The sequence below is a fragment of the Candidatus Aeolococcus gillhamiae genome (assembly GCF_016464765.1).
GTDB lineage: Bacteria > Chloroflexota > Dormibacteria > Aeolococcales > Aeolococcaceae > Aeolococcus > Aeolococcus gillhamiae.
In genome coordinates this window covers 1-57671 of record NZ_JAEKNS010000134.1, presented here as the reverse complement: position 1 = coordinate 57671, position 57671 = coordinate 1, and the positions used below count along the sequence as shown (strand labels likewise).

Here is a 57671-nt window from a genome sequence, read left to right as displayed (position 1 = left end):
CACCGAACGTGAACGGCGGCTCCATCGCGAAGTCGCTGGCGCCGAATGCCTGCGTGATCGCCCCCACCTCGGGCGCGAGCAACGTGGTGGGCACGGGTCCCGTGCCGGCGAGAGCCGACTGCTGCGCGGCCTGGATCGCCGCCTCCTGCGCGACCTGGGTCTCCACAGCCTGGAGGTCGTAGATGACGACGTCGCGGATATTGGACGACACTTTCTGCGTGCCCGCGAGCAGAGCGTTCTGCTGGTCGGGATGCTGGACGGCGCTCAGGTAGAACGAGTACTCAGCCTGGAGGGCGTTGTCGAGCTGGACTGCCACCGTCTGCTCCGCGGAACCGGTCGAGCGTGCCGGGTGCAGGCCAGGGTCGTTCTGACTCGCCAGGGTCGTGCTGGAGCTCTGAAGCCGCGCCTGGAGTTGGGTGACGGTGCTTTCGACGCCGAGGAGCTGCTGCCAGGCGGGGGGCCCCTCCGAAGAAGCCTTGGCCACCACGGGTGCGACGGCCGGTGCCGGGGTGCTCACCGCGTCCGGACCCGCGGTGAGGTCGGTCGTGGCGGAGGGAGCGAGGTTGGGAACGAGCATCACGAGGCTGAGCGCAGCCGCCGCGCCGAATGGAAGAGCGACGACCTCCACCCAGCGCTTCATGCGACGGGTCACGCCTCGCCGCACCACCATCAGCCCCACGGTCAGCAGTAGTGACGGAACCAGGATCGAGAGGAGCAACTCACTGGGCAGCTTGACGCCGGCAAGCGGGTTGGGGATGAAACCGAAGATCGTGTGCGAAGGAGCCGGGGTCACGGAGGCGGTGACGGCCGCCTGCAGGACGAAATGGCGTAGCGCGGGATGCTCCACTCCGACCGAGGACGGTGCCAATAGGAGGCCGACAGCGCTGCCGAACATCGACGGAGGACCGGAGTTGGTCGCAGACGCGCCGGCTCCAGGGGCCGCAGAGCCGCCGCCGATCGCGGAGCCTGGGCCGGCAGTGCTGCCGGCGCCACCGCTGGCGGGAGCAGGGCCGCCGGTTGTGCCTCCCCCGGACCCGTCACCGGCGAGGGCGCCGCCCGCCGTCCCCTGGCCGGGTGTTCCCGGGCCAGACGCGACTGGAGGTGGGGTGGGACCGGGATTCGGAGGCAAGGTTGGTGATGGAGTCGGTGACCCGGTTGGCGACGCCGTTGGGAGAGCCGTGGGAGGCGTCGTGGGAGGGGCCGTCGGGAGCGCCGTCGGAGGGGTGCCGGGCGAAGTTGGCAGCGTGGGGAGCGCGGTTGCCGGCACGGCCGTCGGGCAGGCGGGCACCAAACCGGGGACCGGGGTTGGCGTCGGGAGTGGCGGCGTGGTGGGGCACAGGCTGGGTGTTGCCAGGTTGGAAGCGATCGGCACCAGGCTTGGGACGGCCGGCCCCACGTTTCCACCGTCGTTCACGGTGACGGAGGCACTCACGCTCCAGCACGCCAACATCAGCGGCAACGCGGCGCCGGCAGTGACGGCCGCGGCCCACCGACGGCCACGCGAGCGCGATCGGGAGATGGTCCTCATGTCATCTCTTAACGTTCGATATGCCCCGGATCCGTCGCTGTTGGGCCTCCACAGGCGATCACCAGAAGAAGGTTGTTCCGGCGTGGTGGGACCCGGGCCTCGATTGTCACCTGGTCACCAGGGCACACCCTGGCCACCGTGGCCATGAGTTCGCCAGGAGCGAACGCCCGCACGTTCGGGTCCCCTCCGATGTAGCGGTCGACGATGAACCAGGCCATCTGGCCGAGCGATCGAGTTCTCTCCCACTCCTTGATCGCGAGGTGACCCCCGGACCTCACATGGCGTCGCGCGCCGGCCAGCACCTTCTCGCGCAGCGGGGGCGCCACGTGATGGAGAACATCCACCAACAGGACAAGGTCGAAGAGTTGATCTGGCGGCAGATCCTCGAGGTCCATTGCGCAGAACTGGGCCCGCTCCTCGTCGCCGCGGAACAGGCGGCCCGGCCGCCGAATGATATCGATGCCAAGGTACCTCGCCTGCGGGAAGGCGCGCACGACTCGCGTTGCCATGGCTCCCTCCCCAGCGCCCACCTCAAGCACCGTGCACACACGGTCGAGTCGTGCCAGCGTCCGGGCGAGGTCGTCGAGATCGATGAAGGGACGGCGATATGCCTCGGCTGCGGGCTCTTCGAACCGCCCCAAACGCTGCCGGACGAATGGTCCCACCCTCACGTGGTCGTGCTGATCGGCCACGCGGCAGCGGAGCGAGATCGGACGGCAAGGCGGATGCGGGGACCCGCTCGATCCACGATCCGCGAATCGCGAGCGAACCTTCGCCACCCTCCGCCGCGCAGCCGCAGGGCCTGGCGTGCCAACGCGGATGCGGGGAACCGTCCGCGGTGAAGAAGCGACGCGAGGGCGACATTGGTCAGCGTTGACATCTCGCCCGCTGCGAGCACATCGCTTCGCCCATCAGCAGCCCAGCGGTGGCGCTCCTGCACAGTGCGCATCTGACTCTCGAACGCGCCTATGTCGGCGCTGCGTTCGACCGTCTGGGAAGAGCCATGGATCCGGAAACCCGAGAGCACACCGTGAGCGATCGCTATGGGCGCGTCGCGGACCAGCCGGAGCCATAGGTCCCAGTCGGCGGTATACCAGAGGTCTTCGTCAAGGTAGTTCAACGCCTTCAACAGGTTCGTTTTTACGGCACATGACGGGAGGGCAAGCCAGTTCTGCACATAGAGACGCCGTGCCATCTCAGTCGGTTGTGGTGGCGTCCCGTGCCACGGTAGCCGCCATCGCCCGATCCTTCGTCCCGACTCATCAAGGAATTCCGACTCGCCGACGAGGAGACCGGCGTGCGGGTTGTGGCTGCTCGTGTGTTGCAGTGATCGCAGCCGCCCTGGCAACCACAGGTCATCCTGGTGAAGCATGCAGAGCCAGGTGCCGCGAGCCTCGCGTGCGCCGATATTGGTGGCCCCAACCCAGCCTGCCCGACCCGGACCACGCACCAGTCGGATGGGCAACGTTCGGGCACTCGAGGTCAGAATGTCCATGGTTGCGTCAGAGGAACCATCGTCTACAGCGATGATCTCGATGCCGACCGGCCTTTCGCGCTCGATGCTGGCCAAGGTGCTGCGCAGGTAACGCCCTCCGTTGTATGTCGGGATGACAACCGTCAGCCACGGGTCCGACGCGGACGTGCCTTGCGCGGCGAACGCACTCAAACGTTAGGCTCGTCCGGTGACGCCGGTGATCCGGTACAGCCGCCAATGCAGCTGCCCGCCAATCTCCGCCACCTTGGTTGCGAAATTGTCACCGTTCGCCCAGAGAGTCGGGTATAGCTGATTGATATGGTCGAGCGTGCTCTCGCCCTCGGGCTTGGGGACGAGAAAGTACTCCACGTGGTACACCTGCGGCTGATTCACGACAGCCTCGAAGTCCTCATCACTGGTCACCACATACGTGCTTCGGTCCGGTGCGGTCATATACACGGCGGACCCACGAAACGTGTCCATCGCAATGAGGCCGTGGTCCTTGTCGGCCAGGGCGACCGACTGAGCCACCGCGATCGCCGAGTCGTACGGGTCCATCTGGTTGTTGACCGCGCCCGCTGACACGTTGTTCTCCGCCGCGAGAATCGCCACCGATTCCTCGGGTGCACGTTGAACGTCAGACATCAGCTGGAAGGAGGACATATTAGAGATGCCGACCACTGCAACGAGCAGTAGAGCAGCGACCGATACGACTCTCGGGCTCACGCGTCCGAATTCTTTGAGCAGGAAGATTCCGAGCACCATTGTGTAAGGGATCACGTAGATCTGATAGCGCAGGATTAGAGGCAAGTTCCCTGAGTGAAGTAGGTACATGTCGACGAGCGGCACGGGGAGCGCCAACCCGAGCAGAACCAGACCAGGACGACGATCTCTGGCGACCAGCGTGCGCACAGCGACCGCCGCTACGAGCACGACAACGGCCGGGAACAGCTGCAGATATTGCAGGCCTATGTAGGACACGACGTTGTGCCATTGAGTGAAGTTGCCAACCGCGCTAGCCCCGAAGCCGCCGGTGGCTGCAGCCTGCTGCGAGTAGCTCGAGTGGAAGATGTACAGTGGGTCGCGCTCGATGACCCAGGTCGAGCCGATCCATAGCGCGAAGAGGAAGACCGCGGGAAGGGCGTACAGCAGCATCTGGGTCTCCAGCTGACGCCAGCTCGTCTTCTTGGCCAGCGAGCAAACGAACACACCAGCCCCGACGGCAATCGCCATGGGAATCATCTCAACGCGCACCAGGGTGCCGAGGCCGACCAGCACTCCGAGGGCCGCCAGTTCGCCAGGCTTGCGCGAATCGGTCCAACGAATGAACGAGAGTAGTGACGCGATCACGAAGAATACAAACGGAGCCTCACTCATGCCCTGGGCCGAGTAGAGCGCCGTCATGGGATTAGCGATCCACACCGCGAGCACGAGCCAGCGAACTGGCAGGATCACGCCTGCCCGCCGCAGCCCCAGGTTGATGAGCACAACGCTGCCTGCGCCGAACAGGGCCGCTTGCACGCTGCCGGCGAATGCGTGGTTGATCAGAAAGGGAAACCAATGCTGAAGTGCCAGGATCGGGATGTTGAGCAAACCAGGCAGGGGTGGCCAGATGAACCCGATGGCACCCAGGTGCGGGTCGCGGCTGTACAGCACATACGTGGCATCCGCCACCCTTGTGTAAGCGTCCGCGTTCGTGTAGTGAAGGTGGATGACGAGGTAGTCAGCCACAGCCATGTACACGATGAAGGACACCAGGAACAGGAAGGTGCTCTCGATGGGCCAGCGTCGAGGGACGCGCCGCGCAGCGACCCTTGACCGGTCACCCCGCCGCAAGGCCCTGGGAAGCGCGACTGTGAGACTGCTCACGCCGTGCACCGTCTCGCCGGGTGGGATGGCGGGACCGGCGGCACGACGCCGCCGGTCCGGGCCCCGGGTGGCGCAGTGCGCGAGACGGCAGCGGCGAGGACCCTGCCGCACATCACGTCTCGGACTGCGCCGTTGAATATCATTGCTTCGCTCGACTCGAAGTTGCGGCTTCGTCAGCGAGTACAGGGGCCGACGTGTTTGTCGGGGCGCTAGTGCCAACCAGAGCAACGTCCTGCACAACCGACCCGTTGTCGAAGAGGCCGTGTACGGTCTTCTCCCAGTACGTGGGTTTGGTCACCAGTTGGAGCCCGGCCTTCAGCATGGCCAGGGACATCATCAGCCAGTAGGCCGGCGCCAACAGCGCAACTCGGGTCAGCTCCCATGACTTGCGGTGCTGGCAAGACCAGACGCCCATGTACAGGAAGAAGAAGTTGCCGACCAGAAGCTCAAGCATCCCTACGTAGTAGATGGCCGAGGGGAACAGGTAGGCGATGAAGTTGAACTGAGCCAGAGCCCAGAGGAGGGTGAGCAGCCAGACCGCCAGGTTGAGCACCGAAACTCCGAAGGTTCCTCCGAGAGTCAGGTGGACAGAGATGAAGCTCTTCCACCCCACCAGGCGGTAGAGGGTCACTGGGTGACGCATCTGTACCAGCCAGCTGACGGCGTAGCCCTTTCCCCACCGCGAGCGCTGCTTCACCCAGTTGACGAAGTCGCTATTGGCCTCCTCGAGCGTGGTTGACGACATGATCACGGTGCGGTAGCCGGCGCGATGCAGGCGAATCCCAAGGTCCGCGTCCTCGGTGACGTTGTTCGGATCCCAGGCATTGAGGTGGCGCAACAGTGCCGTGGGGAAGTGGTTGCTGCTCCCGCCCAATGGCACCGGAAGGCCGAGGTCGACCAAGCCTGGGAGGAAGAAGTCGAACCAGGCCGTGTACTCAAGCGCAAACCAAGACGTGAGGGCGTTCTGGCGTGGGTTGTAAAAGTTGAGCTTCGCCTGCACGCAACCTACACTTGGGCCTGACCGCCTGAACGTCGCGATCGCCTTCTTCAGCTGGTCGGGCTCCGGGATGTCCTCGGCGTCGAAGATCACCACGTATTCGCCACGAGCAAACTGCAGGCCGTAATTGCAAGCCTTTGGCTTTGTCCGTGGGCCCTCCGCTGGCACCACGATGACGTCGAAGTTGCCGGGCAACGGGTAGTCGAGTACTAGGTTGAGTGTTTCAATGTCATCGGCCTCGAGCAAGAGCTTGATGTCGAGGAGAGACGCGGGGTAGTCGAGCGCCGCGCAGGCTTCGACAAGCTGCGGCAAGACGCCGGCCTCCCGGTAGAGGGGGCACAGGATTGTGTAGATGGGCAGGTCTGTAAGGGCGGCGAGGTCTGCGGCCGTGATGTCCACGACGCCAAGGAACTTGGAGCCGCGAACAATCACATACGCTCGGAATACAACGACGACGGCGTAGAGTCCAACGACGAATCCCGCGACAGCGATGAAGAACGGGCCCCCGAACACCACTGCAAGACTGATGGCCAGCACGCCCCCCATGACCGCAGTGATTCGCTGACGCCGCGTCAGGAGGAGATGCGCCGATGCCTCGGGGTGTGCTCGTTGGAGTGACTCGACACTTTCGTCGAGGAGGGCTGCGGAGTACACCTGCTCCTGTCGCCGACGGATGGCGCTGGGCGTGGCAAGAATCGGGACCACACGGAGCCCCACGACGCGCTCCACGTGAAGGCGTGCCCGCGTGTCGAACGGGTCAGCCATGGCCACCACGACGGTCTCTCCGATGCCTCGCACCAGAAGCACGCGGTATCGGATGGCGTCGACCGCCGGGAGCCGCTGCGCGAGCGTGACGTCCACCCAATGGTTCTCCAGGTCGCCCAGTGAGATGCCCCACTGATCGCCGAGCGTGCCCCAGACCGCCTTCTCGCTGGCCGCCCCGCGTGCAACCAACACCTCACCGAGGGGACGTCCTTCGGTGCGGTGCTGGTGGAGAGCCTCGCGCAACGCATGGCGGTCGATGGCACCGGCGCGCAAGAGAAGGTGTCCGATTGGCGCCGCCCGTCCGATGACCTCGACGTTGCGTACGTGCCGCCCCAGCCGCAGCTCGCGTCCGCGACGACGCTCGACCAGCGCGTTCTCAGCCGCAGCCCGTGCCGCTGCTGCGATTCGACGGCTCCGCCGCGCAAAGAGCACGAAGAGCCCGGCTTGAACGAAGCCCAGGATGAAGGCGGCAATGAGAACGATGGCGGCCAGTACTGCAAATGGCGCGAATCCGACTGGTGTCGTGGTGTAGTTGATGTTGTTGACGAACGGCGACAGCGACGGAGCGGGGTTGAGCTGGCCCGTCACGGTCTCGCCACCTGACAGCGGCCTACTCGGCGGCACCGGCAGGCCGAAGATGATCGGCTTCTTGGCGGCCGCCGACGCGGCCGCCGCAGCAGCTGCCGCCGCCGACGACCCGCCGGGGAAGGCAAGCGCCGGTGGGACCAACGTCACGCCGCCAATGGGGACCGTGGTGCCGTCGTAGCGGGTGAGGACGACCGAGCCGCTGGTCGCATCCTTAGCAACCACCAGCGATACCACGCGGTCGTTCCAGGAGATCACCTGGAGAGAGGACCCGTTCAGTGTGGCCGTTCCCGAGGTGGCGCCGAACCCGGAGCCGATGACGTACATGGTCGCACCCGGGCTGGGTTGTTTCGGAAGGATGGATGACACCACACCGCGCACCTGGATCGGCTGCGGCGTCGCGGCCTCGATGATGTTCATGTTGCTGCTCGAGATCGGGTAGCGCGTGTCCAGCTGCGTCTCAAAGGTGACCACGACGTCGCCGTTGCAGTACGTGGTCGGCGCATTGAGCGTCATGTGCGCGTCGTCGCTGAAGACGGCGGCCACGGCGTCGCAGCCGACCTCGGAGGACGCGGGACCCTGGTAGTACGTCACCCCGGTCATGGGGTTGAGGCCGCCCATCGTGAAGCCGGTTCCAGCGAGCGCGATGTACGCACTCTCCGACGGGGTCTGCGTCGACATTCCCGTGATCACCGGTGGGGACAGGAAGGTGAAATTGTTGTTGCTCAGCACCGGGGCGCTGCTGTGTCTCGGGTCGGCGAAGTGAACCGAGACCGGGCCGCTGTCGCCGTTAGACGAAAAGTACAGGGTCTCCGTGTCGGGAGGAGGCGCGGTGGGTGATGGGGTCGGTGACGACGCCCGCGACGGCGATGTCGTCGGTGTCGGCGAAGCAGCCGGGCTGGGTGGCGTCACCGGGCCGGGCGTGTTCTGGTCACCCGGCTGCTGCACGGTGCCCACGTACACGGACCGCTGGCACACCGGGCTCACGAGGTTGGTGCCGGTCACCTGGACCCACACACCCTTGGGGCCCGCGGGTGGCGCGGTGTACACGCCCGACCCGGGGGTGGTCTCGGTGGTCACTGTCGAGATCGACGGCGTCGGACAGAGCGTGGCGCTGTTGGAAGCCGGGGAACCAACGGGTGCCGAAGACGAGGTTCCGGGCGCGCTCTGCCCGGCAGTGTCGTGTGGGATGAGAGGCGTCAGCGCCAGCCCGACTGCGGCAGCGCACGCGACACCGGCCGCCAGTCGTGCCCAGAGGCTCGGAGCCCCGTCCGGCCGGGTGGTCATCGTCAGACCCGGTGCTTGACCGCGTGGCTGACGAGTGCCGCCGCGTCGGCGCGAAGCAGCGCGTCGGCACTCTTGTACTTCGCGTCGAGCTTGGGATCGTCGTGACTACCGTTGAGCAGGTTCAGGAAGCTGACCAGCATCCCCTGGAAGCCGCCGCTTGGCGAGACGTCGGCGTCGGCGCCCCCGGTGGTCAGGCTCGACGTCAGCGTGACGCGCTCGTAGTAGGTCTGTCCCTTGTAGTCGACGGGCCATGCCCATGACACGCTGGCCCAGCGCTGCGGCGGGTTGCCGGGGGCCTGGTAGTTGAGCAGCAACGCGGTGACGCCGCTGCCGATGTCGATCCGCTGCGAGGTGGAGATGCTGTAGTTGTGAAAGAGGAAGCAATTCTGCAGGTTGTACGCGTCCAGCGAACCCTTGTCGTCCGTGCGGACCACGTCCGCGTAGACGAGGTTCGACTGCACCAGGCTTGTCGTCTTCGCCGTCGCCGTCGCCGGTTTGGGCGGTGTCGGGATCCCGCTCAAGTAGTAGCGGGTGAAGGTCGAGTTCGCGCCAAAGTACTGCTTGGCCCACGGGTATTCCTGGTAGAAGCTGACCTGCATCCCCCCCGGTGCCGATCCGATCGAAAACGGCACCACGCTCGGCGAGCCAGTGCCGTCCTGGAAGGCGGCGTAGGGCGCCAAACCCTGGTTGGCGAGCCCGACGAGGACGGCCAGCGCCGCCATGATGCCGATGGTGGCCCGGCGCCGGCGGAGTGTGGGGCGACGCGGAGCGATCGCGGTCAACTGCCGCGATCTGCCTGTCTGCACAACGTCGGGTCGTGGGTGGAGTCCGAAGATCGGCAGCAGCCGCATCATCGCCGCGATCACCAGCGTGAACAGGATCAGTCCGATCACCGCGTGGTAGCCGCCGAGCGCGAGATCGGGGTGGCCTGCCGACGCCAGGGCCAGGATGGACGTCAACCGGAAGACATTGACCGCGAACGTGAGCGCCAGGCCGAACACCATCCAGAGGAACTTGCGAATGCCGCCGCCGCCGACGGCGGTGAGAATTGCCGCGCCGATGAGCAGGAACCCGAGAACCGAGTCCGCGCCCGAACACGCGGTTCCCACGCTGACGGTCAGCGGCGCGCCGCTCGCCTGGTGGACCGAGAGGATCCCCGGTGATCCCGTCAGCGAGACGCCCAGCGGGAGCAGGTGCACCACCTTGCCCAGCGCGCTGTTGGTGGCGTCCGTGAAGGACTGCATCAGCCCCGGCATGATGTTGAGGTAGAGCGCCGGCCACATCAGCACCAGGAAGACGAGCGCACTCTTGAGCCGCCAGAACCAGTTGATCCCGTAGAAGATGGTGATCAGCCCACCCGCGAACAGCGCCATCGAGAGGACGTCCGGCCGGTTGCTCCAGTAGTAGGTGGAGGCCAGCGCCGGCACGATGGTGATCAGCAACAGAGCGAAGACAATCATCGGAATGCCGATGAGGAAGTCGATCTGGCGATCCCGAATCCCCGCGCTGACGTTGCGGTAGCGATGCGCGGTGAACAGCGCGATGCCGAGGGCGAAGAAGGGCAGCAGCGGCAGGTAGGCCAGCGGCGTCTCCAGGCGCAGGTAGTCGAACATGCTGCCCAGCGTCAGGCTGTACCCGACCACCGTCACCAGCACGATGGCCGCCGCGGGCCAGAGCGCGCGGTGCTGACGGGCCCAGGTAAGGAAGGCGTCCGCCTGCCGGCCGCCGACGTCGCGGGCACGCGCGAGAAGCCGCGCGAGAAGCGAGGATGCCGCGCTCAATGAAGAGTCTCCTCCCTTCCATGGAGGTCAGGCTGGTCCCCGGGCGCTGCGCGCCACCTGAGAAGGCTCCGCGGAAGTTCACCCACAAGAACGACCGCCCTACGGGAAAACTTGCACGCAGCGAGCGCGCCATGGCACCCGGTTCGTCGCATGAGCGTTAGCCGAAGGTCACCGCAGCGAGTCCCTGCCCCGAATACGGTGAATCGGCATCGCCCCCCGGTCTGGCCCCACGGACCGTCGATGACGAGGACCAGCCATCTCCCGCCCCTTTGCCCGCCTGCGCCAGCTCAGCCACCGATCGGTGGTCGGCGCGCCCCTCCTGGCGGCGGTGCTCTGCTGCGCCGGCTTCGCGGCGGGAGGCGAGACGCCGCACGGCAACGCTGACGGCACCCTTCGATTCGGCGCGGACCTCCTCCACTCCCTCCCGTCGGCCGCAGGGACGTCGGCGTCCGGGAACAACCCTTCCACTGGTCTGTCAGGAACCGCCGGCCAACGGAGCGCCGGCGGCGCCGCGGGTTCGAACCCCTCCGCCGCAAGCGCGCATCCGACCGCATCGGCTGGCCCCTCAGCCGGTGCCGCCGGTGGATCGGGGCTGGTCAGCCGCAACGGCACCTCGCTGATGCTGAACGGCAGTCCCTGGCAGTTTGCCGGCTACGACGACTACCGCCTGACCTCGGCGTCGCCCGGCCACCAGTGCGGTGGTGCGCAGAGCAGCGCTGACGTGGCCGCGGCCCTGGACGAGATCCGCAACAACTCCGGGGCAACCGTGGTGCGGACCTGGTTCATGCAGGCATACGGCGGGCCCGGCAACTGGAGCCAGTTCGATCACGTCCTGTCGGCCGCTGCCGCGCGTGGGATGAAGGTGATCCCGGTCCTCGCCGACCAGTGGGCGGCGTGCGAACCGTGGCCGGCCGGGCAGGCGCCGTACCGCACGCTCGCCTGGTACCAGTCGGGATATCGCGCCGTCGACTACGGCTACAGCCTGTCGTACCGGGACTACGCCGCTGCGATCGCCGCCCACTACCGGAACAACCCGACCATCGCCTTCTGGCAGCTGGTCAACGAGGCCGAGGCCCTCGACGGCGTCGGGAGTGCCTGTGAGGACGCGGCCGCCAATGCCGCTCTTCGCTCCTTCGCCGACGACGTCGCCGGGATCATCAAGGTCAATGACCGAGGCCACCTGGTGAGCCTTGGCACCATCGCCACAGGCCAGTGCGGCACCTCGAGCACGTCCGACTTCCTGAACCTCCACTCCGGCCTCATCGACATCTGCGAATACCATGACTACTTCGGCCGCGGCGGGCTGCCAGGTGACCAGTGGCACGGCGTTGCAGTACGCATCAACCAGTGCCATTCGCTCAACAAGCCGATCTTCGCGGGCGAAGTCGGCCTCCAGGCGTCGATCGCCGCGGATGGGAGCACCGGCGGGCCGGTCACGGCGGCGTCGCTGGCGCAGCGTGCCTCGTTCCTCAAGGAGAAGTTGCAGGCTCAATTCGGCGCGGGCATCGCGGGCTTCCTGATCTGGCAGTACGCGGCGGGCCCACGCACGGACAACTATGAGGTCCAGCCCGGCGATCCCACCGAAGCCGTCATGGCGCGCGTCGCTGTCACACTCGACGGCTGGCTCGGCTGAGAGGTTCTGTGGCCGGCCACGGGTGATCTCGTCGCACGCTGCAAGGGATTGCATGGTCCGTCGTTAGAAGGGATGTGAAGTCCTTCTTGCCGGTGGGTGTCCCGCGACGCCGTGCGCCTTCGCCTGTCGCGACCGTCGACCGGGCGGGGCGGCAGATGCTCGAGCTTCGGCGGGCCGCCGACCCCGACTCCCCCCTCGTGAGCGTCGTCCTCCCGTGCCTCGATGAGGCCGGCTCGGTCGGGACGGTGATCCGCGAGGCGTTCGCTGCCTTGCGCGAGGCCGGACTTGATGGCGAGGTGATCGTCGCCGACAACGGTTCCACCGACGCCTCCGCCGAGATCGCCGAGGCCGCCGGTGCCCGCGTCGTGAGCGCGCCAGTGCGCGGGTACGGCAACGCCTACCACGCAGGGATGGCCGCCGCGCGCGGCCAGGTCCTGGTCATGGCCGACGCGGACGGGACCTACCCGATGCAGGCGATTCCTGAGCTGGCCTACCCGGTTCTGTACGGCACCTCCGACATGGTGATCGGCAGCCGGCTCATGGGTGCGATCGGCAAGAAGGCGATGCCATGGAAGCACCGCTACATCGGCAACCCGATCCTGACCCGGCTCCTCAACCGCTTCTTCAACATCACCGTCTCGGACGCCCACAGCGGGATGCGCGCGATCGACGCGCGCGCCTACGCCTCGCTGGGGCTGAGGACGCCGGGGATGGAGTACGCCTCCGAGATGATCGTGCAGGCCGCGCGGGCCAAGCTGCGGGTCGGCGAGATGCCCATCCCGTACCACCCACGCGTCGGTGAATCCAAGCTGCAGACGTGGCCCGACGGGTGGCGCCACCTCAAGTTCCTGCTGCTGGCGAGCCCAACCTGGCTGTACCTGATCCCCGGCATCTTCGCCTTTGTGCTCGGGCTCGCGTTGGTCATCCCCATGACCTTCGGCCCTGTGCACCTCGGGCCCATCAACCTGGTCCTGCACCCCATGCTCGTCGGTGCCGTCCTGACCATCATCGGCTGGCAGATGATTCAGCTGGGGGTGCTGGTGCGCGTCTGTCTGCCGCTACCGACCGGGGTCACTGACCGGTTGTCCGATTTCGTCAACCGCCGTCTCACCATCGAGCGAACGCTGCTGGGCGGCGCCGGCGTGCTCGGCATCGGCGTCCTCGCCGGCGCCGCCATTGCCATCAAGTGGGCCACCGAGGGCTTCGGACCACTGCAGGAGGTGCGGCCCGGCATCGCCGCGCTGGTCCTCTGCGTCCTTGGCGCACAAACCATCTTCGCCGCGTTCCTCTACGCCTTCTTCCTCCCGGCGTACTTCGGCGGCGACGTGGCGCCGGGTCGCATCGAGCGCGACGATCAATTCGTTGCCCGGCCGGTGCTGCTGACCGGCCGGCGGGCCGCCTCGGCGGCGGTGAGTGTCGCGGAGAACACCGGCTCGCGTAGCTGACGCTGTGCCACCCGGCACCCCGAGGTGATGTAGCGTTCCAGGGGCGGAACACGTCCACTCGAATCCCACTGGAGGCAGCCCACATGGCCAGCGAGAAGACGCGCGGCGCGCCCAAGAAACAGCAGAAGAAGCCCAAGGCTCCCTCCACAGGGAAGGCGGCGCGCCGGGAAGCGGCCAAGAAGGCACACCAGACCGGGCAGACCTCCGGCTGACGCACTTCGCAGACGGCCCGGGACGGCACGCCTAGCCCTTGTGCACGCCGGTGCTGCCCACGGCTCCGACCAGGCCGCTGCAGTCAACGCAGCGAAAGCAGGCGATACACCGCGTGCAGCGCACGCAGGCGACGCACGCCACGCAGCCACGCAACGCGACCGAGAGAACGCTGAGCACCGAGCCGGCGACGCCGGCGCTGAGGACGGTCAGCGCACTTCCGGCGGTGGCCACGCTGGCCACGGTCGCCGCGCTGCCGGCGGTCATCGCGCTGGCCGCAGTCCCTGCGCTTCCAGCGGTGGCGACGCTGGCGTAGGTCGCTACGCTGCCCGCCATGGCAACACTGGCGCGCGTGCGCACGCTCCCGGCGGTGGCGACGCTCCACCGGGTGTCGACACTGCCGGCGGTGGCGACGCTCGCGGTCTCGTCGCTGTCATCAGAGCCGGCGGTGCGGCCGAGGACGTGGACGTCGGGCGAGGCCATCGGAGCAGCCTAGCAAGAGCCCCCGACCACCTTGTGACGCTCTCGTCGTCTGGCGGGTTCGCCGCGAGACCCGCTAAGGCAGCAAACGCGGCAGCCGCGGCTTCGAACAACCTGCGGTACAACGGCGGCCTGGTCGAGGCTCATCTTCGGCGCCACCAACGGGGCCGGAGCCGACCTGTACGCCAACGATCATCCGTACATCGTGAATCGGAGTGGAGCAACCACGCCGGCGGGTGCTCCATGTCGTAGCGCCCTAGGGTCGCCGGAGAGACGAGGGGAGGAACCGCGCGCCTGCGCCAGCCCCAGCGGCGACGTCGCTGGGGTTGGACAGTGCGCAGCGGCGGAGCGACAGGCACCCACAACCGATGCACGTAGACAGTCCGTCGCGCAGCGCCACGAGCCCAGCGATCTGCTCGTCGAGCCGGCTGCGCCAGGAGCTGGAAAGACGCGCCCAATCGGCCTTGGTCGGAACGCGCGACTCGGGCAGCGCGGCCAGCGCGGCCCGGATCTCGTCGAGCGACAGCCCAACATTCTGGGCGGCCCGGATGAACGCGAGCCTGCGAAGCACGCTGCGCGGGTAGCGGCGCTGGCCCCCGTCGCTGCGCGCTCCGCTGATCAGGCTCTCCTTCTCGTAGTAGCGCAGGGCCGAGGCGGCAAAGCCCGCCCGGCGCGCCACCTCGCCAATGGGAAGGTGGTCGTCACTGCGCACGCTCACCCCACTTGACATAAGGCTTACTTTAACTTCTACCCTGGCGACATGACAACCTCCAGCCGGACCACCCCCACTCCGCGGGTCGCCTACGTCAGCGGTGGCTCGCGCGGGCTCGGCCACGCGCTGAGCACCGAATTGGTTCGTCGCGGGTGGCACGTAGTCATCGACGGCCGTGATGCCGGCCGCCTTGCGGCCGCCGCCGCAGCGATGCCTGAACCGGCGTCTGTCAGCGCAATTCCCGGTGACGTCGCGGATCCCGACCATCGTGGACGCATCGCCGCCGCCGTGGCGGCTGCCGGCGGCCTCGACCTGGTCGTCAACAACGCCAGCGTGCTGGGGCCGAGCCCCCAACCACGGCTCGCCGAGTATCCACTCGCGGCGCTCGCGGCCGTCTACGCGGTCAACACCTTCGCACCCGTGGCGCTGTTGCAGCTTCTCCTCCCCCACCTCGCGGAGCGTCAGGGCCGGGTGATCAACGTCTCGTCCGACGCGGCGACGGAGCCCTACGAGGGCTGGGGTGGCTACGGGTCGTCCAAGGCGGCGCTCGACCACATCACCGCCATCCTCGGCGTCGAGCATCCCGGGCTTCGCGTCTACGCGTTCGACCCCGGCGACATGCGCACCGACCTCCAGCAGCAGGCATTCCCCGGTGAGGACATCAGCGATCGGCCCACCGCCGAAAGTGTCGTCCCGTCACTGGTGCGCCTGGTCGAGGGCGAGCTTCCCAGCGGTCGCTACACGGTGGGCGAGCTCGCCAACTCGGCGACCTCCCCATGATCGCGCCGGCTCGGGGCATGGCCCGCCCCCACACTCGGTTCATCGCGCGTGAAGGGCTCGAGGCGGCGGTGCCGGCGGAACAGCGCGGCATCGCACGCGACGGCGTGCGCCTTCTCGTGGCAACGCGTGCCGATTTGTCCCATCGCCGGTTCCGCGACCTTCCTGAGGTGCTCGAGGCGGGCGACCTGGTGGTGGTCAACACGTCGGCGACCGTGCCCGCCGCGCTGCGCGCCGAGCGCGAGGATGGCCAGCCTGCGCGCGTGCATCTTTCCGGCTGGCTCGACCCGGCGCACTGGATCGTTGAGGTCCGCCGTGCTGACAACCGCGGGCCCGACCGGGGCGGCGCCGCGGGTTCGGTGCTTCGACTTCCCGGTGGCGTGGCCCTCACGTTGGAGCGCCCGCATCCGGACTCTGCGTCCGCTCCCACGCGGCTCTGGGTGGTGTCTGTCACTCCGACAACGGAGCCAGTGCCGTACCTCGGCGTGCACGGACGCCCCATCGCGTACGGCCACCTCGCCGACTCCCTTCCGCTGAGCGCCCACCAGACGGTGTACGCGGATGAGCCCGGCAGTGCGGAGATGCCGAGCGCCGGTCGGCCCTTCACCGCCGAGCTGCTCGTTCGTCTCATGGCCGCCGGGATCACTGTCGCCCCTCTGATACTGCACGCTGGCGTCTCGAGCCCGGAGTTCCACGAACCCCCGGCACCGGAGCGCTACTCCGTGCCGGTGAGCACGGCCCGGCTGGTCGCCGACACACGTCGCGCCGGCAGGCGCGTCGTCGCCGTCGGCACCACGGTGGTGCGCGCCCTCGAGACGGTGGCGGCGGATGGCCAGATACGGGGCGGTGAGGGCTGGACGGATCTCGTTCTCGAGCCTGACCGCCCGGCACGGGTGGTGAGCGGCCTGATCACGGGTCTGCACCTTCCGGAGTCGAGTCACCTGCTGCTGCTCGAGGCGGTCGCCGGGCCCAAGATGGTCGCCGACGCCTACGCAACCGCGGTGGACGCCGGCTATCTCTGGCACGAGTTCGGTGACTCGATGCTCTTCCTGCCCTAGGCAAGCAGCCGATCGACGATGGCGTTGACAGTCAGGTCGTCGTGGGGGCCGTGCGCGCGGTCAGCTGGCGGCTCTTCGCTGACCGACGCGACTGTGCCTCGCCCCGTACGATGCATACACGACCAGCCCTATCGCCATCCAGATGACGAACCGCAACCAGGTCAGGGCGGGCAGGTTGAGCATTAGGTAGACCGACGCGAACACGGAGAGCACCGGCGTCACCGGCATGCCCGGAGTGTGGAATGCCCGCTTGAGGTCGGGGCGCGTGCGTCGCAATATCAGGACGGCGATCGCCACCAGGACGAAGGCGAACAGCGTTCCGATGTTGACGAGGTCGGCGAGGTCGGCGAGTGGGACGAAGAACGCCACCGCCGCCACCACGGCGCCGGTCACCAGGGTGGTCCGAACTGGTGCTCCGGTGCGCCTGTTGACCTTTGCGAAGGCCGCGGGCAGCAGGTGATCGCGACTCATCGCGAAGAAGATCCGGCTCTGCCCCAGCATGAGGATCATCATCACCGTGGTGAGGCCCGCGAGCGCGCCCGCCGAGATGATGTTGGCGAAACCCGGGTGGCCGACCGAGCGGAAGGCTGCGGCGAGCGGTGCGGCGATGCTGATGTGGTTGAACTTGACCATCCCGGTCACCACCAGCGAGACGGCCACGTACAGCACGGTGCAGATGGCCAGCGAGGCGATGATTCCGATTGGCAGGTCGCGTTGCGGCTTCTTCGTCTCCTCGGCCGCGGTGGCCACGATGTCGAAACCGATGAAGGCGAAAAAGACGAGCGCGGCGCCGGTGAAGATGCCGCTGATTCCGAAGGAGCCGGGCGCCACCCCGAGGTCCTGCAACAGCGACTTGGTGACGGTGGCGCCGCCTGACGGGATGGTCCCGCTCGGTGGGATGAACGGCGAGTAGTTGGCGGCGTGGATGTAGAAGAGCCCGGCCACGATCACGAAGAGGACGATGGCCACCTTGATGGTCACCACGACCAGGTTGACCGTGACGAGACCTTGATCCCGAAGCAGATCACCCCGGTGAGCACCAGCACGATCGCCGCCGCGATGACGTTGTGGCCATCACCGATGAGCGCGCTCGGGATGGTGATCCCGCCGGCTTTCAGAAGGTCGACCGCGTAGGTCGACCAACCCACGGCCACCGTGCTCGCGCCCAGCGCCAGCTCGAGGATGAGATCCCAGCCGATGATCCACGCCACCATCTCGCCGAGCGTCGCGTACGAGAAGGTGTAGGCGGATCCCGCCACCGGGACGGTGCTGGCGAACTCCGCGTAGCACAGGGCCGCCAACCCGCACGCGATGCCGGCGACCACGAACGAGAGGGCGACCGCGGGGCCGGCCTGGACGCCGGCGGCCTTGCCGGTGAGCACGAAGATCCCAGTGCCGATGATCACGCCGACGCCGAACACCGTCAGGTCGATGGGGCCGAGCCTCCGCCTCAGGCCGTTCTCGGCGTCCTCGGTGTCCTCGATCGACTGCTCGATCGACTTGGTCCGCAAGACGTTCACGGCGCCGCTCCTCCTCCTCCGCCCGGCACCCGCTCCCGCGGCGGGCGGGGTGGAGCATAGGCAGGCGGTACCGTCGTGAGTCAGCCTTTGGCGCTGGCGAAGGCTAGGCGCTGGTCAGGTCGCGAGCGAACTCCGCGAAGTTGTCGATGTAGCGTCGCACGTCCGCCTCGCTGTGCTGCACCGACAGGGTCCAGTTCTCCTCGGCGCCGGGCGCCATCAGCACCTCGCGGTTGCTCTGGTACAGCCAGGAGAGGTACGGCACCGACTTGTCGATGTCGAGGTAGTCGCGGTAATTGCGCACCTTCTCCTTGCGGTACGTCACGCAGCCGCGTGCGGCGAGGGTGAGAGCATGGAACGGCAGGTCGTGTTCGCTGATGATGCCGTCCAGGCCGCCCTGCAGCTCCTCGGCGAGCGCATCGAAATGCGCGTACGCGCCGGGTGTGAGCACCTCGAGGAGGGTGGCGCGCGACGCCGCCGTGGTGAGCGGGTTGCCATTGAACGTGCCCATCTGGGCGACACGCCCGTCGGTGATCGTGGCCATCACGTCCTCGCGTCCGCCGATGGCGCCGCATGGCAGACCACCACCGATCGCCTTGGCGAGGCAGACGATGTCGGGGGTGACGCCGAATCGTTCCGACGCTCCACCGGGGGCGATGGTCACGCCCGTTTTCACCTCGTCGAAGACGAGCAGGGCGCCGTGGCGGTGGGCGATGTCGCGCACCCCGGCGAGATAGCCGTCATCCGGCAGGACGATGCCGATGTTCATCATCACCGGCTCGACGACCACGGCGGCGATGTCGTCGTGGTGGCTGAAGGCACGCTCCAAGGCGTCGAGATCGTTGAACGGAACGACGGTGACCAGGTCGACGTTGGCCCGCGGGATGCCCTCGCAATACGGGACGGAGTTGGGATGGTCGACGGGGCCCATCAGGTCAGGGGCCGGCTCCACACTGACCATCAGCGAGTCGTGGTGGCCGTGGTACGAGGCCTCGATCTTGACGAGCCGCTCGCGCCCGGTGAACCCTCGTGCCAGCCGCACCGCGTCGAGTGTTGACTCCGTGCCGCTGTTGGTGAACCGCCACTGCGGTTGCGAGAACCGCCGCGTGAGCTCCTCTGCGACCGCGGCATCCTCGGCAACCGGCTGCGCGAAATGCGAACCGCGCGCCATGCGGTCGTTGACGGCGGCGACCACCGAGGGGTGCGCGTGGCCGACCACCATGACCCCGAAGCCGTTGTGGAAGTCGACGTACTCGTTGCCGTCGACGTCCCAGACATGACTTCCCTGGCCCCGGTCGATGAACACCGGCTGCGGTGGGGTGTCCTGGAACGACGATGGGACGCCGCGTGGCATCGAGTGGGTCGCACCCTGCCAGAGCTCACGCGATCGCTGGCGCTTGGCCAGGAACTCGCGCTCCTCCCGCTCGGTGAGCTCGGCGACGCGCTTGGGGTCGATGGCGCTGCTGGTGCTGCGCCCGGGCGGACTGCTCGACGACGTCGGCCACGGGCCCCTCGGGCTGCTTGCGTCAGCGGACATGTTGCCTCCTCGTGAGGGTCGCCGGTTCAGCGGCGGTGGCGGACTCGACTGATTGCTCGAGGATCTCGAGGCCCTTGGACAGCTCGTCGTCGCTGATGGTCAGGGGCATGAGCAGGCGGATGACGTTGTCGTACAGCCCCGCGCGCAACAGCGCGAGGCCGCGGCTGTGCGCCTCGCGCAGAACAGCGATGGCCAGTTCCGGGGCCGGCTCACGGCTAGAGCGGTTGTGAACCAGTTCCATCGCGGTCATCGCGCCGATGCCGCGCACGTCACCGATGCAGTCGTGGCGCTCTTGCATCAGTCGCATGTGCTGGATGGCAGTCTCGCCGACGTGTCGTGCACGTGCGCAGATGCCGTCGCGCTCGATGACCTCGAGCACCGCCAGCGCTGCCGCGCAAGCCACCGGGTTGCCTCCGAAGGTGCCGCCGAGGCCGCCCGGCGCGGGTGCGTCCATCAGCTCGGCGCGCCCGACAACCGCCGCCAGCGGCAGCCCTCCCCCGAGCGACTTGGCGAGAAGCACGAGGTCGGGCTCGACACCCCAGTGGTTCACCGCGAACATCTCACCGCTGCGCCCCAACCCAGTCTGGATCTCGTCAGCGATCAGCGGGATGTCGAGCTCATGGAGCAGGCGTGCGAGCCGGGGGAGGAAATCATCGGGGGGCACGACGAAGCCGCCCTCACCCTGCACGGGTTCCACGATCACCCCGGCCACCCGGTCGGGTGGCACCTGCGAGGCGAAGAGCGCGGCGAGCGCCTCCAGGCTCGCGTCTGCCGTCTGGTCGTGATACGCGTAGGGGTAGGCTGCCTGGTACACCTCGGTCGCGTACGGCCCGAAGTTCTGCTTGTACGGATGCACCTTCCCCGTCAGGCTCATCGCCATCAGCGTGCGCCCGTGGAAACTGTTCTGGAAGCTGATGATCGCCGGCCGGCCGGTGGCCGCCCGCACCACCTTCACCGCGTTCTCGACCGCCTCCGCGCCGCTGTTGAGCAACAGTGCCCGCGCCGGCTTCGGAACCGGAGCAAGCGCGCAGAGTCGCTCGCAGAGCTCGACGTAGACGTCCGGCATCATCACCGGGCCGCCAGAGTTGATCAGCAGATCCACCTGGCGGTGGATGGCTGCGACCACGTCGGGATGGCCATGGCCGAGGTTGTTGACGCTGATGCCGCTGGCGAAGTCGAGGAAACGCTTGCCATCGGAGTCGATGAGGGTGGTGCCAGCCGCGGAGTGGGCGAACCCGGTCATGGTTGACCCCATTCCGCGCGCGACGGAACGTTCCCTCCCCTTCTGGAGCTCAGCGTTGGCGTGGTGCTTCATGAGCACGGCGCCTAGCTGACGGAGGCCGTCGGCGCTGCAGTGAGCCTGCCGTCAACCATGACGTAGGAGACGGTCTTCTGGCGGAAGAATCCGGAGCGGTTCGTGACCACCGCCAGGATCAAGAGCGGGATTCCCAGGGCCATGGTCACCAGCACCGGCATCGCCGTGGTGATGTCGGTCGTCCACGACTGGTACTCAATGAAGCCGCTCAGCGCGAGCAATGCCACGCCGCCGATGAACGGAAGGAGCCCGGCGAAGATGAACATCTTGGCTCCGCTGGCGAGCACCTTGCGGAATGCCCAGGTGCACGCGATCCCGGTGACGCCGTAGTACACGGCAACCAGGACGCCGATGTTGAGGATCAGGTTGGCGAAGACAGTGCTCACGCTGTCCGACAGCAACGTCACCACGATGACCACCAGCGCGAAGACGGCGGTGATAATCGTTCCCACCCAGGGCGTGAGCCAGCTCCTGTGCACCGTTGCGAAAGCTTTTGGGAAGACTCCGTCACGCGCCATCGAGAAGCTGAGCCGGCTCGAGGGCAGCAGCGTCGTCTGCATGGTCGCCACCGTCGAGGACACCACCGCGAGGATCATGAGGTAGGTCAGCGGCGAGCTCGCCAGCTGCTGCGCGAAGTAGTAGAGGATGTTCGTCGAGTTGTTCGGATCGGCGAAGGCGTCCTGGCTGATAACCAGCTGCATCGCGATCGCCGCGATCAGGAAGATGAAAAGCAGGATGAACATGCTGATGATCCCGGCGCGCCCGGGATTCTCGTCGGCTGCCTTGGATTCCTCGTTCACGTTGGCCGCAGTGTCCCATCCCCAGAAGAAGAAGACACCAAGCGCCAGGCTGCTGGCGAGTGCCCCAAAACCCACGGAGCCGGGGTTGAACCAGCTGGACGCGACCGCGTTGGTAGCGTGCTGACCGCCGATCACCTTGATGATCGCCGCCAAGGCGAACCCAAGCACGATCAGGTACTCGATGGCGACCAGGATCCACTGGAAATTCGCCGTGATCCGGATGCCACGGACCACCATGAACGTCACCAGCGCAAGCCACGCCGCCCCGACGCCGGCGATCCAGTACTTGTTGCCGGCGGCGTCGGCGCTGATCTGGCCCGGGAACACGCTGTTGAGCAACTGCATGGTGTATGCGCCGGCCACGATCGGCGCGGAGGCGCAGAACAGCACGTTTGCGGCCAGCTGCACCCAACCCGAGAACCACCCGATGTACGGGTTCAGCGTGCGGCTCACCCACGAATACGAGGCGCCGCAGTTCGGATCCATCCGGTTGAGGTAGTAGTACGCGATCGCGATGAAGAGGACGGGGATGAAGCTCACCAGGATCGCCGCCGGCGACGCGAGCCCGACAAAGGCGAAGACCAGCGCCACCGACGCGGCCAGGCTGTATGCGGGTGCCACGCTCGAGGTGGCGATCACCGTCGTGTCGAAGAGATTCAGGGTGTTGGTCTTGAGCTGCGACTCGACGCGCCGCTCGTGAACTATCGGCTCCGCGACCGTGGCCATCCACCCACCTCCGATCTGCCCAAGGACCATCTTGCAGAACACCTGCAAGGGCCGGCGCACACCCTAAGCGGCGGATGCTAGGCTCGTCAAGTGGGTCCACGGGGATGTGGGAGACGGTGGTGAGCACCCCAGCAGCGGTGCGCTACTCGGTGAGCGAGGTCGCACGAATGGTCGGTGTCAGCCCCTCCACGTTGCGAGCCTGGGAGCAGCGCGGCTTGGTCCGCTCATCGCGAAGCGCCGCAGGGTGGCGCCGATACGACCCGACCGACGTGACCCGTGCCCGCGAGGTGCACCGGCTGCGCGAGGTGGATGGGCTCGCTGTTCACGCGATCGCACGCCGATTGCGTGTGGGGGCGGCGCGAACGACGCGCCGCGCACCACGACTCGCATCGTCCGATGTGGGCACTGGCCTCGGCAAGCGGTTGCGCGACAGGCGTAACGACAACGGCATGTCGCTGCGCGCGCTGGCCGCAGCCGCCGGGGTCTCGCCCTCCCTGGTCTCGGAGATCGAGCGTGGCGTCGTGCAGCCATCGATCGCCTCCTTGCAGAAGCTGAGCGCCGCGCTGGGGACCACCGTGGCAGCGCTCGTCGCCGTGGCTGCGCCGGCGTGCCGCGTTCTCGGTGGTGAGCTGGCGCCGATGGACATCCCCATCCCCGGTGTGCGGATCGAGGATCTCTCCGGCACCGCCGAGCTGCTCGAGCCGCAGCGGTTCAGCGTGGAGCCGGGTCAGGGCAGCGGTGGCGAGTACGCACATGAGGGCGAGGAGTTCCTCTATGTGCTCGAAGGCACGCTCTCGATCACACTCGACCGCCATGAGCAGTTCGACGTGGCGGCCGGGATGTCGCTCTGCTTCGAGTCGACACGCAGACACCGCTGGTGGAACCCGGGCCAGGTGGTCACCCGGGTGCTCTGGATCAACACGCCGCGCACGTTCTGACGCGGTCACTTCACATCGGGGGTTTCGGACATGGCTGTGACGGTCGAGACGGTGCGCAACGTGGTCAACGGCGAGTCGGTGGAGACCAGGGACGGCGGCACGCTCCCGATCGTCAATCCCGCCACTGGCGAGGTGTTCGCGCAGTCGCCGCTGTCGAGCGCGGAGGACGTCGACGCTGCCTACCACGCTGCCGCAGATGCCTTTCCCGACTGGCGCGACGCGACTCCGAAGGAGCGCAGCCTCGCTCTGCTCCGCTTCGCCGACATCCTCGAGGCCCACGGCCGCGAGCTGGTCGAGCTCGAATGCCGCAATACGGGCAAGCCGCTTGCACTGACGGAGAGCGAGGAGCTTCCGCAGCTCCACGACACGGTGCGCTTCATGGCCGGCGCGGCGCGGTGTCTCGAAGGTCGCGCATCGACCGAGTACATGGCCGGCCACACCAGCTGGATCCGTCGCGAGCCGGTCGGAGTGTGCGGCCAGGTGACTCCATGGAACTACCCGATGCTCATGGCTGTCTGGAAGTTCGCACCAGCCCTCGCTGCCGGCAACACGGTCGTGCTCAAGCCGTCCGACACGACGCCGTTGACCACCGTGCGCATGGCGGAGCTGGCCCGCGAGGTGCTGCCGCCGGGTGTCTTCAACGTCGTATGCGGCGATCGTACGACGGGGGCCGCGATGGTGTCCCACAGGATCCCAGCGATGGTGTCGATCACAGGCAGCGTGCGCGCGGGACGCGAGGTCGCCCAGGCGGCGGCACTTGACCTCAAGCGCGTCCATCTCGAGCTCGGCGGCAAGGCGCCGGTCATCGTCTTCGACGACGCCGACGTCGAGCTGGCCGCTGAGGGCATCGCCGGCGCCGCGTACTTCAACGCGGGCCAGGACTGCACGGCTGCCACCCGAGTGCTCGCCGGGCCGCGTGTTCACGACGAATTCCTCGCGGCGCTCACCGAACAGGCACGCGCAACTCACACCGGTCCTCCCGACGACGTCGACGCAGCGTACGGCCCGCTCAACAACCGCGATCAGCTCGCCCGGGTCCGAGGATTCCTCGATCGGATCCCCAGCCACGCCTCCGTCGCGGTGGGCGGCGCAGCGGCGGAGGGACCCGGTTTCTTCCAGGAAGCCACGGTGATCGCCGGGGTGCGCCAGGACGACGAGCTCATCCAGCAGGAGATCTTCGGCCCGGTGGTCACTGTGCAGCGCTTCACCGACGAGGAGGAGGCACTGCGCTGGGCGAACAGCGTCGAGTATGGCCTGGCGTCCAGCGTCTGGACGCGCGACCACGGCCGGGCGATGCGGATGTCCCGCCTGCTCGACTTCGGCTGCGTGTGGATCAACACGCACATCCCGTTGGTCTCGGAGATGCCGCATGGCGGTTTCAAGCACTCCGGGTACGGCAAGGACCTGTCCCTGTACGGGCTCGAGGACTACACGCGGATCAAGCATGTGATGTCCAACATCGGGGCGTGACGGTCGCAAGCGCTCGGCACTACCGCGGCCTCAGTCTCTGGCTCGACTACGTTGATGACGACCTCACCCCGCGTGCCCAGCTCGACGGTGATCAGGATGTCGACGTGGCCATCGTCGGTGCGGGCTTCACCGGGTTGTGGACCGCGTATGCGCTGCTGCAGAAGGACCCGACGCTGTCCGTTCTGCTGCTCGAGCGCGAGATCGCCGGTTTTGGCGCCAGCGGCCGCAACGGCGGCTGGTGCAGTGATCTATTCCCAGTGCCATGGGCTCGGCTTGCCCGCCGCCACGGCAGGGCTGCAGCCAACGCCATGCACCGCGCCATGGTCGACGGCATCGCTGACATCGCGGCAACCCTCGATCGCGAGGGGGTCGAGGCCGACATGCTGCGCGGTGGCCAGCTGAAGCTGGCCCGCACGTCGCTGCAGGAGGCGGAGCTGCGCGACGAGGTGGCTCACTCGCAGCGGCGCGCAGACGCGGACCTCGCGCTGTGCTGGCTCGACGCCGGCGACGTTGCGGAGCGCATCCGGGTCACCGAGTGCCGTGGCGCCGCCTACACCCCGAACTGCGCGCGCATCCACCCCGCCAAGCTGGTTCGCGGCCTCGCGCGAGCGGTCGAGCGATTGGGCGGGCGCATCGCCGAGCAGACCACAGTCCTCGAGGTTCAACCGCACCGCGCTCTCACATCTCGGGGAACGGTGCGGGCCAAGGTGGTGGTGCGCGCCACCGAGGCGTACACCGCGACCCTTCGCGGCGAGCGGCGAGCCCTCCTGCCTCTCTACTCGCTGATGATCGGCACGGCGCCGCTGTCCAGCGAGGCGTGGGCGGAGATCGGCTGGGCGCGGGGCGAGACCGTCAATGACGGCCGCCACCTGCTCATCTATGCGCAGCGGACCGCCGACGATCGCATCGCTTTTGGCGGGCGCGGAGCGCCGTACCACTACGGCTCGCGCATCTGCGAGGATTTCGACCGCGAACCCGTCGTCTTCCGCGCTCTCGAGGAGGCCCTGCACGACCTTGTTCCCCAGACCCGCGGAGTTGCCGTGACGCACCGCTGGGGAGGTCCGATCGGTGTGGCCAGGGACTGGAATCCGTCGGTGGGCATCGACCGTTCTAAGGGCCTTGCCTGGGCGGGCGGGTACGTCGGCGACGGTGTGACCGCCGCGAATGTTGCGGGCCGCACGCTCGCCGACCTGATCCTCGACCGGGAGTCGCCGCTGATCGGTTTGCCCTGGGTCCAGCACCACTCGCGACGATGGGAGCCCGAGCCGTTGCGCTGGCTGGGCGTCAACACCAGCGTGCGCGCCATGCGCGGCGCTGACGACGTGGAACGGCGCACCGGGCGGCGCTCGTGGCGTGCCCGGGCGGTGACGCGGCTTCAGGGAGGCTGAGATGGACAACGGAGTCGAGGTTCTTCGCTACACGGCGTTCTCCGACGATCCCAGCGGCGGAAATCCCGCCGGGGTGGTGCTCGACGCCAATGGACTCGACGACGCGACGCTGCTGCGAATCGCACACGACGTCGGCTACAGCGAGACGGCGTTCCTGTGGCCGTTGCCGCGACCTGGTGACTACACGATCCGCTACTTCAGCCCGGTCGCCGAGGTTCCGTTCTGTGGCCATGCGACGATCGCCTCGGCGGTCGCGCTCGCCGATCAGGGTGCCGGTGGCGAGCTGCGTTTCCAGACACCGGCGGGCGAGGTGGCCGTGCGCGTGCACGCGGATGGGAGTCGGCGGACCGTCGCGACACTCACCAGCGTCACGCCGTCGGTGAGCGAGACGCCGGCGGCGATTGTCGCCGAAGCCCTTGCGGCGCTTGGCTGGCAAGAGGACGACATCGACCCGCAGTTGCCACCGCGCATCGCCTTTGCCGGCGCGCACCACCTCGTGTTCGGGGTGCGTTCGCGCGAGTTGCTGTCGAGGCTGTCCTATGACTTCGAACGGCTGCGCCAGCTCATGACCGCCGAGGATTGGACCACCATCCAGCTCGTCTGGCGCGAGGGCCCCGCCATCTTCCATTCACGCGTGCCGTTCCCCGTCGGCGGTGTCGTCGAGGATCCTGCGACCGGTGCCGCGGCCGCCGCCCTAGGCGCCTACCTGCGCGAGCTCGGCGCTGTTCAGCCGCCGGCGACGATCACCATCCACCAGGGCGACGACATGGGGCGCCCCAGCCTTATCGCAGTGGAGATCGACCCGGGCTCGGGCGGGATCCGGGTAGCGGGCACCGCCGTGCCCATCCCCGCCTGAGCTACAGCAGCCCGGCGAGCACCGCTTGCGCGATCACGGGCAGCTTCGGCGACAGAGCGTAGAACGCCCAGATGCCGTGCTTGGCGCTGGTGACCAGCCCGGCATCGCGGAGCTTGCCGAGGTGATGACTCACCGTTGGCTGGCCGACGTCGAAGGCCGCGGTGAAGTCGCACACGCAGATGGGCTCGTCCGCCTGGGCGAGCATGGCCAGCATCTGGAGCCGGGTGGGGTCGGACAGGGCGCGCAGCAGCGCAGCGGCCTCATCGACCACCGCCGCCGGCAAGGGCTCACTCAGCTCCTGGCAGCAGCCCTTGACGCGGGTCGTCGCCATCGGCAGCTCGCTCACGGTGGTCATCGGCGCATCATACCCATTGACACGCGTCGATGGGACGGTGTAGCATCTGGACACAATCAATCGACAGTCATCGATAGGAGGTGTGCCGTGCCGTGTGATTGCCCGTGTCCCTGTGAGTGCCCGTGCGTCGGCGGGTGCCTCTAGCCGTGTCTCGCGTTCAGCTGGCCATCAACGTCACCGACGTGGATGCGGCGGTCGCGTTCTACTCGAAGCTGTTCAGCACCGAACCGGCCAAGCGCCGTCCCGGGTACGCCAACTTCGCGATCGCCGAGCCACCGCTGAAGCTCGTGCTCATCGAGTCGGCCGACGCCGGCGCGACGCTCAACCACATTGGCGTCGAGGTCTCCTCCACCGAGGAGGTCGTCGCCGCCACCCGACGTCTTGCAGCCGCCGGTCTGGAGACAGCCGTCGAGGACGGCGTCGAGTGCTGCTACGCCCTCCAGGACAAGGTGTGGGTGAGCGATCCGGACGGGGCGCCTTGGGAGGTGTACACCGTGCGCGGCGAAGCTGATGGATCACACGTCACGACCCTGCGCGCGAACGGCACGTGCGGGGCCGGCGCCTGCGCAACTGATGGGAGGAGTGCCACCGCCCCGTGCTGCTGACACGCCGAGCCCTTGCCGAGTTCGTCGGCACCGCATTGCTGCTCATCGCCGTGGTGGGGTCGGGCATCGCCGCGCAGCGGCTCAGCCCGTCGGATACCGGCCTTCAGCTGCTCGAGAATGCACTCGCCACCGGGTCGGCCCTGGCGGCGATCATCCTCGCGGTTGGGGCCGTCTCCGGCGCGCACCTCAACCCGGTGGTGAGCCTCGTGGACACAGCGTTCGGCGGCCTGCGCCGGGCTGAGCTCGCCGCCTACGTCGCGGCGCAGGTCGCAGGCGCATGCGCCGGCACCGTCGTCGCCAACCTGATGTTCTCGCTGCCGGCGTTGCAGATCTCGCACAAGGCACGGAGCGGGGGTGGTCTGTGGCTCGCCGAAGCCGTCGCCACCTTTGGCCTGCTGCTGGTTATCTTCGGGCTGGCGCGGAGCCGGCGCGCGCACATGGCGCCATTCGCGGTCGGCGCGTACATCACGGGCGCGTACTTCTTCACCGCGTCGACCAGCTTCGCCAACCCCGCCGTCAGCATCGCGCGCATGTTCTCGGACACGTTCGCAGGGATCTCACCCGGGTCCGTGCCAGGGTTCGTGATCTTCCAAGTCGTCGGGTCCATCGTCGCCTTCGGCGCGATCCGGCTTCTCTACCCGACCTTTGTCGACACCCAGCGTGTCGTCGTCATGCCCCATGAGGAAGCCTCATGACCCAGCCTACCCTTCCCCGCGCACTGTTCGTGTGCGTACACAACGCGGGCGTTCGCAGATGGCCCAGGCATTCTGGGAGAGCCTCGGTGGAGAGGCGCGCTCGGCGGGGTCGGATCCAGCTGACACTCTGCATCCGGAGGTGGTCGCGGTCATGCGCGAGGTCGGCATCGACCTCAGCGAGCGCATCCCGCGCCCGCTGACGAATACCGACGCCGAGTGGGCCGAGGTGGTCGTCACCATGGGCTGCGGTGACGCCTGCCCGTTCATCCCGGGCAAGCGCTATGTCGATTGGGAGCTGGATGACCCTGCGGGCCGGGACGAGTCCGCGGTGCAGATCGTCCGCGACGAGATCCGCAGCCGCGTCGAGGCGCTAGCTCGCGATTAGGTGCATGCGCCGCCGGCGGCGCAGCACGAGTCCGAGCCGCAATTCCTTGCGTGAGCGTCCGCCCGCTACTCCGCCGAGTCCTTCCACCCCATGTGCTTCCAGTTGAGGATGCCCCGCAGCCCCAGCCGGGAGATGTGCAGCTGATGGAACTCCTCGTATTGCTCGGCCGCGGCGGTGTCGACGCTCAGGTACACGGCCTTCGTGGTGATGCGGGCGACGTCCGCCGCGGGGGCCATGTAAGTGCGACCGTGCTGGCGATGCGAGAACACGATCCCGTGGAAGATGTCCTCCTCGGGCAATGCCGCCACCTCGAGGACGTGGCCCACCTCCGTACCGTCGCTGGCGATGACGGGAAGATGCGCACCAACCGCCATCCACGAGACCTGTTCTTCGGGTTCGTCGGCCATGTCGCCGCAACCTTAGCGAAGGCCGAACCGCCTGGCGCTGCCCCCTGAACCAGCCCCGTCAAGATCTGACGGCCGAAGGGGCAGCGGCGGACAAATGCCGTCAAAGCTTGACAGTGGCCATCGCGGATGCGCACAGTCCGCGGCATGGTTGGGCGGCGTAGCGGGGGTTCGTTGACGGATCTTCGGCGCGCCAACCGTCATGAGGCACTGACCACGCTGCGATTGAACGGTCCTCTGACCCAGGCGGAGATCTCGCGTGCCACCGGTCTCTCGCATGCCTCGGTGTCCAACATCGTCCGCGAGCTGACCAGCCAAGGCCTGGCGCGCACCTCAGAGGTGCACCGCAACGGCCGCAAGGTCGCCGAGGTGAGCCTCGAGCCATCGACCGGCCTCGTCGGTGGGATCGACTTCGGCAATCGCCACATCCGTGCAGCGGTCGCGGACTTCACCCACACCGTGCGTGGCGAGGCCTATGTGACCCTCGCGTACGGCCACGAGGCGGCCGTGAGCGTGTCGGAGGCGGCGCGCGTGTTCCGAGAGCTTCTCGCCAACGCCGGCGCACACATCTCAGACGTCCAGGTGCTCGCGGTGGGCGTGCCCGGGCCGACCAACCGCGACTCTGGCCGCACCCTCTCCTCAGCGATCCTCCCCGGCTGGGCCGGGTTCAACGTGACTGCGGCCTTCGAGGAAGCGCTCGGGGTCCGAACCACCGTCGACAACGACGCCAACCTGGGAGCGCTGGCCGAGGGCCTCTGGGGAGTGGGCCGCGGGTTCAGCGATTTCGCGTACGTCAAGGTGTCGACCGGTATCGGCGCGGGCCTCGTGCTCAACGGGCAGCTATACCGGGGTGTTGCCGGCTCGGCGGGCGAGATCGGACACACGACCATCGAGGAGGACGGCCCGCTGTGCCGCTGCGGCAACCGAGGCTGCCTCGAGGTGTTCGCCGCCTCTCCGGCGTTGCTCGAGTTGCTGCGCAGGAGCTATCCGGACGACTTCACCGTGACCGACCTGCTCCGCCTCAGCGAGGAGGGGGACGTGGGCTGCCGGCGCGTGCTCACCGATGCGGGACGGCACATCGGCGTGGCGCTGGCCAACCTGTGCAACCTGCTCAGCCCACAGCTGATCATCGTTGGCGGAGAGCTCGCCGGCGCCGGCGAGGTGCTGCTGTCGGCGATTCGCGAGTCGATCGCACGGCGCACCATGGCGCTCCCCGCCCACGCCCCGAAGATCACCACCGGGGCCTTCTCCGAGCGCGCCGGCGTCCTTGGCGCGCTCGCGCTCGCGCTCCAGGAAGGGGACAGCGTGGCGCCGTACGGTGCCCGCGACCAATTGGTTTCCACTGACAGGGCATCCGCCCATCAAATCTCATTGGCCGGCTAGCTACAGGAGGACCTCGGCATGCGGATCAACAGCAGAAGCTCGGGCACGCTCACCCGGGCGACACGATGGGGAGCGGTGGTCGGCGTGGCCGCTGTGGCCGCAGCGTGCGGAAGCAGCAACAACACGACGTCGCCGTCCTCGTCGGGAAGTGGTGCAACGGTCCCGTCGGGCCTCAGCGTCAAGTCCTTCGACAGCTCGTTCTCCGTGATGAGCCAGCTCAAGGACCTGCACTCGGCCGGCAAGGGATTGGTCGGTGTCATCCTCCCTGACACGACCTCGTCGACCCGGTACGTCAACTTCGACGCCCCGTACCTGACCCAGGCGTTCACCGCAGCCGGGTACAGCAGCTCGGACTTCAAGATCGACAACGCCCAGGGCAGCGACGCCACCGAGCTCGCAGACGCCCAGGCGGACATCACGCTGGGCGCCAGCGTCCTCGTGTACGACCCGCTCGACAGCACCGTGGGCGCGCAGATCCAGCAGCTCGCGCAGTCGCACGGCGTGAAAGCAATCAGCTACGACCGCGCCACCTTCCAGGGCACCAACACCTACTACGTCAGCTTCGACAACGTCCAGGTGGGCAAGCTGATCGGTACCGGATTCCAGTCGTGCCTGCAGTCCTGGAGCGTCACCAGCCCGAAGGTCTTCACGCTCAACGGTGGCGAGGACACGGACCCGAACGCGGTCTCCTTCGCCCAGGGCTACAACTCCGTCGTCTGGGGCGACACCACCACTCCTGAGCCCGCTGGCAAGACCGGCGCCAACGGGGCACTGCTGGTCGGTGACCAGATCACCCCGGGTTGGGTCAACGCCACCGGCGGCACGATCTTCCAGCAGCAGTACACCGCGCACAAGGAGATCAACGCCACCATCGAGGCCAACGACGGACTTGCCAACGCCGTCATCACCGTCCTGAAGAACGCCGGCGTCAGCGCCAAGAAGATCCCCACCACCGGTCAGGACGCCACCCTTCAGGGCATGGAGAACATTCTGCAGGGCTTCCAGTGCGGGTCCGTGTACAAGGCCGTCTACTTGGAGGCCCAGGACGCCGTCGCCCTGGCGACCATCCTGCGCGCTGGCCAGACTCCTCCTCCCGCCCTCGTCAACGCCACGACGCAGCCTGCTAAGGCCGGGAGTGGCACGGCCGAGCCCGCGTCGCTGCTGACCCCGCAGTGGGTCGACGCGACCAACATGGCCACGACCGTCATCAAGGACAAGTTCGTGTCCGCCTCGACGCTGTGCACCGCGGTGGGTACGAGCGTCTGCTCCGCCGCCGGGATCACCCCGTAGGCAAAAACCGTTGCCGGAGGCACCGCCGCGCTGGGCGCGGGGGTGCCCCACACCTTCCCAACGAGAGGACCATAATGCCGATCGCGATGAGGTGCCGCCTGTCTCAGCCCGCGGTCACCGGGCAGGGCTGACATGAGCGAAGTCACCACCGCCGTGGCAGGCGCCGAGGCCCTCCTCACCGTGCGCGACCTGGACAAGCACTTCGGTCCCGTGCAGGCGCTGTACAAGGTCCACCTCGACCTCCGCGCCGGCGAGATCACCGCGTTGTGCGGCGACAACGGCGCCGGCAAGTCCGTGCTCACCCGGTGCATCTCCGGCATCCATCCGCCCGACCACGGGCAGATCAGCTGGGAGGGAAAGCCGGTGCACATCCGCAGCGCCCGCGACGCCTCGCGGCTGGGCATCGAGACCGTGTACCAGGACCTCGCTCTCGCGGACAACCTCGACATCGTCCAGAACATGTTCTTGGGACGGGAGATCGTCCGGCGCCGCCTGCTCGACGAGGATTCGATGGAGCGCGCGGCCAGCAAGACGCTGGCCGGACTGCGCGTCACCACGGTCAGGTCGATCCGCCAGCCGGTTGCGTCCCTGTCCGGCGGCCAGCGGCAATCCGTCGCCGTCGCCAAGGCGGTGATGTGGAACTCCAAGCTGGTCATCCTCGATGAGCCCACCGCGGCGCTCGGCGTGAACCAGACGAGGCAGGTCCTCGATCTGGTGCGGCGCCTCCGCGACAACGGGTTGGCGGTGATGCTCATCTCGCACAACCTCAACGATGTCTTCGAGGTGGCCGACCGGATCGCTGTGATGCACCTCGGCCGCATGGTCGCGGAGGCGAACGCCAGCGAGTTCAACCGGCAGAGCCTTGTCGAGTACATGACGACCGGAGCGTCGAGCCAGACCACGGCAGCGGGTGCCACTGCCGCACAGGGGAGTTGAGCGAATGGCTCGTGTCGACGAACCCGTGACAGCGCTGCAGAGCGCCGGGGAGGAGCCGCCGGCGCCGGAGACCGCCGAGGCTGCTGCCGCGGCGGAGCTGGTGGTTCCACCGTCGCTGGTCGCCCAGTCCCTTGGCGAGTATCTCCGCGGCTGGGCCGCTCGCGTGCGCAACGGCGACAGCGGAGTGCTCCCCGTTCTCGTCGGCATGGTGCTCATCGCCATCGTCTTCGAGGCGATCAGCCCCAGTAACGTCTTCCTCGACCCCAAGAACCTCGTCAACCTCTTCCAGCAGAGTGCGGTATTCATGGTGCTGGCCATGGCGGAGTGCTTCGTCCTGCTGCTGGGCGAGATCGACCTCTCCGTCGGCTACTCGGGACCCCTCGCCGGTGTCATCGCGGTGCAGCTGGTGCAGCCGAGCACAACCAATTGGCACTGGCTAGCCGCGATCGCCGCCGCACTGCTGGCCCTTGCCTTGTGGGGCTTGGTAATGGGGTCCGTGATCACACGCGTGCGCGTTCCGTCCTTCATCGTCACGCTGGCCGGCTTCCTCATCCTCAACGGAGTCGTGCTCATTGTCCTCAGCTTCGGGCCTTTCTCGGGCTACCCGAGCCTGAACGGCAACTCGCCAAACCAGAAGGCGCTCTACGACCTCATGAATGGCAGCGGGATCGACCCGACCATCAGCTGGATCGTGATGATCATCATCGTCGGCCTGCTCAGCGTGAGCCTGTGGTTGCGAGACGCGCGTCGCCGGCGCAGCGGGCTGGTGGCCCCGCCGCGCGCGCTCACCATGATCAAGATCGTGGCCATCGCAGTGGTCGGGGTGGTCGTGGTGGCCATCTGCAACGTCAACCGCGCCAATTTCGGAACGGTCGCCGGCGTGCCCTGGGTCATCCCGGTCGTGCTCGGGGTATTCGCGTTGTGGATGCTGCTCCTGGAGAGGACACGATTCGGCCGCTACATCTACGCCATCGGCGGCAATCCCGAAGCAGCCCGACGAGCGGGCATCAGCCTGGCGCGCATCCGTACCATCGCCTTCATCCTGTGCTCGGTCACCGCGGGGATTGCCGGAATCCTGTACGTCTCGTACCTCGGCGGCGCATCGAACAACATCAACGGCGGCCAGCTCACGCTGTACGCGGTGGCGGCGGCAGTGATCGGCGGGACCAGCCTGTTCGGTGGCCGAGGCCGCGTGTTGCACGGCCTGCTCGGCGGCCTGGTGATCGGCGGCATCTACAACGGCATGTTCCTGCTCGGGCTGCACGTGGAATGGGAGTTCATCGTCACCGGCCTGGTCCTGCTCGTCGCGGTCGCCATCGACTCGCTGTCACGGCGCAGCGCCAGTGTGGCGCGCGCCTGAGCGCGTCGACGGCGGCGTTAGACCGCTGATCTGGTCGGTGCCGCCGGCCTCGTCCCGACGATGACGGTCGCCTCGAGCTCGTCGGACCGCTCCACGTGGGGAATCAAGCCATCGTGGCTGAAGATCGCCACCGCCGTCTGCGCCTGTCGCTCGGTGGTCTCAACCAGCAGGTGCCCACTCGGCGCCAGCCACACCACCGCCTCCGCTGCCAGGCGCCTGAGCACGTCAAGTCCGTCCGTGCCGCCGTCCAGCGCTTCGCGCGCCTCGTAGATGCGCGCCTCGCGCGGGAGCATCTCGACATCCGCGCTGGGCACGTAGGGAACATTCGCGACCATCACGTCGACGGCGCCGCACAGCGGTGCCGGCAGCGCGGTGTACAGGTCACCGTGGTACACGCGGGCGCCAAGGTGAGCCAGGTTGCGCCGCGCGCATAGCACGGCCGCGTCGCTGATGTCGGTGGCGTGCAGTTGGATCCGCGGGATGGCTGCGACCAGCGCGGCACCGATGGCACCGGTGCCACAGCAGACGTCGAGGACCACCGCTCCCGGCCGGAGCAGCGCCATCGCGCGGTCGACGAGGAACTCGGTTCGATGTCGGGGGACGAACACTCCCTCGTCGACGGCCACGCGCAGACCGCAGAACTCCGCCCAGCCGATCACGTATTCGAGAGGCAACCCGCCAGTACGGCGCTCCACCATGGCGGCGAGGTCTGCGGGGGTGGGTGCCGCCGCCACCAGCATCCGTGCCTCGTCCTCGGCGAAGACGCAGCCGGCGGCACGCAGCCTGGCAACGATGTCCGGCTCCGTCAGCGCCGGCAGCGGCGGGGACCGCCGCGGTTGTTCGGTGGACTCGCCGTCTCTCACCCTTCGACAGTAGCGAACCGGTTCCGGCATCTACGGGTGTCTACCGCGGTAAGCCCTGTCTCCAATCAGCGAGTTCGGTGGGGCAACACGCAGACCGGACACGATCGGTGCGGCGGGCGTTGATGCGACCTCGCCGCGCTGATCAGCGGTCGACCGACGCCATGCCTGCATCGTCATAACGCGCGCCGGCGACGTCCGGCAGCTCCGCGTCGATCCTCGCGAGGTCCGCGCTGGTCAGCACGACCTCCACCGCGCGGGCGTTCTGCTCCAGGTAGGCGCGGCGCTTGGTGCCCGGGATGGGCACAAGGTCCCTGCCCTGCGCGAGCACCCACGCGAGCGCGAGCTGAGCGGGCGTGATCTCCTTATCGCGGGCGATCTCCGCCACCTTGGCGGCCAGCCGCAGGTTGGCCTCCAGGTTGGCGCCGCTGAATCGAGGTCCGTGGCGCCGGAAGTCGCCCTCGTCGAGCTCGTCCGGCGAGGTGAATCGCCCGGAGAGGAATCAGCGTCCCAGCGGCGAGTACGGCACGAAGCCGATGCCAAGGTCGCGACAGAGGGGGAGAATCTCCGCGCGGGGTCGCGGGTCCACAACGAGTACTCCGTCTGCACGGCGGTGATCGGGTGCACCGCGTGGGCGCGGCGGATCGTCTCGGGTGCGGCCTCGCTGAGCCCAATGTGCAGAACCTTGCCCTGCTCGACCAGCGCCTTCATCGCTCCGACGGTTTCCTCGATCTCGACCTTCGGATCCACGCGGTGCTGGTAGTGGAGGTCGACATGGTCGGTGCCGAGGCGCGTCAGAGAACCCTCGATCGAGCTGCGCACGTGCTCCGCCGAGCCATCGACCGGTCCGAGCGTCGACATGTCGCCGGCGACGGCGTGATCGGCGCGGCGCGCGAACTTGGTGGCGATGACGTACTCGTCGCGGTGACCCTTGATGGCGCGACCGACGAGCTCCTCATTGGTCAGGGGCCCGTACATCTGCGCGGTGTCCAGGAAGGCGATGCCAAGCTCCAGCGCGCGCTGGATCGTCGCCACCGCCTCACCCTAGTCAGCCGCGCCGTAGAACGCCGACATCCCCATGCACCCGAGCCCCAGCGTGGAGACCTCAAGGTCAGCCAGCTTTCGCTTCTCCATGGTCAGGCGCCGCTCTGCGAGGCGGGCACACGCAGGACCCGGGCCAGCGCTCTGGGCATGTACCAGTTCCACCGCCCGAACATCGACACCAATGCGGGGACGAGGAGCATGCGCACCACGGTTGCATCCAAGAGGATGCCGAACCCGAGGCCGGTTGCGAACACCTTGATGTCCGTCTGCGGGCCGCTCGCCAGCGAGATGAAGGCCAGGAAGAGGATGAGTGCCGCCGACGTCACCAGCCGCCCGGTCCGGCCGAGGCCGGTGATCACCGCTGCATCGGTGTTACCGGCATGGTCGTACTCCTCGCGGATTCGGCTGAGGATGAACACCTCATAGTCCATCGACAGACCGAAGAGGAACGCAAAGATCATCACTGGCAACCAGAAGGTGATCGATCCGGTCGGGGCGATGCCGAACACCTGGCTGGAGCCGTGGCCCCACTGCCAGAACAGTACCAATCCGCCGAAGGTCGCGGCCAGGGAGAGCAGGTTGAGGAGGACTGCCTTCAGCGGCAGGAGCAGCGATCGGAAGGCGCGCGCCAGCAGCAGGAACGTGACCACCACGATCACAAGGATCACGTATGGGAGGTTGCCGTACACGCCCGCCTGGTAGTCAAGTTGCAGCGGGCCGACGCCGCTGACCCCGAGCGCCGGCGGCGTCCCGGAGAGCGCTGCGCGGACCTGGCGCACCACGTCGATGGTGTCGGCGTTGGATGTCTCCTGCTGCGGCACCGCCAGCAGGAGCGTCGTCCCGTTGCGCGCGTCGGCGGGATCCGTGGTGGCGGTGACATCGAAGAGTGCGCCGACACCGCGGAGACGTTGGACCACCGCCGTCTGCCCACCGGACATGGTCAGCACGATCATCGGCGTCAGCGCACCGCGAGGGACGCCCGCGGCGTCGAGCGCGTGCAGTCCGTCAACCGCCGGTCCCGTAGTGGCCAGCGAGTTCGATGACGCCTGGCCGATCTGCAGGCTCACGTAAGGGATCGCCAGCCCCACGAGAATGACCGCCGCCGAAACGGCGGCAACCACGCGCCGGCGGACGATGAGCCGCCCCCAGCGCGTCCAGAACGGACTGGCCCTGCTCTCTTTGCGGATCCGCGGCCAGTCGACGCGCGGACCGATGCTCGCCAGGATGGCCGGCAGCAGCGTCATGGCCACGGCGACGCTGACCAGCGGGATCAGCATGCCTCCGAAGCCGATCGACCGCAGAAACGGCACGGGGATCACCACTAGCGCGAGCAGGCCGATCGCGACGGTCAGGCCGCTGAACACCACCGCACGTCCCGCGGTGTCCATGGCGGCGAGGACCGCTTCGTGGTTGGAGCGCCCATGACCGCGTTCCTCGCGCCACCGGGTGACGATCAGCAGCGAGTAGTCGATCGCCACACCCAGTCCGATGAGCGAGACGAGGAACTGCACGATGAAGCTGATATCCGCGACGTAGGTGACGCCGAGGAGGACGAGGAAGGTCGTCAGGATGGCCACAACCGCGATCGCCAGCGGGATGAGCGCCAGCAGCGAGGCGAAGACGAACACGAGCACGGCCAGGGCACCGAGACCGCCGAGGATGGTCTCGAGCAGCACCCCGGGGCCGGATGACGAGCCGGTGGTCTGGGCCAGCGGGTCGAGGCCGGTGACGTATCCGGTCGTTCCCGTTGGCGCGTTGACCGCGATCGCGTGCTCGAGCAGCGCCTGGTTGGGGGCGATGAATCCCTTCTGGCGAGGATCGAAGGCGTACGAATACTCGGTGCGGCCGTCCTTGGTCAGAAATGCCCCGTCGCCGGTCTGGGCGTGCCCGATCAAGCGTGCGGTGCGGCACGCCTCACTGTTTTCAGAACGTCGGCGACGAGCCGGCGAGGCTCCTCGTGATGTTCACGCCGGCAGGGATGGAGCGCTTCTTCGAGGGCGTGGCCGAGCTGCAAACGCCGTTTGATCCCGCCGCCTACCGTGCCATCGCCGACGCTGCGTGGATGAAAGTCCTGGGACCCCGCTTGCCGAGACCGACCCGCTGCAACTCTGGCTGGCACCGCCGCCCCTTCGGGATGGGCGCGCCCTGCCCCTGGAGTCCGCACTGAAGTCCCAGGCGGGGCTCATCGGGCGAACACATGAAGGGCTCCGTAGGTCACTCCCAGAACCACCAGGACCAAGCCGCCCAACCTGGTGACGCGTCCACGCAGCAGAAAGAACGCCGCCAGTAGCGAGACGCCGACCAGGAAGGGCCAATCGAGAAGTCGAGTAAGCCTTGGGACCGCGACCGGGGTGATTAGAGCGATCAATCCGAGGTTGAACAGAGTGAAATACAGCACGGTTCCGATCACGTTGCCGGCGGCGACATCCGGAAAGCCTCGTTTGGCGGGGACGATCTGGCGGACCACCTCCTCTGCTTCTATCGCCGCAGGGGTAATCACCATGCCCATCAGTAGAGCCGGTACACCGAAAGCGGAGATGACTCCGGAAGCGCCCTGCGCGACTAGCTCTCCGCCTCCAGTGATGACGGCAATGCCAGCGATGGACACAATCGCTGATACCCACAATTTGCACGGTTCCTGCAGAGCCTCTCGTACTTCGCTGGAGTCGACAAACGTGTGATTCTTCGAAGCGCTGACCAAGTACATCATCGCGGCAGCAAACGCGAGTAGCAACACGACCCCTGATAGACGCGCGGTGGTACCCCCAAGCAGAGCGAGACCAGACACAATCGGCGCACCGGCCAGCAAGTACACAACGCCCTTCGGCAACGTGACCCGCAGGGGAGCCACGACTGCACCGAGGCCAAGCGCTATGCAGACAAGGAAGGTCGCGCCGCCGAATGCCGTGCCCAAGGCGATCTCAGCCTGATTGTTGTGCCCGGCGATCAATCCGACCGCAATATTTTCAGCCTCAAGGCCGGAGAGAACCGCGCTCACCACAAACGGTGCAAGTCGAAGCGCGCTGGCAATCCCGACCAAGCCTTCGAGCAATCGCTCGGTTGCGGCAACAACTAAGGCTACACCTGCGACGAATGCGAGGACGGACAGGGGGGCGTTCACCGCGCCACTCTAGGGACTGGCAGCGCCGGACTGAAGGGAGCGCGACTCGTCTCCGGCGTTCCCACCTCTCTCTTGTCATGCCGACAAAGGAAGCCAACTGCAGCGGCCGCGTGGGAGCCGCATCATGAAGGATGTTTCCTGTCGCTCTGGCGAGAGCCCGATTCGGCCGAGGCGGCGCTGATCCGCCCGGGCGCTTGTTCCGTAGGATGTTAACGTATAGGTTCGAGAGGTGACACGATGGCGCGCTACACGACCTCGGTCGATTCAATGCTCTCGCCTGTCGATGCATTCGAGTACATGGCCAGCTTCGACAACGCCTCGGAATGGGATCCCAGCGTCGTCGAGGCGCGGCGGCTGGACTCTGGCGCGCTCGGCATGGGATCGGCGTTCCGGATCGTGTCGAAGTTTGCCGGCCGCAGCGTGCCGCTGCGCTACGAGATCACGGAGTTCGACGCAGGCAGACGTGTCGTGCTCGAAGCGTGGAACGGCACGTTTGGCTCTGTCGACACCATCACGATCGTCCCGGCAGGTTCCGCCTCCACGGTGACCTACGACGCGCGACTGGTGTTCAAGGGCATCTCCCGCATCGCCGACCCTTTGATGCAACTCGTGTTCAACCGCGTCGGCAGGAAGGCCGATGCCAGCCTGAGAACCCACCTGAATCGGACGCGCTGAGAGATGCGACTGGGGTCTCTGGTCGGGCGTGCCCGGCGCCTGTGAGCAGCCAGCTACTTGCCAGCACGATTGCGGTTGCGCTCTCTCTCGGGGGGCTCTATGCGCTGCTCGCCGTCGGCTTCACCGCTGCGTATCACATGCTCGGCGAGGCAAATCTCGCCTTCGGTGACACCATCGGGCTTGCCACCGTGTTCTCGGCAGTTGTGTACGCCGCAACTCGTAACCTTCCACTGGCGGTAGCCGTGGCGCTTGCCGCGGCGATGGCGGCATCGCTCCTCGTCGACCACCTCGTGGTGGGACCACTTCGCGGAGGCGCCGACCGCCTTGCGCCGATCATCGCCACGGTCGGCGCAGCGCTGGTGCTGCGCAACCTCACTCTGGCTCCCTTCGGAGCTGACGACCGGTCCTTTCCGCCCGTGCTGGGAACCGGGTCGGTGGTCGTCGGCAGCACTGCCCTTGATACCACCGCTCTCGGCGCAGCCGTACTGCTCGCGGTTGTCGGGGCAGCCACCTCGCTGCTGTTTCATCGACGCTGGGGCCGAGCACTGGTGGCGGTCAGGGACGATCCGCTCGGCGCCGCGCTCACCGGCATCCCGGTGCGCCGTCTGGCGGCGTACGTCTACGCCTGCGCGGGGCTGGTCGGGGCCTGCGGAGGGGTGCTGCTGGCCGCACATGTGCGCAGCGCGGGTGCTGGGGCGGGGTGGCGGATCACGTTGCTCGCCTTCACCGCGGCGATCATCGGCGGCGGCTCGCTCCGCGGCGCCGCCGCGGGCGGAGTGATCCTCGGAACGCTGGACGCCGTAGCACAGGTGATGATCGGCTCCAGCTGGGCGGACGCGTTCGGCCTCATGGCGCTTGTCACCCTGATCCTGCTCCGGCCCGACGGCATCCGCCGCGTTGCCGTCTCGTCGCGTCCATGACCGGGCGTCCCACATAGGAGAGCTGATGCTGGCACCCCGTCGATTCGACCGCACCGCCACCCGGTGCGTGCTCGCCCTCGCCGTCGCGGCCCTCAGCGCATGCGGCTCGGCGGCCCCGAGCACCTCCGGCCCGTCTGCGGACATTCACCTCGCCGTTGTCGGTCCCATGACCGGCGACGCGGCCGCAGACGGTCAGCACATCCTCGACGGAGCCCAGCTGGCCCGCGACCAGGTCAACGCCGCCGGTGGCATCGCGGCCGGGCCGTACCGCGGGGCGAAGATTGTTATCGACAGCTTCGACGACACCGAGAGCATCGATCGCAGCGTGGCCATCGCCCACCAGGTCATCGACAACCCCAAGGAATGGGCTTTTCTTGGCACGGGATTCAGCGACGCCGCCATCGCCACCGCCCCCGTCCTCGAGCGTGCCCAGGTGACGTACATGTCGACGTACGCCTCGTCGGCCACCATCCTCGCCAAGCAACTTCACCACGTGTTCGTGGTTCCGCCGACCTTCCCCGCGTACGCGTTCTCGGCGGCGGCCCGCGCCTACAAGCTCGGCTTTCGCCATGCTGCGATCCTCCAGGCGAACGCCGCCTTCGGGACGCAGATGGGGCAGCTCTTCGCCGATCACTTCCGGTCGCTCGGCGGCAGCATCGTCGACACCGAGACGTACACCCTCGGCGACCGGAACACGCAGGGTTTTGTCGCCAAAGCGCTGCAGCAGCAGCCCGATATCATCGCCATGGCGGGCCTCACGACCGACGATGCCGCCCAGTTGCACCAGATCCGTGCCGCCAAGAGCAAGGTCGCGGTGATCGACACGGAGGCGGTGACTTTCAGCCAGTCCTTTGCCAGCATCGCCGGCGCCGACGGCGAAGGGCTGATCGGCCAGACTCCGACCGACCCGAAGCGCAAATCCCCCGCGTCCGCCTCCCTGCGCGCCATGTACTCCGCCAAATTCCACACTGAACTCATTCCGGACCCGACGGCGTTCACTTACGAGGCGGTGCTCGCGGTGGCCAGGGCGATGGAGGCCGGCCCCGCGCAGCGAAGCGGCCTGGCGGCAGCTCTTCACGCCATCGAGATCGCTGACACCGGGGTGGGGCCGCTAACCTTCGATCCCTCGGGGGCACGCCTGCAGGGAACGCTGTGGTATTTCCACATCTCCTCGGGAAAGTTCGAGTTCGCCACCGGCTACCGCCAGACCTCGCCAACCTCGGTCAAGGAGGTGCCGCTTGAGGAGTGATCCTCCTCGACGTCTCGCGGTCATCGACGGGCGCACCCGCGGCCTCCGCACTGTTCTCTCGAGTCGTCGGCTCACCATCGCCCGGCTGCCGCTGTTGCTCCTCGTCGCCTCTCTGCCGCTGCTGGCCTCGTCGGAGCACATCGCCAGCGTCGGCCGAACGGCCGCTACGTATGGCGTTCTCGCCCTCGGCTACACCGTGGTCTTCGGCTTCTGCGGGCAGTTCACCATGGCCCATGCGGCGCTGTACGGCGTCGGTGCCTACACGGTAGCCATCCTGACCACCACGGTGGGCGTCGACCCCTGGGTGACCCTCCCCGTGGCCGTGACAGTGGCGGCCGCCGCGGGCGCACTGATCGGGCTCTGCGCGCTGCGCGTGCGCGGTGACCTCCTCGCGGTGGTGACGCTCGCTCTTGGTCAACTCGTCGAGCTGGTGTTGCTCGACTGGACGTCTGCCACCGGAGGCAACGGCGGCATCTCCAGCGTGCCGCCCCTGCAGTTTGCGGGCACGGCGCTCATCGACGAGCGCGGGCTCTATACCGTCGCGCTCGTCGCGCTGGTCGTGTGCGTGCTCCTCGTCGACCGCCTCAGGGGATCGCGCGCGGGATTGGCCATGGAGGCAATCCGCGACGACGCCCTGCTCGCCGGCAGCGCGGGGGTGAGGACCGGCGCGTACAAGGTGCTTGCGTTCACCATCTCCGGCGCTTTCGCTGGTGTTGCCGGGTGGCTGGAGGCAACCGCCATCGGCGCGGTGAGCCCGCCCACGTTCGATGTCGTGCTCTCCGTGCTCATCGCGGTCATGGTGTTGCTGGCTGGGGTCGGGCGCGTGTACGCGGTCATCGCAGCCGCCGCGTTCATCGCCGTCCTGCAGGACGTGCTGAGCGGCTGGCCGACCGTTGAGACGGCCAGCGTGGGTGTCGCCATAGTCCTGATCGTGCTCTACCGCAACGGACTGCTGCGGCGCCGTTGGACGCCGGCGACGCTCGTGGGGACGACGTGACCGAGTTGCGCGCGCTGGGCCTGCGCCACGTTTTCGGCGGCGTGCACGCACTCGACGGCGTCGATGTCGAGGTGCACAGCGGTGAGGTGGTCGGGATCATCGGACCCAACGGCTGCGGCAAGACGACGCTGGTCGACGCCGTCAGCGGCGTGCTGCGCGCGCAGGATGGGTGCGTCGAGGTCCACGGTCGTAATCTCACCGGCGCCAGCCCGGCGGCGTTTGCACGCGCCGGACTGGCGCGCACCTTCCAGGCCACCCGCCTCCTCGAGTCGCTCGACACCGAGAGCAACGTGCGGCTCGGCCTCCACGCCAGCGGCAGCTGGCGCCGCCAACCCCAGCGACGACGTGCGCGCGCGGCGCTCGATACCGTCGGGATCGCCGCCCTTGCGGATCGGCCGGTCCGCGAGCTGTCGCATGGTCAGCGCCGCCGTGTCGAGCTGGCCCGCGCACTGGTTGGTGAGCCGGCTCTGTTGATCCTCGACGAGCCCACAGCGGGGCTCTTCCCCGCGCAGGCGCGTGACGTTCTGCAGGTCCTCCGCGACACGGCTGCGAGGGGGACGGCGATCCTCATGGTCGAGCACGACCTCGGCGTCGTCGCCGCCCTGTGCCATCGCGTGATCGTGATGGGCGAGGGCCGCGTGCTGGACGAGGGCCCCACCGGTACAGTGCTTACCGCCGCTGCCGCTGAGCATCTGGCTGCCGAGGTGAGCACCGACCGGTTGGTCGAGGTGCCGGCATGACCGCGCGGCTGGCGGTGACGCGGCTGTGGTCCAGACGTGGCAGCGAGACGGTGATCCGCAACCTCAGCCTGGCGGTGGCCCCGGGAGAGTTCGTGCTCATCGGTGGCACCAACGGGTGCGGCAAGAGCACGCTGCTCGAGTCAGTGGCAGGGGTGCTCCGGCCCGCGGCCGGCGAGGTGCGCATCGACGGTGTGCGCACCGACGGGATGACCGCGGATCAGGTCGCGCGCTCGGGCCTGAGCCTCATCCATCAGCAGCGCCACCTCTTCTCCACGCTGACCGTTCGTGACAACCTCGACCTGGCCGGCTTCGCCGCCGGGCGGCGCGTTGAGCTTGAGCCCGTGAGCAGCCTCCTCGAGCGATTCGGCATCGCCCGTCTCGCCGACACCGCAGCCGGCCTGCTGAGCGGTGGCGAGCAACGCCTGGTCGCGCTGGCACGCGGGTTGCGCAGCAGGCCACGCGTCCTTCTGCTCGACGAGCCGCTGGCAGCGCTTGCCGGCGAGGTGCGTGATAGCCTGCTCCTCGAGCTGCAGCGCATCGCCCGCGCCGGCACGGCGGTGATCGTCGTCGAACACGACAGCGATCGCGTGCGCCCGTTCGCCGACCGGACGCTCAGCCTGCGGATGGGAAACCTGGCCCTCGCCGACAGCGGTGCAGCGGCATGACCCAGGTGGACACACCCCAGCAGTCGCTGCGGGAGCTGCTGGCGACACAGGTGCAGCGCCATGGCGACGCCGAGTTGCTCGTCACCGAGAGCGGACGATGGTCGTATGCAGAGCTTGATCGCATGGCCAACGCCGCCGCCCACGTGCTTCTCGATCGCGGCGTGCGGGAGGGCTCGGTGGTGATGACGCGCTGCCAGAACGGCGCCGCCATCGCGGCGACGTGGCTCGCCTGCATCAAGATGGGTGCCGTGTTCCTGCCGCTGAACGCGATGCTCACCGGCAGGCCGCTGCTGACCATCATGGCGAGCGCGGGCGGACGCGTCCTGGTCTGCGATGCCGACCTCCTCGACGCGGTGGTCAGCTTGCGCCCTGAGCTTCCCGGGCTGCAGCACGTCATCGCGTCCGGGCCGGCCACGGACAGTGACGGCTTCGAGGCGGCGCTCGTACGGGCGCCCTGCGACGCGCCGCCGCCGCCACGTCACAACTCTGGGGCCCCGTCCAAGCTGATGTTCACGTCCGGAACCACTGGTGAGCCCAAGGGCGTGGTTTGGAGCCGCCACGCCGAGAAGGTGCACGCGGTGAGCTACGGCGCCGAGCTGGTGCGGATCGCGCCAGGCGAGACCGCATACTCGTGCCTGCCGATGTTCCATGCGACGTGCCAGGGCACCTTCCTCGGCACCATGCTGTGCGGGGGGCGCATGGTTGTGGATAAGCGCTTCGATCCCTTCGCGTTCTGGGCTCGTACCAGAGCGGTCGATGCGGTGTTCTTTCCGTACGTCGGTACCATCGTCAGCGTTCTCGCGTCTCGGCCGCCCCGGCCCGACGACGCCGACAACCCGGTGCGGCGCGCGATGGGGAGCGCGGCTCCGGCCGACCGGTGGCAGCAGTTCGAGAAGCGCTTCGGTCTTGTCCTCGAGGATGTGTGGGGACAGACTGAGACGGCCTCGTGTTGGACGCGGCCAACGCCGGGTAAGGTGCGCCCGGGCACAGTGGGACGGCCCACGGAGCGCTGGGAGGCACGGCTGGTGACACCCGGAGGTGGCGAGGCGCCCGACGGTGAACCCGGGGAGCTGTGGATGCGTGCGCACGCGGCGCACGTGATCTTCGACGGATACCACGGCGAGCCGATCGGGGGAGCGCTCGACGCTGACGGTTGGTACCGCACGGGCGACCTGCTGAGTCGCGAGCCGAGCGGCGACCTTGTCTACCGTGGCCGTCTGCGCGAGTCGATCCGTCGTCGCGGGGAGATGGTCGCTCCGGCCGCTGTCGAGTCCGTCGCCAGCGCCCACCCGACGGTGAGCGAATCCGCCGCCGTCGGTGTCCCGGCCGCGGACTCCGTCGAGGAGGAGATCCTCCTGTGTGTGGTGCCACGCGATGATGGTGACTTCGATCATGCAGCGCTGCACGCCTATCTTCGCGCCGAGCTTCCGCAGTTCATGATCCCCCGCTATCACCGCGTGGTCGCGCAGTTGCCCAAGACACCGACGACCCGGGTGCGCCGTCACGTGCTCCGCGATGAGGGGCTCATCGACGCCTGGGACTCGCGCGCGGCGAGGCGGATTCGTGCCTAGCGCAGGCGGCGTCCGCGTGGTCGTCACCGGCGTCGGCATGGTGACGCCGGTGGGCAACACGGCCGACACCACCTGGGCCGCGCTGCGCGCCGGTCACAGTGGCGTGGGCGCGATCACACACTTCAACGCCACCGGGTTCCCCGCCCGCATCGCTGGGGAGGTCAAGGGCTTCGACGCCGCGGCGCTCATCGGAGTGAAGGAGGCTCGGCGCAGCTCACGTCCGATCCATTTCGCGATGGTGGCGGCGCGCGAGGCTGTGGCCGACAGCCGCCTCGACATCTCGTCGATGGCGGACGATGTCGCGGTGTGCATCGGTTCGGGCGTCGGCGGCCAGGAGATCCTCGAGCGCGCCACCCGGGTGGTCGACTCAACGGGTCCGTCGCGGGTGTCGCCCTTCGCCGCCGCCGCCGCGCTCATCGACATGGCTCCCGGTATGGTGGCCATCGACCTCGGCGCTCGCGGCCCCAACATCGGCATCGTGAGCGCCTGCGCCTCCGGAGCTGACGCCGTCGGCCAGGGAGCGGAATGGATCCGCCGCGGTGACGCCACCGCCGTCCTGGCAGGTGGCACGGAGGCGGCGATCACCGCGACAGGCATGGCCATGTTCGCGGCCGCGCGCGCCTTGTCGACCCGCAACGACGACCCGAAGCGGGCCTCGCGCCCGTTCGACAGAGATCGCGATGGATTCGTGTCAGCCGAGGGGGCCGCGGTGCTCGTGCTCGAAGAACGTGAGCACGCGCTGGCCCGCAGCGCCCGCGTGTACGGAGAGATCGCCGGCTACTCCGCGACGTCTGATGCGCACCACATTACCGCGCCCGACCCCACCGGCCAGGGGGCGGTCCGCTGCGTTCATCGCGCCATCGAGCGCGCCGGCATCGAGCCGGCTGCGATCGACTACGTCAACGCTCACGGCACGGGGACAGCTCTCAACGACATCGCCGAGACGCGCGCGCTCAAGAAAGTGTTCGGAGAGGCGGCGTATGCGGTGCCGATCTCGTCGACGAAGTCGATGACCGGCCACCTGCTCGGTGCGGCAGGAGCATTCGAAGCCATCGTCAGCCTCCTGGCCATGCGCGACGGCTTCATCCCGCCGACCATCAACCTCGACAACCCCGCCCCGGAGTGCGACCTCGACTACGTGCCGCACACCGGCCGCGAGGCACAGCTGCGGCACGTGATGTCCACGTCGTTCGGGTTCGGTGGACACAACGCCTGCCTGGTGTTCAGCCGCGACGCAGACTTCACGGGTACCGGAGGAGGCACATGACCGATGAGTACGACATCGCCGTCATCGGTGGAGGCGCTGCCGGACTGTCCGCGGCTCAGACAGCGGCTGCGGCGAGCAAGCGCGTCGTGCTCATCACCTCCGGCGAGCTCGGCGGCGAATGCACGTGGAATGGGTGTGTCCCATCCAAGGCGCTCATCGAGGCCGCCCGAGTCTGCCACACGGCGCGCCGCGCTGCTGATTTCGGCGTGCGAGTGCCGGTGGTCGAGGTCGACTTCGCCGCGGTGATGGCGCACGTGCAGGACGCCATCGCGCGCATCGCTCACTACGAAGATGCTGCCCACCTGCGCGCAGCGGGGATCGATGTGCGCCTCGGGCATGCGCGGCTCGCCAACAGTCACAGCATCGAGGTCGGCGACGCCGTCGTCGAAGCAGCACGCATCGTGCTGTGCACCGGGAGCCGCCCCTCGGTACCCGCAATCCCCGGCCTCGACACGGTCGACTTTCTCACCAACGAGAGTGTCTTCGCACTGAAACAGCAACCGCGACGACTGCTGATCATCGGGGCCGGCCCGATCGGGCTCGAGCTGGCTCAGGCCTTTGCGCGCCTGGGAAGCGCGGTGCACGTGATCGACGTTGCTCCTCAGCTTCTGCCGCGCGAGGATCCCGATGTCGTACGCGTGATTCGCGCCGCGTTCGACCGCGAAGGTGTCCGATTCACCCTTGGCGCTGAGATCACCGCGGTCGCCCCGTCGGCAGGCACCGTCCGGGTGAGTCTGGTAGCCGGCGGCGCCGACCAGACGCTGGAGGGTGACGCGCTGCTGGTCGCCACCGGCCGCGCGCCCAACACCGACGGTCTCGGGCTCGATAGGGCAGGCGTCAAGACGAAACGGACGGGGATCATCGTCGACGAGCACCTGCGGACCTCTCTCGACGGGGTCTATGCCGCCGGGGACGTCACCGGGATCATGCCGTTCACCCACGTCGCCGCGTACCAGGGTCGCCTGGCCAGCACCAACGCGATGGGCAAGCGGCGCAAGGCGTCATACCGCGTCGTCCCGTGGGCCATCTTCACCGACCCGGAGATCGCGCACGTTGGGCTCACCGAGCCCGAGGCGCGACTCCAGCACGGCGACGACATCCGCGTCAGCACGCTGCCGTTCACCGCCGTTGACCGCGCCGTGATCAGCCGCGAGACGCAGGGGCTGATCAAGGTGATCACTTCGGGGAAGCCGCTGATCGGTCACGCCGCCGGCGGCGCGTTGCTCGGGGCGCACATCGTCGGCGCCAACGCAGGTGAGCTCATCCACGAGTTCGCCATTGGGATGCAGGTGCACGCCTTCGCGGGGCGGCTCGCGCAGGCCATCCACGCCTATCCCTCAATGGCGGTCGGCGTCCAGCAGGCGGTGGCCCGATTGTTCGCTGCTGGCCGCGCGAGTGCGGGCGAGCTGCGCGAGGACGTCGACGACCTCAACAGCGTGGGACACCCCCAACTGCCGCCATGAGGACTCGTCGCAAGGGGATCCCAATCTCGCACCCAACCCAAAGGTCGGCGACACGTCCGGCGGCACGCGCCCTGGCGGGCTGGACACCAGGCAGATAGAGCGAGTCGACGAATCGGTTGGCTGCGTCGCGGCTAGCAACAGGGTATGCGAATCGTCGGTGGTCGTCAGTCAAGACCGCCAGTCCGTGTCTTCGGACGGTCTCGTCCAGGTGGTGCACGCTCCGATCGTTCGGATACTCGAAGCGCGTCCGGCGGAGTGCGACGAGCAGGCGGCCCCATCGCCAGATGTCTTTGCCAGTGAGCGGACCGGGTCCACCGGGCAGGAGAACGGCGACGATCCCGCCGGGAGCAAGCACGCGGGCCAGCTCGGCGAGACAGTCATCGAGAGGGTCGAGCAACATGAGGGCCATGGAGCAGGCCACGGCCGCGAACGAGCGATCGTCGAACGGCAGGTCATCTGCCTCGGCGGCGACGACGGAGTGACCACCGTTGGCACGGGCGCCATCGAGTTCGGCTGGAGATCGGTCGACGCCGACCCAGGGGCCTGTCCATCCCGCCCTCAACAGGGGTGCACTGCCGCAGGCAAGGTCGAGGAGGTTCGCGCCCTGGGGAATCAACTCCAGGAGCCACTCGTACGGGTTCTGTCCCGCCGACTTCGACGCAGCAAGGATCTCCTCGGTGATTCCTGGGCGCTCCTCGTGGAATGCCGACAGGTACGTCCGCCAGGGGGTGGGGTCGTGTCTCGATCTCGTCATCGCCTGCCCTCGGGCCGCGGCCCGGATGTCCGTACTGCATGCGCCTGCGCTGCCCACTCGTCTGTTCGAGGGTGCATGTTGCCGGTTTCGGCTTGGGCATCTCCTCCCACAGGTTGGTTGGCGTTTCAGAGGGTCGCCCGCCGTGGCCGGCTGGATGTGACGGGCGGGGTCCTACTCTCGTGCGGGACGCGAAGCAGTAGAGGAGGTGAGGACCGTGCGGGTCTGCTGCCGGTCCGAGGGGGTGGCAACCTCGTCCGACACTCGCTCCGCTGAGCCCAGCCCGGTCAGAAGTGGCGCGGGGGCTCGCCGGGTCACTGGCGGCGGCACAGGTACTGTGCTGACGGTCGGGTCGCGGGGAATGCTTCACACGCGTGCGCTCAAGGTCGAAGACCTGCGCGACCCGACGGACAACCGGCCGCTCTTCGGCCCATACACGCAGTCGAAGTTCGCCGTGGCGACGGTCATGGGCGGCCTCGCGCGCGAGCACGCCGATCGTGACATCGTCTTCCGCGTGTGTTGCCCCGGCCCGACAAAGACCCGTGGCACAACCGGCGAGGGGATGCCGTGGTTCCTGCGTCCCGTGAGGGCCAGTGCCTTCAAGCCCGCCGCCAAGGCGGCCGCCAAGCTGGTCGACGCACTGGATCCGCGATTTGGGCGTGAAACGGGGCTGTACATCCAAGACCGCAAGGTCCGGCCGCTGCCGCCGCAGGCAGTCGACCCGGCGGTGCAGCGCCACCTTCTGGAGATGTGCCGCGAGCTTACCGGGGTCTGAGGGTCGTCGCGTGACCTGAACCCGTTGGTCAGTTGGTTGGTGGAGACTCGAAGCGCGCGACATCCAGCCGGCGGCCACCCGGGGCCAGCCGCAATGGGCGACTTTCGGCCTCCGGGCCTTGGTGGTTGACTGCTTCGATCGCCAAGAGGCCGCGGTGCTTGTTTCGCCACCACCCGCCGCGTGACATGCCCGCTACCCTCAGCCGCCTGTTCTTGACAACCTCGCAGTACTCGCCGTGAACCACATTTCGCACGGGGCGACCGGGTGTTTCCATTGCCATGCACACTAGACGGCCGCCTCCGACGCGTACGTCCATTCTTGCCAGAGGGACCGTGGCTCCGCCCGGGCCGTTAGGCGGCCAGCTTGTCTGGTACCAGCCGCTTGAGCAGGCCCTGAGCGACCGAGGCGGGGCGCTGCTGCTCGCCCATGCGGGCGCTGGCGATCAGGATGCCGCCCGTGAGGGCGGGAATCGCGTACTGGAGCACCTTCAGCTGGCGCTGTGCGGTCGCGACCTCTGGGGGCGTCTCGTAGGCGGGCGTGACAGCATCCTCGACCGGTACGTCCCCAGCGTTCATGATTTTCTGCCCGAGGATTCGCGAATACCCGGTCGCGCCCAAAGCACAGAGGGTCAGCGCGCCCTTGCCGATGGTCCATGCCAACACGCCGCGCTGACCGGCGAGCCTTCCCTTGTTGTTCGCGACCAGCATGGCGCCTCCGACGGTGTGGACGGCTATGGCGGCCGCGTTGATCGGCGTCCACGCCGCCCACGCAGCGTCGGCCACTCTGGCGCGCTGATCGCGTGAGGTACCCGCGGTTGCGGACTTGTTGACGCCGACGACTCCCATCAGCGAGCCTCCGAACCAGGCAGCGAGGCCCAAGTCATGGAGCGAGCGAGCGACGGTGTTGGTCTGAGCCATGGGTAATCTCCTTGTTACGGCCACTATCAAGAAATTGTAGTGCGATAGGACCCATTCTCAGCTCTTCGACCCTTCCAAAGCAACGGACCTCGACCCTCGGCTGGGGACGGGGCGGTCGACCGGAATCAGGGAGCTTCGCAGCGATCCATGCGGCGCCGGCTGCTTCCTGCCTTCTACCGCCCGCAACTCACTCTGCGCCGTCGGCAGCGTCTCGGAAGTGCGGGACGGGCCTTCCTTCCACGCCCGCGTCCTCGACGGCCTCGATCTCGTCGCCAAGCCGTGGCAGGCTCTCGGCGTCCACGGTGCCGTCATCCGCGGTGGTGATGGCCACTTCGCCCCTTCGAGAGCGGTAAAAGGCTCCGAGGAAGATGTTGGCGATGGCAGCCAAGGGCACGGCAAACAGGGCACCTAGGATGCCGCCAACGTCCGCCCCAATGAGGAGGGCCGCCATGGCCACCAGCGGGTGCAGCTTGGTCACGTGTCCGGCGATGCGGGGTCCTACCACGTACGCCTCAAGCGCGTGGCCGACGAGTCCCGCGATCGCCGCAAGGCCCGCGACCAGCGGACCCTGGAGGAGCGCGACGACCACGGCAAGCGCCATCGCCAGGATCGCACCGATGATGGGCACGAACTCCAGGAGGAAGGCGGCGACGCCGATAACGATGGCGTAGTGGACCCCGATGAGCGTCAGAGTGAGGGCCGTGTATGCACCGATGATCAGTGACATCAGGGACTGTCCCCGCACGTAAGCGGCCATCGTCGACCCAGTTGCCAGGAGAGCAAAATCGAATCGGTGCGGATTCTCTGGAAAGAGGTTGCGCATCGTGGCGACAAGTCCACGGCCATCGATCAGCAGGTAGATGGAGATGACGACCACCAGGATGATGTCCGCAACGGTGGTGGCCACCCCGGCCACCACCGAGACGGCGTTGCCTGGTAGCGACGAGCTTGAGGGCAGCACCGCCCCGAGGTTGACGTCGATCCCCCGGTCCGCCAAGCCATGCTGCAACTGGCTCACCAGCTGGGGAATATGCTTGGCCTGGTCGACGAGGTTGGGAATGACCAGCGCGACCACTCCACCGATCGCCGAAAATATCACCAGGTAGAGAGCCAGCACGGCTGGTCCGCGGTGACTGCGGAACCCGGGCAGGCGCTGCAGAAGATCGACCACCGGGTTGAGAATCAGCGCGACGACGGACGCGAAGAGGAACAGCAGGACGACGTTGAATACGTGACCGATCAAGCCCGAAGCGCCGTTATAGATGACCACCACCCCAGTGGCGACCCCAACGCCGACGAGCACCTGAACCGGCCGACTCAGGCGGTCCCATTTGTAGCTGGTGGCCGCGTCGCGGCCCTTGCTATTTCTGCCCACAGGCTCCGGTGGACCCGGCGGTGTCGATGTCGATGCGGCCATGGTCCACCACTGTAAGCGCACCGTCCCGTGTCGACCCATGGTCGACTGTTCAACAGCCACTGCCGCCGGCGGTTGGGCAGTCGACTGACCACCTTGATGTGGGGTCAACCCTGCGCACTAGGCCCAGATGGCTTGACGGAACGTCGAAAGTTCAGCGATGAGCACAGGCTTACGGGGTCGCCGTGGTGCGCTCGCCGGGGAGGGCATGAGGGCGATCAGCCGCGACCTCGACCTGGCGGGTAAACACGCCACCGCGAGCCCTCTTGAATCACGGCGTGAAGGCCAACTGTTGTGACGCTCTTCGTGCACCGTGGCTTCAACGGGCAAGTGGGAGGCCAAAACCTCGCGATGTCGAGCAGTCATCACCCGCGGTCCGTCCGAAGGGAACGGCGGGAAAGCGGAGAAGGGACTCGAACCCTCGACATCCAGCTTGGAAGGCATGGTGTCACCCAAGCTGTTGATGCAGAAGGCGTTTCTCGTACGGATAGCCGAAAACACCAAACTACCGGATGCCCCGAGACTAACCTTCACGGTGTCGAGCGTGGCAGGTGGTCCCTCCAGAAGATGGTGATGAGCTCGGCCAGGGCGGAGGCATCGTCGAGGAGTGGGGCGACGTGTCCAGCGCCAGGGACCACGCGGCAGGCGCCCCGTGATGGTAGGGCGGCTGCGGCTCGGGCCCGGTCCGGCGTCCACATGGAATCATCAGCTCCCGCGACGACCAGCGTCGGAGCGGAGACAACGCGAAGCGCCGACGTCAGGTCGGGCCGGTTGAGCATCACCGATCGCATGGCGAGGTACATCCCACGCCGCGCTGCATGTCGGAAGGCATCACCGACGAGCCGGGCAGACGCGGGATCGCGGTCAGCACTGCGGGGGCCGAGTAGCGCGTCGGTGACAGCGTTGACCAGCGACCGCATCGGACCCGTCAGGCGATAAGCCGCGACCAGTGCACGGCACTTTGGCCGCTCTGCGCGCGTCAGGGCATGGACCGGTGTGCCGATGGTGACAAGGCTTCGGCAGCGCTCCGGCGAGGTGGCAGCAAAGAGGATGCCGACATGGCCGCCCCAGGCATTGCCCACCCAGTCGACAGGCTCGGTTACGCCGAAGTGGGTGAGGACGGCGCGGGCGGCGTCCGCGCATTCCTCGATCGTGAAAATGCGGCCGGGGCCCGGACTGCCGCCGTGCGACGGGCCGTCGATGATGAGCAGTCGGCGAGCGGCCGACAAGGGCTTGCGCACCTGCTCCCAGGTCGTGGAGTCGACGAAGAGACTGTGCCACAGCACGGCGGTCGGGCCGGCACCGCACACCTGCACGCTGAGATCACCGAGCCTCGTCGGGACCATGGTGATGGCATCCTGCTGTCCCGCTGAGGTTGGGGGCCGCATTCGCGGCCATGGCCACGTCCCCAGCGCGGCCGGCCACGGCATCTTGTGAGCAGGAACCATGACCGTCTCCTCATTCACAGGCTGGGGTTAGAGCTCGAACGCTCCCACCGCAATTCCCTAGACGCTGTTTCCAATTAGATAGAGGCATCGTATAGTGGCTCACGATGTCCGTCAAGCCGGCCCGCGCGTACAAATCGCCCCAGCGGGACGAGCAGGCGAATGCCACTCGTCGCTGCATCATCGTGGCGGCCGGGGAGCTCTTCGCGAAGAGCGGCTTCGCAGCCGTGACGATGCAGGGTGTTGCTCGCCACGCCGGGGTCTCCCTGGCCACCCTGTACCTGTACTTCCCGGGCAAGGCAGCCCTCGTGGCAGCTCTTGCCGATGACGTGGTGACGAGCCCCGATCTGAGCGTCGAGCAGGTGGAGCACGAGGGGGACCCGGTCGAGCAACTCCGCACCGCAGCACACATCATCCGCCTGGTCAACGAGCGCTCGTGGCTCGTTGGAGACATCCTGCGCAACGCTCAGGGGACGAACGAGGGCCTGGCCACGACGTGGCGGCTCTGGCAGGAGGGGCACCTGGAGGGTGTCCGGCGGGGGATGACTTCGCTCGCGAGCCACGCCGCCCTGCGCAGCACACTCACATTCGACGAGGCGGTCGACACGATCTACGCGCTGGCCGGAACGGACGTCTATCGGGCGTTGGTCCGGGAGCGCGGATGGTCACCCGAGCAGTACGAGCGGTGGCTATTCGGCGTGGCCTGCCGGGAGCTCCTCGGCCAGCCCGCTTACTGACAAAGCGGCGGGCGTCAGTCGCAAGCCGGTTGCTTCAGCGCCCTCCCCAAACCGAGATCGACCAGGAACGGCGTTCGACGGTGCGGGCCATTCGCGACAGCGCCTGGTAAGCGCCCAGGATGAGGAGCGCCGCCGCTTGGTCGCGACCCGACGTCAATCCGCTGGTACAGAGATGCTCCTATGTCATGTCAAGCCGGTGCGCTGAAGCACTTGAAACACCTCGCGTGCGATGTAGCGTTTGAGGCAGCGGAGGATCTCGCGCTTGGAGAGCCCTTCAGAGGTGCGCCGGCTCACGTAGGCGCGGGTGCGCGGGTCGCAGTTCATCCGGGTGAAGGCGATGCGCCAGAGAGCGGTGTTGCCTTGCCGGTCGCCGCCGCGGTTGAGGCGGTGCCGCTGCGTCTTGCCTGACGAGGCGGGAAGCGGGGACACGCCGCATAGGGCGGCGAAGGAGGCCTCAGACCGACCGCAGGCGCTGCGGGTTGTCGCCTGCCACGACGAGGAGGGCGCCGGCGACCTCGGTTCCAACACCGCAGAGCTCGAGCAGTGCACCCGCGTGAGCGCGAATCAGTGGCGAAACGACGCTGTCGATGGTGACGATCTCGGCGGTGAGTGCCTGGTGCCGTTGGGCGAGAAGGCGCAGCGTCCAGCGCACCGTGGAGCGCACGTTGTCGACCTCTGCAATGCGGAAGTGCGCGGCCTGAGCGATCAGCTCGTGGCGCGAGAGCCTGTTCAGCTGGTCGCGGAGATCGGCAGGCGCCCCGACTACCACCGCGTACATCTGGTTGATGGTCTGGGTGCGCGCCTGGATGGCGGAACGCCGTGCCACGCGAAGGATTCGCAACTGCTCGACCCAGTTGCCACCGGCCTTCGGCGTGATCTCCGACGTGCCTGCCAACACGGCGCGGGCGGCAGCCTCGGCGTCGATGGTGTCGGACTTCCCGCGATCACGGCGTAGCTTGCGGTTTGGTCCCCGGATCTCCACCACCGCGCTGCCCTGTGCCTGCAGGAAGCGGGCCAGGCCAGCGCCATACGAGCCCGTGCCCTCGACGCCGTACCGCACCAACGGCGCGAAGGACAGCGCCCACTGGTGGAGAGCGCTGCAGCCCTTCTCTGACGTGGCCACGGAACGGTGACCAAGAAGTCGCCCGTGCACATCGATGGCTGCGGCCACGTGCACGTCCTTGTGGGTGTCCACCCCCACGATGATCTGCTGTGCCACGCTAGACCCGGTCATCGGCTCCCTCCAAGGACGGATGGCTGGCACCGGTGGGCGAGCGGACACGACTGTTATGGGACGTCTGGTCAGGCTCCTATGAGGTCACGCTCGTTCCATCGGCGCCCTCTGTTCTCGGGAGAGGGCTGACAGATCTCCAAAAAGGCACGCGTCGGCCAGCGGGAGACTGGGTCAAACCCCCACCCGAAGCCAGACTAGTGCTCCGGTGTGAGGGAGAGACTGACAGCGGGAGACCGGACTCGAACCGGCGACATCCAGCTTGGAAGCAACGTGCTGCCATTTGATCTCAAGGTCGCCGAAAACCCTGTTAGGAGCACTAGATTCGAGATTTTGCGTCCCGAGTTCGAGTAGCTTTCGATCGGCTGTATACCGCGGCCGCTGAGCACGTCATCGCTGCGCCCACTTCCCTACCCGCCGGCAGCCTCGCGGTTTTGCTGCTGGGGAGGCAGCGGTCGACACCACGATCTTCAGCCAATGGCCGACCACCACCGCACCGAGCTGCCACTGGCAGCGCTGCAGATGGCCCTGGCTCGACGAACCCCAGACACCGCTGCGCCGGCTGCGCCGGCTGCTCCGGCTGCTCCGACGGTTAGTCTGCTCGGGTTGTGAGGGCGCGACGCCAACCGTTAGCGGGATCCGGTCGTCATCCCCTTGTGCATCCAAGGAGTCGCCGACGAGGCCGACTGACCCCCTTCCGCCACCTCGGCCCGGGGTTGATTACCGGCGCGGCCGACGATGATCCCTCGGGGATCGGGACCTACTCCCAGCTCGGCGCGCAGTTCGGGCTCGCGATGCTGTGGACGGTTCCCATATCGCTGTTTCTCGCAGCCGCGGTCGAGGAGTTGGCCGGCCGTCTTGGTCTGGCGGGGCGTGAAGGTCTTGCGTCGCTGGTCAAGAAGAACTTCGCGGCACCCGTTCTCTACTTCGCAGCGCTCCTCGTCACCGCGGCCAACACATTCAACATTGGGGCCGACCTTGGTTCCATGGCCGCGTCGTTACGCCTGGTGATTCCCGTTCCGTTCGTTCCTCTCCTCATCACCATCACGGTCGCCGTCCTGGTGCTGGAAGTCTTCATTCAGTATCACCAGTATTCAAGGCTGCTCAGGTTTCTGACACTTTCACTGTTCGCCTACATCGCCGTGCTGGCTGTAGTACACGTGGACTGGCGCGCAGTCATTTCCAATCTGGCGATCCCCCACCTCAGCATGAGCAAGGCCTACCTGGGCGGCCTTGTCGCCATCTTCGGGACCACGATCTCCCCCTAT

50 protein-coding genes and 3 pseudogenes (1 of these 53 running past the window's edge) are annotated in these 57671 nt (G+C 67.6%); 29 read left to right on the top strand and 24 right to left on the bottom strand.

From position 1 onward, the window contains the following. From JF886_RS13560 to JF886_RS13535, 6 genes are all read right to left on the bottom strand, one after another. On the bottom strand, positions 1–895 hold the 5' portion of the coding sequence (locus JF886_RS13560; protein WP_337313335.1) for a M23 family metallopeptidase. The gene continues 359 nt to the left of window position 1, outside the view; 895 of the gene's 1254 nt are visible here — the first part of the coding sequence; the start codon lies at positions 893–895; its stop codon lies beyond the left edge, outside the window. Positions 896–1037: 142 nt separating this feature from the next. Further along, the gene (locus JF886_RS13555) at positions 1038–1337 is read right to left on the bottom strand and encodes a hypothetical protein (RefSeq protein WP_337313333.1); all 300 of its coding nucleotides are present in this window, start codon (positions 1335–1337) and stop codon (positions 1038–1040) included. A gap of 199 nt (positions 1338–1536) precedes the next feature. Continuing rightward, positions 1537–2193, bottom strand: a complete 657-nt coding sequence (locus JF886_RS13550) for a class I SAM-dependent methyltransferase (protein ID WP_337313331.1) — start codon at positions 2191–2193, stop codon at positions 1537–1539. Between the two features lie 2 nt (positions 2194–2195). After that, positions 2196–3194: a glycosyltransferase gene (locus JF886_RS13545; protein WP_337313329.1), complete on the bottom strand. Its 999-nt coding sequence runs from the start codon at positions 3192–3194 to the stop codon at positions 2196–2198. Positions 3195–3197: 3 nt separating this feature from the next. After that, the gene (locus tag JF886_RS13540; RefSeq protein ID WP_337313327.1) at positions 3198–4757 is read right to left on the bottom strand and encodes an ArnT family glycosyltransferase; all 1560 of its coding nucleotides are present in this window, start codon (positions 4755–4757) and stop codon (positions 3198–3200) included. A 253-nt stretch (positions 4758–5010) separates the two neighbouring features. Then, positions 5011–7950 (bottom strand): glycosyltransferase family 2 protein, encoded by a 2940-nt coding sequence (locus tag JF886_RS13535; protein WP_337313325.1) that lies wholly within the window; start codon positions 7948–7950, stop codon positions 5011–5013. 100 nt (positions 7951–8050) lie between these two features. Between JF886_RS13535 and JF886_RS13530 the strand changes: the two genes are divergently transcribed. Next, a complete protein-coding gene (locus tag JF886_RS13530) occupies positions 8051–8524 on the top strand; it encodes a hypothetical protein (protein WP_337313323.1) in 474 nt (157 codons plus the stop codon). Here the strand turns inward: JF886_RS13530 and JF886_RS13525 are convergent. Then, entirely contained in the window at positions 8508–10286 is a 1779-nt protein-coding gene (locus JF886_RS13525) for an exosortase/archaeosortase family protein (protein WP_337313321.1), read from the bottom strand. The two genes, JF886_RS13530 and JF886_RS13525, sit on opposite strands and share 17 nt — an antisense overlap. A gap of 301 nt (positions 10287–10587) precedes the next feature. Between JF886_RS13525 and JF886_RS13520 the strand changes: the two genes are divergently transcribed. From JF886_RS13520 to JF886_RS13510, 3 genes are all read left to right on the top strand, one after another. Next, entirely contained in the window at positions 10588–11919 is a 1332-nt protein-coding gene (locus JF886_RS13520) for a cellulase family glycosylhydrolase (RefSeq protein WP_337313319.1), read from the top strand. A 197-nt stretch (positions 11920–12116) separates the two neighbouring features. After that, entirely contained in the window at positions 12117–13364 is a 1248-nt protein-coding gene (locus JF886_RS13515) for a glycosyltransferase family 2 protein (protein WP_337313317.1), read from the top strand. Positions 13365–13447: 83 nt separating this feature from the next. Continuing rightward, positions 13448–13576: a hypothetical protein gene (locus JF886_RS13510; protein WP_337313314.1), complete on the top strand. Its 129-nt coding sequence runs from the start codon at positions 13448–13450 to the stop codon at positions 13574–13576. A gap of 31 nt (positions 13577–13607) precedes the next feature. Here the strand turns inward: JF886_RS13510 and JF886_RS13505 are convergent, their stop codons facing one another. Then, on the bottom strand, positions 13608–14057 hold the full coding sequence (locus JF886_RS13505) for a hypothetical protein (RefSeq protein WP_337313312.1): 450 nt from the start codon (positions 14055–14057) through the stop codon (positions 13608–13610). Between the two features lie 253 nt (positions 14058–14310). Then, a complete protein-coding gene (gene soxR / locus JF886_RS13500) occupies positions 14311–14766 on the bottom strand; it encodes a redox-sensitive transcriptional activator SoxR (RefSeq protein ID WP_337313349.1) in 456 nt (151 codons plus the stop codon). Positions 14767–14814: 48 nt separating this feature from the next. Here soxR and JF886_RS13495 point away from each other — a divergent pair, with 48 nt between their 5' ends. After that, complete coding sequence (locus JF886_RS13495) at positions 14815–15546, top strand: SDR family NAD(P)-dependent oxidoreductase (protein WP_337313309.1); 732 nt, start codon at positions 14815–14817, stop codon at positions 15544–15546. After that, a complete protein-coding gene (locus JF886_RS13490; RefSeq protein WP_337313307.1) occupies positions 15543–16601 on the top strand; it encodes an S-adenosylmethionine:tRNA ribosyltransferase-isomerase in 1059 nt (352 codons plus the stop codon). The genes JF886_RS13495 and JF886_RS13490 overlap by 4 nt, the downstream gene beginning before the upstream one ends. Before the next feature lie 60 nt (positions 16602–16661). Here JF886_RS13490 and JF886_RS13485 read toward each other — a convergent pair. The 4 genes and pseudogenes from JF886_RS13485 to JF886_RS13470 form a co-directional block, all read right to left on the bottom strand. Then, positions 16662–18121: pseudogene (locus tag JF886_RS13485) on the bottom strand (amino acid permease). A 103-nt stretch (positions 18122–18224) separates the two neighbouring features. Then, positions 18225–19655, bottom strand: a complete 1431-nt coding sequence (locus tag JF886_RS13480; RefSeq protein WP_337313305.1) for an aspartate aminotransferase family protein — start codon at positions 19653–19655, stop codon at positions 18225–18227. Continuing rightward, positions 19645–20970 (bottom strand): 4-aminobutyrate--2-oxoglutarate transaminase, encoded by a 1326-nt coding sequence (gene gabT, locus JF886_RS13475; RefSeq protein WP_337313303.1) that lies wholly within the window; start codon positions 20968–20970, stop codon positions 19645–19647. Before gabT ends, JF886_RS13480 begins: the two co-directional genes overlap by 11 nt. 11 nt (positions 20971–20981) lie before the next feature. Continuing rightward, positions 20982–22496, bottom strand: a complete 1515-nt coding sequence (locus tag JF886_RS13470; protein WP_337313301.1) for an APC family permease — start codon at positions 22494–22496, stop codon at positions 20982–20984. A gap of 119 nt (positions 22497–22615) precedes the next feature. Here JF886_RS13470 and JF886_RS13465 point away from each other — a divergent pair, with 119 nt between their 5' ends. From JF886_RS13465 to JF886_RS13450, 4 genes are read left to right on the top strand one after another with little or no spacing between them, the layout of a single operon-like run. Then, entirely contained in the window at positions 22616–23434 is an 819-nt protein-coding gene (locus JF886_RS13465; RefSeq protein WP_337313299.1) for a helix-turn-helix domain-containing protein, read from the top strand. 30 nt (positions 23435–23464) lie between these two features. Next, positions 23465–24904: a gamma-aminobutyraldehyde dehydrogenase gene (locus tag JF886_RS13460; RefSeq protein WP_337313297.1), complete on the top strand. Its 1440-nt coding sequence runs from the start codon at positions 23465–23467 to the stop codon at positions 24902–24904. Then, the gene (locus tag JF886_RS13455; RefSeq protein WP_337313295.1) at positions 24901–26292 is read left to right on the top strand and encodes an NAD(P)/FAD-dependent oxidoreductase; all 1392 of its coding nucleotides are present in this window, start codon (positions 24901–24903) and stop codon (positions 26290–26292) included. Before JF886_RS13460 ends, JF886_RS13455 begins: the two co-directional genes overlap by 4 nt. Before the next feature lies 1 nt (position 26293). Beyond that, positions 26294–27148: a PhzF family phenazine biosynthesis protein gene (locus JF886_RS13450; RefSeq protein WP_337313293.1), complete on the top strand. Its 855-nt coding sequence runs from the start codon at positions 26294–26296 to the stop codon at positions 27146–27148. Between the two features lies 1 nt (position 27149). Here the strand turns inward: JF886_RS13450 and JF886_RS13445 are convergent, their stop codons facing one another. Next, on the bottom strand, positions 27150–27503 hold the full coding sequence (locus JF886_RS13445; RefSeq protein ID WP_337313292.1) for an ArsR/SmtB family transcription factor: 354 nt from the start codon (positions 27501–27503) through the stop codon (positions 27150–27152). A gap of 146 nt (positions 27504–27649) precedes the next feature. Between JF886_RS13445 and JF886_RS13440 the strand changes: the two genes are divergently transcribed. Genes JF886_RS13440 through JF886_RS13430 form a run of 3 tightly spaced genes read left to right on the top strand, consistent with a single transcriptional unit; the run spans position 27650 to position 29188 of the window. Further along, positions 27650–28108, top strand: coding sequence for an ArsI/CadI family heavy metal resistance metalloenzyme (locus JF886_RS13440; RefSeq protein ID WP_337313291.1), 459 nt, complete (start codon positions 27650–27652; stop codon positions 28106–28108). Beyond that, the gene (locus JF886_RS13435; protein WP_337313288.1) at positions 28099–28803 is read left to right on the top strand and encodes an MIP/aquaporin family protein; all 705 of its coding nucleotides are present in this window, start codon (positions 28099–28101) and stop codon (positions 28801–28803) included. Before JF886_RS13440 ends, JF886_RS13435 begins: the two co-directional genes overlap by 10 nt. Before the next feature lie 58 nt (positions 28804–28861). Continuing rightward, the gene (locus JF886_RS13430; protein ID WP_502711435.1) at positions 28862–29188 is read left to right on the top strand and encodes an arsenate reductase/protein-tyrosine-phosphatase family protein; all 327 of its coding nucleotides are present in this window, start codon (positions 28862–28864) and stop codon (positions 29186–29188) included. A 65-nt stretch (positions 29189–29253) separates the two neighbouring features. Here JF886_RS13430 and JF886_RS13425 read toward each other — a convergent pair whose 3' ends face one another. Next, entirely contained in the window at positions 29254–29595 is a 342-nt protein-coding gene (locus JF886_RS13425) for a hypothetical protein (protein ID WP_337313287.1), read from the bottom strand. Between the two features lie 126 nt (positions 29596–29721). Here JF886_RS13425 and JF886_RS13420 point away from each other — a divergent pair, with 126 nt between their 5' ends. The 4 genes from JF886_RS13420 to JF886_RS13405 all read left to right on the top strand — a co-directional run bounded on the left by JF886_RS13420 (position 29722) and on the right by JF886_RS13405 (position 34561). Beyond that, on the top strand, positions 29722–30975 hold the full coding sequence (locus JF886_RS13420) for an ROK family transcriptional regulator (RefSeq protein ID WP_337313285.1): 1254 nt from the start codon (positions 29722–29724) through the stop codon (positions 30973–30975). An 18-nt stretch (positions 30976–30993) separates the two neighbouring features. Further along, positions 30994–32265, top strand: coding sequence for a substrate-binding domain-containing protein (locus tag JF886_RS13415; protein WP_337313282.1), 1272 nt, complete (start codon positions 30994–30996; stop codon positions 32263–32265). Between the two features lie 132 nt (positions 32266–32397). Further along, positions 32398–33201 (top strand): ATP-binding cassette domain-containing protein, encoded by an 804-nt coding sequence (locus tag JF886_RS13410; protein ID WP_337313280.1) that lies wholly within the window; start codon positions 32398–32400, stop codon positions 33199–33201. 25 nt (positions 33202–33226) lie between these two features. Continuing rightward, positions 33227–34561 carry a sugar ABC transporter permease gene (locus tag JF886_RS13405; RefSeq protein WP_337313278.1) on the top strand — a complete coding sequence of 445 codons (1335 nt, stop codon included), beginning with the start codon at positions 33227–33229 and terminating at the stop codon, positions 34559–34561. Positions 34562–34578: 17 nt separating this feature from the next. On the opposite strand, the gene JF886_RS13400 is transcribed toward JF886_RS13405, so the two are convergent. The 4 genes and pseudogenes from JF886_RS13400 to JF886_RS13385 all read right to left on the bottom strand — a co-directional run bounded on the left by JF886_RS13400 (position 34579) and on the right by JF886_RS13385 (position 39586). Further along, the gene (locus JF886_RS13400) at positions 34579–35424 is read right to left on the bottom strand and encodes a putative protein N(5)-glutamine methyltransferase (protein WP_502711434.1); all 846 of its coding nucleotides are present in this window, start codon (positions 35422–35424) and stop codon (positions 34579–34581) included. 142 nt (positions 35425–35566) lie between these two features. After that, positions 35567–36456, bottom strand: a pseudogene (locus JF886_RS13395) (aldo/keto reductase). Positions 36457–36557: 101 nt separating this feature from the next. Further along, positions 36558–38360 (bottom strand): MMPL family transporter, encoded by a 1803-nt coding sequence (locus tag JF886_RS13390; RefSeq protein ID WP_337313276.1) that lies wholly within the window; start codon positions 38358–38360, stop codon positions 36558–36560. Between the two features lie 287 nt (positions 38361–38647). Beyond that, positions 38648–39586 (bottom strand): sodium:calcium antiporter, encoded by a 939-nt coding sequence (locus JF886_RS13385; RefSeq protein ID WP_337313273.1) that lies wholly within the window; start codon positions 39584–39586, stop codon positions 38648–38650. A 237-nt stretch (positions 39587–39823) separates the two neighbouring features. Here JF886_RS13385 and JF886_RS13380 point away from each other — a divergent pair, with 237 nt between their 5' ends. From JF886_RS13380 to JF886_RS13340, 9 genes are read left to right on the top strand one after another with little or no spacing between them, the layout of a single operon-like run. Continuing rightward, complete coding sequence (locus tag JF886_RS13380) at positions 39824–40261, top strand: SRPBCC family protein (RefSeq protein ID WP_337313271.1); 438 nt, start codon at positions 39824–39826, stop codon at positions 40259–40261. 41 nt (positions 40262–40302) lie between these two features. Further along, positions 40303–41181 carry a branched-chain amino acid ABC transporter permease gene (locus JF886_RS13375; RefSeq protein ID WP_337313269.1) on the top strand — a complete coding sequence of 293 codons (879 nt, stop codon included), beginning with the start codon at positions 40303–40305 and terminating at the stop codon, positions 41179–41181. Between the two features lie 25 nt (positions 41182–41206). Then, entirely contained in the window at positions 41207–42430 is a 1224-nt protein-coding gene (locus JF886_RS13370) for an ABC transporter substrate-binding protein (protein ID WP_337313267.1), read from the top strand. After that, on the top strand, positions 42420–43427 hold the full coding sequence (locus JF886_RS13365; RefSeq protein WP_337313265.1) for a branched-chain amino acid ABC transporter permease: 1008 nt from the start codon (positions 42420–42422) through the stop codon (positions 43425–43427). The genes JF886_RS13370 and JF886_RS13365 overlap by 11 nt, the downstream gene beginning before the upstream one ends. Beyond that, positions 43424–44167 carry an ATP-binding cassette domain-containing protein gene (locus tag JF886_RS13360; RefSeq protein ID WP_337313263.1) on the top strand — a complete coding sequence of 248 codons (744 nt, stop codon included), beginning with the start codon at positions 43424–43426 and terminating at the stop codon, positions 44165–44167. Before JF886_RS13365 ends, JF886_RS13360 begins: the two co-directional genes overlap by 4 nt. Next, positions 44164–44832, top strand: a complete 669-nt coding sequence (locus JF886_RS13355) for an ATP-binding cassette domain-containing protein (RefSeq protein WP_337313261.1) — start codon at positions 44164–44166, stop codon at positions 44830–44832. The genes JF886_RS13360 and JF886_RS13355 overlap by 4 nt, the downstream gene beginning before the upstream one ends. Next, positions 44829–46403 carry an AMP-binding protein gene (locus tag JF886_RS13350; protein ID WP_337313259.1) on the top strand — a complete coding sequence of 525 codons (1575 nt, stop codon included), beginning with the start codon at positions 44829–44831 and terminating at the stop codon, positions 46401–46403. Before JF886_RS13355 ends, JF886_RS13350 begins: the two co-directional genes overlap by 4 nt. Further along, positions 46396–47670: a beta-ketoacyl-ACP synthase II gene (gene fabF, locus JF886_RS13345; protein ID WP_337313257.1), complete on the top strand. Its 1275-nt coding sequence runs from the start codon at positions 46396–46398 to the stop codon at positions 47668–47670. Before JF886_RS13350 ends, fabF begins: the two co-directional genes overlap by 8 nt. Continuing rightward, positions 47667–49133 (top strand): dihydrolipoyl dehydrogenase family protein, encoded by a 1467-nt coding sequence (locus JF886_RS13340; protein WP_337313255.1) that lies wholly within the window; start codon positions 47667–47669, stop codon positions 49131–49133. The genes fabF and JF886_RS13340 overlap by 4 nt, the downstream gene beginning before the upstream one ends. On the opposite strand, the gene JF886_RS13335 is transcribed toward JF886_RS13340, so the two are convergent. Next, the gene (locus tag JF886_RS13335) at positions 49099–49887 is read right to left on the bottom strand and encodes a class I SAM-dependent methyltransferase (protein ID WP_337313253.1); all 789 of its coding nucleotides are present in this window, start codon (positions 49885–49887) and stop codon (positions 49099–49101) included. The two genes, JF886_RS13340 and JF886_RS13335, sit on opposite strands and share 35 nt — an antisense overlap. Positions 49888–50245: 358 nt before the next feature. Here JF886_RS13335 and JF886_RS13330 point away from each other — a divergent pair, with 358 nt between their 5' ends. Then, positions 50246–50659, top strand: a complete 414-nt coding sequence (locus tag JF886_RS13330) for a Rossmann-fold NAD(P)-binding domain-containing protein (protein ID WP_337313251.1) — start codon at positions 50246–50248, stop codon at positions 50657–50659. A gap of 350 nt (positions 50660–51009) precedes the next feature. Here the strand turns inward: JF886_RS13330 and JF886_RS13325 are convergent, their stop codons facing one another. The 3 genes from JF886_RS13325 to JF886_RS13315 all read right to left on the bottom strand — a co-directional run bounded on the left by JF886_RS13325 (position 51010) and on the right by JF886_RS13315 (position 54336). Further along, positions 51010–51576 (bottom strand): hypothetical protein, encoded by a 567-nt coding sequence (locus tag JF886_RS13325; protein WP_337313249.1) that lies wholly within the window; start codon positions 51574–51576, stop codon positions 51010–51012. 187 nt (positions 51577–51763) lie between these two features. Continuing rightward, the gene (locus tag JF886_RS13320; protein WP_337313247.1) at positions 51764–52993 is read right to left on the bottom strand and encodes an AI-2E family transporter; all 1230 of its coding nucleotides are present in this window, start codon (positions 52991–52993) and stop codon (positions 51764–51766) included. Between the two features lie 527 nt (positions 52994–53520). Then, positions 53521–54336, bottom strand: coding sequence for an alpha/beta fold hydrolase (locus JF886_RS13315; RefSeq protein ID WP_337313245.1), 816 nt, complete (start codon positions 54334–54336; stop codon positions 53521–53523). 206 nt (positions 54337–54542) lie between these two features. Between JF886_RS13315 and JF886_RS13310 the strand changes: the two genes are divergently transcribed. Then, the gene (locus JF886_RS13310; RefSeq protein WP_337313243.1) at positions 54543–55172 is read left to right on the top strand and encodes a TetR/AcrR family transcriptional regulator; all 630 of its coding nucleotides are present in this window, start codon (positions 54543–54545) and stop codon (positions 55170–55172) included. A gap of 183 nt (positions 55173–55355) precedes the next feature. Here JF886_RS13310 and JF886_RS13305 read toward each other — a convergent pair. Then, positions 55356–56406: pseudogene (locus JF886_RS13305) on the bottom strand (IS110 family RNA-guided transposase). 713 nt (positions 56407–57119) lie between these two features. Here JF886_RS13305 and JF886_RS13300 point away from each other — a divergent pair. Further along, on the top strand, positions 57120–57671 hold a 552-nt coding region (locus JF886_RS13300), incomplete at its 3' end, for a divalent metal cation transporter (RefSeq protein WP_337313241.1).

Coding starts and splice junctions, on each gene's coding strand:
- JF886_RS13335 (WP_337313253.1), bottom strand. CDS start 49,887: ATGACGAGATCGAGACACGACCCCACCCCCTGGCGGACGTACCTGTCG.
- JF886_RS13510 (WP_337313314.1), top strand. CDS start 13,448: ATGGCCAGCGAGAAGACGCGCGGCGCGCCCAAGAAACAGCAGAAGAAG.
- JF886_RS13325 (WP_337313249.1), bottom strand. CDS start 51,576: ATGGCTCAGACCAACACCGTCGCTCGCTCGCTCCATGACTTGGGCCTC.
- JF886_RS13430 (WP_502711435.1), top strand. CDS start 28,862: ATGGCCCAGGCATTCTGGGAGAGCCTCGGTGGAGAGGCGCGCTCGGCG.
- JF886_RS13330 (WP_337313251.1), top strand. CDS start 50,246: ATGCTTCACACGCGTGCGCTCAAGGTCGAAGACCTGCGCGACCCGACG.
- JF886_RS13320 (WP_337313247.1), bottom strand. CDS start 52,993: ATGGCCGCATCGACATCGACACCGCCGGGTCCACCGGAGCCTGTGGGC.
- JF886_RS13425 (WP_337313287.1), bottom strand. CDS start 29,595: ATGGCCGACGAACCCGAAGAACAGGTCTCGTGGATGGCGGTTGGTGCG.
- JF886_RS13340 (WP_337313255.1), top strand. CDS start 47,667: ATGACCGATGAGTACGACATCGCCGTCATCGGTGGAGGCGCTGCCGGA.
- gabT (WP_337313303.1), bottom strand. CDS start 20,970: ATGAAGCACCACGCCAACGCTGAGCTCCAGAAGGGGAGGGAACGTTCC.
- JF886_RS13480 (WP_337313305.1), bottom strand. CDS start 19,655: ATGTCCGCTGACGCAAGCAGCCCGAGGGGCCCGTGGCCGACGTCGTCG.
- JF886_RS13315 (WP_337313245.1), bottom strand. CDS start 54,336: ATGGTCCCGACGAGGCTCGGTGATCTCAGCGTGCAGGTGTGCGGTGCC.
- JF886_RS13490 (WP_337313307.1), top strand. CDS start 15,543: ATGATCGCGCCGGCTCGGGGCATGGCCCGCCCCCACACTCGGTTCATC.
- JF886_RS13505 (WP_337313312.1), bottom strand. CDS start 14,057: ATGGCCTCGCCCGACGTCCACGTCCTCGGCCGCACCGCCGGCTCTGAT.
- JF886_RS13470 (WP_337313301.1), bottom strand. CDS start 22,496: ATGGCCACGGTCGCGGAGCCGATAGTTCACGAGCGGCGCGTCGAGTCG.
- JF886_RS13420 (WP_337313285.1), top strand. CDS start 29,722: ATGCGCACAGTCCGCGGCATGGTTGGGCGGCGTAGCGGGGGTTCGTTG.
- JF886_RS13410 (WP_337313280.1), top strand. CDS start 32,398: ATGAGCGAAGTCACCACCGCCGTGGCAGGCGCCGAGGCCCTCCTCACC.
- JF886_RS13450 (WP_337313293.1), top strand. CDS start 26,294: ATGGACAACGGAGTCGAGGTTCTTCGCTACACGGCGTTCTCCGACGAT.
- JF886_RS13355 (WP_337313261.1), top strand. CDS start 44,164: ATGACCGCGCGGCTGGCGGTGACGCGGCTGTGGTCCAGACGTGGCAGC.
- JF886_RS13380 (WP_337313271.1), top strand. CDS start 39,824: ATGGCGCGCTACACGACCTCGGTCGATTCAATGCTCTCGCCTGTCGAT.
- JF886_RS13460 (WP_337313297.1), top strand. CDS start 23,465: ATGGCTGTGACGGTCGAGACGGTGCGCAACGTGGTCAACGGCGAGTCG.
- JF886_RS13350 (WP_337313259.1), top strand. CDS start 44,829: ATGACCCAGGTGGACACACCCCAGCAGTCGCTGCGGGAGCTGCTGGCG.
- JF886_RS13370 (WP_337313267.1), top strand. CDS start 41,207: ATGCTGGCACCCCGTCGATTCGACCGCACCGCCACCCGGTGCGTGCTC.
- JF886_RS13415 (WP_337313282.1), top strand. CDS start 30,994: ATGCGGATCAACAGCAGAAGCTCGGGCACGCTCACCCGGGCGACACGA.
- JF886_RS13445 (WP_337313292.1), bottom strand. CDS start 27,503: ATGACCACCGTGAGCGAGCTGCCGATGGCGACGACCCGCGTCAAGGGC.
- JF886_RS13495 (WP_337313309.1), top strand. CDS start 14,815: ATGACAACCTCCAGCCGGACCACCCCCACTCCGCGGGTCGCCTACGTC.
- JF886_RS13310 (WP_337313243.1), top strand. CDS start 54,543: ATGTCCGTCAAGCCGGCCCGCGCGTACAAATCGCCCCAGCGGGACGAG.